Annotated in this window: 51 protein-coding genes and 3 pseudogenes (1 of these 54 only partly in view); 19 read left to right on the forward strand and 35 right to left on the reverse strand. The window is 62.3% G+C overall.

Annotated features, from left to right (window positions below; translation table 11 throughout):
• The 3 genes and pseudogenes from ACQKQA_RS06030 to ACQKQA_RS06040 form a co-directional block, all read right to left on the reverse strand.
• Positions 1 to 191: pseudogene (locus tag ACQKQA_RS06030) on the reverse strand (acetyl-CoA C-acetyltransferase); the annotation flags it as partial.
• Between the two features lie 14 nt (positions 192 to 205).
• Positions 206 to 865, reverse strand: a complete 660-nt coding sequence (locus tag ACQKQA_RS06035; protein ID WP_016703337.1) for a CoA transferase subunit B — start codon at positions 863 to 865, stop codon at positions 206 to 208.
• Between the two features lie 32 nt (positions 866 to 897).
• The gene (locus ACQKQA_RS06040) at positions 898 to 1,596 is read right to left on the reverse strand and encodes a CoA transferase subunit A (RefSeq protein ID WP_007920583.1); all 699 of its coding nucleotides are present in this window, start codon (positions 1,594 to 1,596) and stop codon (positions 898 to 900) included.
• Positions 1,597 to 1,745: 149 nt separating this feature from the next.
• On the opposite strand from ACQKQA_RS06040, the gene ACQKQA_RS06045 reads away from it, so the two are divergent.
• Positions 1,746 to 2,651 carry a LysR substrate-binding domain-containing protein gene (locus ACQKQA_RS06045; RefSeq protein ID WP_427554529.1) on the forward strand — a complete coding sequence of 302 codons (906 nt, stop codon included), beginning with the start codon at positions 1,746 to 1,748 and terminating at the stop codon, positions 2,649 to 2,651.
• Here ACQKQA_RS06045 and ACQKQA_RS06050 read toward each other — a convergent pair.
• From ACQKQA_RS06050 to ACQKQA_RS06060, 3 genes are all read right to left on the reverse strand, one after another.
• Complete coding sequence (locus tag ACQKQA_RS06050; protein ID WP_427554531.1) at positions 2,648 to 3,487, reverse strand: NAD-dependent protein deacetylase; 840 nt, start codon at positions 3,485 to 3,487, stop codon at positions 2,648 to 2,650. The two genes, ACQKQA_RS06045 and ACQKQA_RS06050, sit on opposite strands and share 4 nt — an antisense overlap.
• A gap of 120 nt (positions 3,488 to 3,607) precedes the next feature.
• The gene (locus tag ACQKQA_RS06055; protein ID WP_427554532.1) at positions 3,608 to 5,833 is read right to left on the reverse strand and encodes an LTA synthase family protein; all 2,226 of its coding nucleotides are present in this window, start codon (positions 5,831 to 5,833) and stop codon (positions 3,608 to 3,610) included.
• A 198-nt stretch (positions 5,834 to 6,031) separates the two neighbouring features.
• Entirely contained in the window at positions 6,032 to 7,108 is a 1,077-nt protein-coding gene (locus tag ACQKQA_RS06060) for an AbrB family transcriptional regulator (RefSeq protein WP_427554534.1), read from the reverse strand.
• 128 nt (positions 7,109 to 7,236) lie between these two features.
• Between ACQKQA_RS06060 and ACQKQA_RS06065 the strand changes: the two genes are divergently transcribed.
• Complete coding sequence (locus tag ACQKQA_RS06065) at positions 7,237 to 8,139, forward strand: LysR family transcriptional regulator (protein WP_427554536.1); 903 nt, start codon at positions 7,237 to 7,239, stop codon at positions 8,137 to 8,139.
• A gap of 234 nt (positions 8,140 to 8,373) precedes the next feature.
• Here ACQKQA_RS06065 and ACQKQA_RS06070 read toward each other — a convergent pair whose 3' ends face one another.
• The 8 genes from ACQKQA_RS06070 to ACQKQA_RS06105 form a co-directional block, all read right to left on the reverse strand.
• Positions 8,374 to 8,814, reverse strand: a complete 441-nt coding sequence (locus ACQKQA_RS06070) for a CBS domain-containing protein (RefSeq protein ID WP_427554538.1) — start codon at positions 8,812 to 8,814, stop codon at positions 8,374 to 8,376.
• 162 nt (positions 8,815 to 8,976) lie between these two features.
• Positions 8,977 to 10,149: an N-methyl-L-tryptophan oxidase gene (gene solA / locus ACQKQA_RS06075; protein WP_427554540.1), complete on the reverse strand. Its 1,173-nt coding sequence runs from the start codon at positions 10,147 to 10,149 to the stop codon at positions 8,977 to 8,979.
• An 18-nt stretch (positions 10,150 to 10,167) separates the two neighbouring features.
• Entirely contained in the window at positions 10,168 to 10,692 is a 525-nt protein-coding gene (locus ACQKQA_RS06080; protein WP_427554542.1) for a DUF2867 domain-containing protein, read from the reverse strand.
• A gap of 413 nt (positions 10,693 to 11,105) precedes the next feature.
• Positions 11,106 to 12,218: a polyamine ABC transporter substrate-binding protein gene (locus tag ACQKQA_RS06085; RefSeq protein WP_427554544.1), complete on the reverse strand. Its 1,113-nt coding sequence runs from the start codon at positions 12,216 to 12,218 to the stop codon at positions 11,106 to 11,108.
• Between the two features lie 70 nt (positions 12,219 to 12,288).
• Complete coding sequence (locus ACQKQA_RS06090; protein WP_427554546.1) at positions 12,289 to 13,170, reverse strand: ABC transporter permease subunit; 882 nt, start codon at positions 13,168 to 13,170, stop codon at positions 12,289 to 12,291.
• On the reverse strand, positions 13,167 to 14,048 hold the full coding sequence (locus ACQKQA_RS06095) for an ABC transporter permease subunit (RefSeq protein WP_427554720.1): 882 nt from the start codon (positions 14,046 to 14,048) through the stop codon (positions 13,167 to 13,169). The genes ACQKQA_RS06090 and ACQKQA_RS06095 overlap by 4 nt, the downstream gene beginning before the upstream one ends.
• A 41-nt stretch (positions 14,049 to 14,089) precedes the next feature.
• Positions 14,090 to 15,232 (reverse strand): ABC transporter ATP-binding protein, encoded by a 1,143-nt coding sequence (locus tag ACQKQA_RS06100; RefSeq protein WP_427554548.1) that lies wholly within the window; start codon positions 15,230 to 15,232, stop codon positions 14,090 to 14,092.
• 245 nt (positions 15,233 to 15,477) lie between these two features.
• A complete protein-coding gene (locus ACQKQA_RS06105; RefSeq protein ID WP_427554550.1) occupies positions 15,478 to 16,254 on the reverse strand; it encodes a gamma-glutamyl-gamma-aminobutyrate hydrolase family protein in 777 nt (258 codons plus the stop codon).
• 265 nt (positions 16,255 to 16,519) lie between these two features.
• Here ACQKQA_RS06105 and ACQKQA_RS06110 point away from each other — a divergent pair, with 265 nt between their 5' ends.
• The 4 genes from ACQKQA_RS06110 to ACQKQA_RS06125 all read left to right on the forward strand — a co-directional run bounded on the left by ACQKQA_RS06110 (position 16,520) and on the right by ACQKQA_RS06125 (position 21,739).
• A complete protein-coding gene (locus ACQKQA_RS06110; RefSeq protein ID WP_427554552.1) occupies positions 16,520 to 17,896 on the forward strand; it encodes a glutamine synthetase family protein in 1,377 nt (458 codons plus the stop codon).
• A 32-nt stretch (positions 17,897 to 17,928) separates the two neighbouring features.
• The gene (locus ACQKQA_RS06115; protein ID WP_427554554.1) at positions 17,929 to 19,419 is read left to right on the forward strand and encodes an aldehyde dehydrogenase; all 1,491 of its coding nucleotides are present in this window, start codon (positions 17,929 to 17,931) and stop codon (positions 19,417 to 19,419) included.
• Between the two features lie 55 nt (positions 19,420 to 19,474).
• Complete coding sequence (locus ACQKQA_RS06120; RefSeq protein ID WP_427554556.1) at positions 19,475 to 20,755, forward strand: NAD(P)/FAD-dependent oxidoreductase; 1,281 nt, start codon at positions 19,475 to 19,477, stop codon at positions 20,753 to 20,755.
• A 435-nt stretch (positions 20,756 to 21,190) separates the two neighbouring features.
• Positions 21,191 to 21,739 carry a cupin domain-containing protein gene (locus tag ACQKQA_RS06125; RefSeq protein WP_075119104.1) on the forward strand — a complete coding sequence of 183 codons (549 nt, stop codon included), beginning with the start codon at positions 21,191 to 21,193 and terminating at the stop codon, positions 21,737 to 21,739.
• A gap of 337 nt (positions 21,740 to 22,076) precedes the next feature.
• On the opposite strand, the gene ACQKQA_RS06130 is transcribed toward ACQKQA_RS06125, so the two are convergent.
• The 3 genes from ACQKQA_RS06130 to ACQKQA_RS06140 are packed head-to-tail and all read right to left on the reverse strand — an operon-like array spanning position 22,077 to position 25,794.
• Entirely contained in the window at positions 22,077 to 24,041 is a 1,965-nt protein-coding gene (locus tag ACQKQA_RS06130) for an AAA family ATPase (RefSeq protein ID WP_427554559.1), read from the reverse strand.
• Entirely contained in the window at positions 24,029 to 24,553 is a 525-nt protein-coding gene (locus ACQKQA_RS06135; protein WP_427554560.1) for a hypothetical protein, read from the reverse strand. The genes ACQKQA_RS06130 and ACQKQA_RS06135 overlap by 13 nt, the downstream gene beginning before the upstream one ends.
• Entirely contained in the window at positions 24,550 to 25,794 is a 1,245-nt protein-coding gene (locus tag ACQKQA_RS06140; protein ID WP_427554562.1) for a hypothetical protein, read from the reverse strand. The genes ACQKQA_RS06135 and ACQKQA_RS06140 overlap by 4 nt, the downstream gene beginning before the upstream one ends.
• 448 nt (positions 25,795 to 26,242) lie before the next feature.
• Between ACQKQA_RS06140 and ACQKQA_RS06145 the strand changes: the two genes are divergently transcribed.
• From ACQKQA_RS06145 to ACQKQA_RS06155, 3 genes are all read left to right on the forward strand, one after another.
• Positions 26,243 to 26,515, forward strand: a complete 273-nt coding sequence (locus tag ACQKQA_RS06145) for a hypothetical protein (RefSeq protein ID WP_427554564.1) — start codon at positions 26,243 to 26,245, stop codon at positions 26,513 to 26,515.
• 225 nt (positions 26,516 to 26,740) lie between these two features.
• Positions 26,741 to 27,898, forward strand: a complete 1,158-nt coding sequence (locus tag ACQKQA_RS06150; protein ID WP_427554566.1) for a polymorphic toxin type 44 domain-containing protein — start codon at positions 26,741 to 26,743, stop codon at positions 27,896 to 27,898.
• Entirely contained in the window at positions 27,876 to 28,298 is a 423-nt protein-coding gene (locus ACQKQA_RS06155; RefSeq protein ID WP_427554568.1) for a hypothetical protein, read from the forward strand. Before ACQKQA_RS06150 ends, ACQKQA_RS06155 begins: the two co-directional genes overlap by 23 nt.
• 123 nt (positions 28,299 to 28,421) lie before the next feature.
• Here ACQKQA_RS06155 and ACQKQA_RS06160 read toward each other — a convergent pair whose 3' ends face one another.
• Positions 28,422 to 29,174, reverse strand: coding sequence for a carbonic anhydrase (locus ACQKQA_RS06160; RefSeq protein WP_427554570.1), 753 nt, complete (start codon positions 29,172 to 29,174; stop codon positions 28,422 to 28,424).
• Positions 29,175 to 29,421: 247 nt separating this feature from the next.
• Positions 29,422 to 29,724 (reverse strand): hypothetical protein, encoded by a 303-nt coding sequence (locus ACQKQA_RS06165; RefSeq protein WP_427554572.1) that lies wholly within the window; start codon positions 29,722 to 29,724, stop codon positions 29,422 to 29,424.
• Between the two features lie 295 nt (positions 29,725 to 30,019).
• Here ACQKQA_RS06165 and ACQKQA_RS06170 point away from each other — a divergent pair, with 295 nt between their 5' ends.
• The 3 genes from ACQKQA_RS06170 (at position 30,020) to ACQKQA_RS06180 (ending at position 34,422) form a co-directional block, all read left to right on the forward strand.
• Entirely contained in the window at positions 30,020 to 30,526 is a 507-nt protein-coding gene (locus ACQKQA_RS06170) for a sigma-70 family RNA polymerase sigma factor (RefSeq protein ID WP_427554573.1), read from the forward strand.
• A complete protein-coding gene (locus ACQKQA_RS06175) occupies positions 30,523 to 31,488 on the forward strand; it encodes a FecR domain-containing protein (protein WP_427554575.1) in 966 nt (321 codons plus the stop codon). Before ACQKQA_RS06170 ends, ACQKQA_RS06175 begins: the two co-directional genes overlap by 4 nt.
• A 96-nt stretch (positions 31,489 to 31,584) precedes the next feature.
• On the forward strand, positions 31,585 to 34,422 hold the full coding sequence (locus ACQKQA_RS06180; protein WP_427554576.1) for a TonB-dependent receptor domain-containing protein: 2,838 nt from the start codon (positions 31,585 to 31,587) through the stop codon (positions 34,420 to 34,422).
• Positions 34,423 to 34,440: 18 nt separating this feature from the next.
• Here the strand turns inward: ACQKQA_RS06180 and ACQKQA_RS06185 are convergent, their stop codons facing one another.
• On the reverse strand, positions 34,441 to 35,364 hold the full coding sequence (locus tag ACQKQA_RS06185; protein ID WP_427554578.1) for a LysR family transcriptional regulator: 924 nt from the start codon (positions 35,362 to 35,364) through the stop codon (positions 34,441 to 34,443).
• 157 nt (positions 35,365 to 35,521) lie between these two features.
• Here ACQKQA_RS06185 and ACQKQA_RS06190 point away from each other — a divergent pair, with 157 nt between their 5' ends.
• A complete protein-coding gene (locus ACQKQA_RS06190; protein WP_427554580.1) occupies positions 35,522 to 36,727 on the forward strand; it encodes an MFS transporter in 1,206 nt (401 codons plus the stop codon).
• Between the two features lie 15 nt (positions 36,728 to 36,742).
• On the opposite strand, the pseudogene ACQKQA_RS06195 reads toward ACQKQA_RS06190, so the two are convergent.
• The 8 genes and pseudogenes from ACQKQA_RS06195 to ACQKQA_RS06230 all read right to left on the reverse strand — a co-directional run.
• Positions 36,743 to 36,961 (reverse strand): annotated as a pseudogene (locus tag ACQKQA_RS06195) (tRNA (adenine-N(1))-methyltransferase); the annotation flags it as partial.
• Positions 36,962 to 37,104: 143 nt separating this feature from the next.
• On the reverse strand, positions 37,105 to 37,599 hold the full coding sequence (locus ACQKQA_RS06200; RefSeq protein ID WP_427554582.1) for an OsmC family protein: 495 nt from the start codon (positions 37,597 to 37,599) through the stop codon (positions 37,105 to 37,107).
• Between the two features lie 330 nt (positions 37,600 to 37,929).
• Entirely contained in the window at positions 37,930 to 38,625 is a 696-nt protein-coding gene (locus ACQKQA_RS06205) for a tRNA (adenine(22)-N(1))-methyltransferase (protein ID WP_427554584.1), read from the reverse strand.
• Positions 38,626 to 38,653: 28 nt separating this feature from the next.
• Positions 38,654 to 40,858, reverse strand: a complete 2,205-nt coding sequence (locus tag ACQKQA_RS06210) for an OsmC domain/YcaO domain-containing protein (protein ID WP_427554586.1) — start codon at positions 40,856 to 40,858, stop codon at positions 38,654 to 38,656.
• 330 nt (positions 40,859 to 41,188) lie between these two features.
• Positions 41,189 to 41,788 carry a hypothetical protein gene (locus ACQKQA_RS06215; RefSeq protein WP_427554588.1) on the reverse strand — a complete coding sequence of 200 codons (600 nt, stop codon included), beginning with the start codon at positions 41,786 to 41,788 and terminating at the stop codon, positions 41,189 to 41,191.
• Positions 41,789 to 41,818: 30 nt separating this feature from the next.
• Complete coding sequence (locus tag ACQKQA_RS06220; RefSeq protein ID WP_427554590.1) at positions 41,819 to 42,322, reverse strand: PaaI family thioesterase; 504 nt, start codon at positions 42,320 to 42,322, stop codon at positions 41,819 to 41,821.
• Positions 42,323 to 42,367: 45 nt separating this feature from the next.
• Positions 42,368 to 42,805: a hypothetical protein gene (locus ACQKQA_RS06225; protein WP_427554592.1), complete on the reverse strand. Its 438-nt coding sequence runs from the start codon at positions 42,803 to 42,805 to the stop codon at positions 42,368 to 42,370.
• A gap of 111 nt (positions 42,806 to 42,916) precedes the next feature.
• Complete coding sequence (locus tag ACQKQA_RS06230) at positions 42,917 to 43,867, reverse strand: DMT family transporter (RefSeq protein ID WP_427554594.1); 951 nt, start codon at positions 43,865 to 43,867, stop codon at positions 42,917 to 42,919.
• A 162-nt stretch (positions 43,868 to 44,029) separates the two neighbouring features.
• Here ACQKQA_RS06230 and gcvA point away from each other — a divergent pair, with 162 nt between their 5' ends.
• Together gcvA and ACQKQA_RS06240 are read left to right on the forward strand one after the other, a co-directional pair.
• Positions 44,030 to 44,920, forward strand: a complete 891-nt coding sequence (gene gcvA / locus ACQKQA_RS06235; protein ID WP_427554722.1) for a transcriptional regulator GcvA — start codon at positions 44,030 to 44,032, stop codon at positions 44,918 to 44,920.
• Positions 44,921 to 45,030: 110 nt separating this feature from the next.
• Positions 45,031 to 45,360, forward strand: a complete 330-nt coding sequence (locus ACQKQA_RS06240; RefSeq protein ID WP_427554596.1) for a hypothetical protein — start codon at positions 45,031 to 45,033, stop codon at positions 45,358 to 45,360.
• Positions 45,361 to 45,828: 468 nt separating this feature from the next.
• On the opposite strand, the gene ACQKQA_RS06245 is transcribed toward ACQKQA_RS06240, so the two are convergent.
• Positions 45,829 to 46,386, reverse strand: a complete 558-nt coding sequence (locus tag ACQKQA_RS06245; RefSeq protein ID WP_427554598.1) for a hypothetical protein — start codon at positions 46,384 to 46,386, stop codon at positions 45,829 to 45,831.
• Positions 46,387 to 46,538: 152 nt separating this feature from the next.
• Positions 46,539 to 47,435: a DMT family transporter gene (locus ACQKQA_RS06250; RefSeq protein WP_427554600.1), complete on the reverse strand. Its 897-nt coding sequence runs from the start codon at positions 47,433 to 47,435 to the stop codon at positions 46,539 to 46,541.
• Positions 47,436 to 47,560: 125 nt separating this feature from the next.
• On the opposite strand from ACQKQA_RS06250, the gene ACQKQA_RS06255 reads away from it, so the two are divergent.
• On the forward strand, positions 47,561 to 48,895 hold the full coding sequence (locus ACQKQA_RS06255) for a PLP-dependent aminotransferase family protein (RefSeq protein WP_427554602.1): 1,335 nt from the start codon (positions 47,561 to 47,563) through the stop codon (positions 48,893 to 48,895).
• Positions 48,896 to 48,931: 36 nt separating this feature from the next.
• Here the strand turns inward: ACQKQA_RS06255 and ACQKQA_RS06260 are convergent, their stop codons facing one another.
• From ACQKQA_RS06260 to ACQKQA_RS06270, 3 genes and pseudogenes are all read right to left on the reverse strand, one after another.
• Positions 48,932 to 49,795 carry a methyl-accepting chemotaxis protein gene (locus tag ACQKQA_RS06260; protein ID WP_427554723.1) on the reverse strand — a complete coding sequence of 288 codons (864 nt, stop codon included), beginning with the start codon at positions 49,793 to 49,795 and terminating at the stop codon, positions 48,932 to 48,934.
• Positions 49,790 to 50,560: pseudogene (locus tag ACQKQA_RS06265) on the reverse strand (MCP four helix bundle domain-containing protein); the annotation flags it as partial. The gene ACQKQA_RS06260 and the pseudogene ACQKQA_RS06265, both read right to left, overlap by 6 nt.
• A 260-nt stretch (positions 50,561 to 50,820) precedes the next feature.
• On the reverse strand, positions 50,821 to 52,266 hold the full coding sequence (locus ACQKQA_RS06270; RefSeq protein WP_427554604.1) for a SulP family inorganic anion transporter: 1,446 nt from the start codon (positions 52,264 to 52,266) through the stop codon (positions 50,821 to 50,823).
• Positions 52,267 to 52,557: 291 nt separating this feature from the next.
• Here ACQKQA_RS06270 and ACQKQA_RS06275 point away from each other — a divergent pair, with 291 nt between their 5' ends.
• The 3 genes from ACQKQA_RS06275 (at position 52,558) to ACQKQA_RS06285 (ending at position 53,914) form a co-directional block, all read left to right on the forward strand.
• Positions 52,558 to 53,163, forward strand: a complete 606-nt coding sequence (locus tag ACQKQA_RS06275) for an SCO family protein (protein ID WP_016702854.1) — start codon at positions 52,558 to 52,560, stop codon at positions 53,161 to 53,163.
• Positions 53,163 to 53,654 (forward strand): copper chaperone PCu(A)C, encoded by a 492-nt coding sequence (locus ACQKQA_RS06280; RefSeq protein WP_427554606.1) that lies wholly within the window; start codon positions 53,163 to 53,165, stop codon positions 53,652 to 53,654. The genes ACQKQA_RS06275 and ACQKQA_RS06280 overlap by 1 nt, the downstream gene beginning before the upstream one ends.
• 68 nt (positions 53,655 to 53,722) lie before the next feature.
• Positions 53,723 to 53,914 carry a DUF1289 domain-containing protein gene (locus tag ACQKQA_RS06285; RefSeq protein WP_427554608.1) on the forward strand — a complete coding sequence of 64 codons (192 nt, stop codon included), beginning with the start codon at positions 53,723 to 53,725 and terminating at the stop codon, positions 53,912 to 53,914.
• Between the two features lie 29 nt (positions 53,915 to 53,943).
• Here ACQKQA_RS06285 and dsdC read toward each other — a convergent pair whose 3' ends face one another.
• Positions 53,944 to 54,891: a DNA-binding transcriptional regulator DsdC gene (gene dsdC / locus ACQKQA_RS06290; protein ID WP_427554610.1), complete on the reverse strand. Its 948-nt coding sequence runs from the start codon at positions 54,889 to 54,891 to the stop codon at positions 53,944 to 53,946.
• A 24-nt stretch (positions 54,892 to 54,915) separates the two neighbouring features.
• Positions 54,916 to 55,386, reverse strand: the 3' portion of a protein-coding gene (locus ACQKQA_RS06295) for a D-serine ammonia-lyase (protein ID WP_427554612.1). It continues 882 nt past the right edge of the window; 471 of the gene's 1,353 nt are visible here — the last part of the coding sequence; the start codon falls outside the window, past its right edge; it ends in the stop codon at positions 54,916 to 54,918.

The following is a 55,386-nucleotide window of genomic DNA, read 5'->3' on the forward strand; positions in this document are numbered from 1 at the left end:
TTCTGTCCGGCGCCGGCGGTGAGCACCTGGCCCATGATCACTTCATCGACCTGGGCGCCGTCGAGGCCGGTCTGGGCCAGCAGCTGGCGGATCACTGCGGCGCCGAGATCGACCGCGGGGATGTTCGCCAGCGAACCCTGGAAACTGCCGACCGCGGTGCGGGTGGCGGCAACGATTACGACGTCTTGCATGGTCTGGCTCCTGTTCAGGCGAACTGCATTTCAGGCACGTGGGCCGGCACGATCAGCTTGCCGGCGGTCTTGCTGACGATTTCCTCGACGCTCACCCCAGGCGCGCGCTCCTTGAGGATGAACGCGCCGTTCTCGATCTCCAGGTAAGCCAGGTCGGTCAGCACGCGCTTGATGCAGTTGGCGCCGGTCAGCGGCAGGCTGCAGCGCGACAGCAGTTTCGACTCGCCGTCTTTCGAGGCGTGGGTCATGGTGACGATGATGTTTTCCGCGCCGGCCACCAGGTCCATGGCGCCGCCCATGCCCTTGACCAGCTTGCCGGGGATCATCCAGGAGGCGATGTTGCCCTGCACGTCGACCTCGAAGGCGCCGAGCACGGTGAGGTCGATATGGCCGCCGCGGATCATCGCGAAGGATTCGGCAGAAGAGAAAATCGACGCGCCAATGCGTGCGGTGACCGTCTGTTTGCCGGCGTTGATCATGTCGGCATCGACTTCGTCGTCGGTGGGGAAGGCGCCCATGCCCAGCAGGCCGTTTTCCGATTGCAGCATCACTTCCATGCCGTCGGGGATGTAGTTGGCCACCAGGGTCGGGATGCCGATGCCGAGGTTCACGTAGAAGCCGTCCTGCAGTTCGCGGGCGACGCGTTGAGCCATTTGTTCGCGGGTAAGAGCCATTTTTTATTCTCCGTCAGTCGTTGGGCGGGCGATTACTTGCGCACGGTGCGCTGTTCGATGCGTTTTTCGAACGTGCCGCAAATGATCCGGTCGACGTAGATGCCGGGGGTGTGGATCTGCGTCGGGTCCAGCTCGCCCGGCTCGACGATCTCTTCGACCTCGACCACGGTGATCTTGCCGGCGGTGGCGGCCAGCGGGTTGAAGTTCTGCGCGGTGTGGCGGTAGACCACGTTGCCGAAATGGTCGGCTTTCCAGCCTTTGACGATGGCGAAGTCGCCGGTGATGGACTCTTCCATCAGGTAGGCGCGGCCGTTGAATTCACGGGTTTCCTTGCCGTCGGCGACCGGGGTGCCGACGCCGGTGGCGGTGAAGAAGGCCGGGATGCCGGCGCCGCCTGCGCGCATCTTTTCCGCCAGGGTGCCTTGGGGGGTCAGCACCACTTCGATTTCGCCGCTCAGCAGCTGTTTCTCGAACAGCGCGTTCTCGCCGACGTAGGAGGCGACCACCTTGCTGATCTGCCGGTCTTCCAGCAGCACGCCGAGGCCGAAACCGTCGACGCCGCAGTTGTTGGAGACCACGGTCAGGTCGCGGGTGCCGCGACGCTTGATCTCGGCGATCAGGTTTTCCGGAATGCCGCACAGGCCGAAGCCGCCGGAAATCACGGTCATGCCGTCCTTGAGGCCTTCGAGGGCTTCCTCGTAGGACGCTACGCGCTTGTCGAAACCTGCCATCTGCACATCCTCTTGTTATTCGTCTTTACGTGGCCTGCCGGCCGTTTGAACGGTGAGCCGCAGTGTTGCGCCGGGGCATTCATTTGTTAAGTTGATTTTTAAGGTTGATTGATAGATAAAACTCAACAGTCGATGCCGAGGTACCCCCCATGACTGTCAAACAGATCCGCGCCTTCCTGGCCGTGGCCCAGAGCCTGAGTTTCGCCGTGGCCTGCGAGCGCCTGCACCTGTCGCAGTCGGCCCTGAGCCTGACCATCAAGGCATTGGAGGATAGCCTGGGCGGCCGGCTGTTCAGCCGCAACACGCGCAACGTGGCCCTGACCCCGGAAGGCGAGGCCCTGGTGCCCCTGGCGCGTCGCCTGATCGCCGACTGGGACAACGCCGAGGACGAACTGCGCCAGCGCTTCACCCTGCAACGCGGGCGGGTGACCCTGGCGGCCATGCCGTCCTTCGCCGGCAACCTGCTGCCGCCGATTCTCAAGACCTTTCGCGCGCGGTATCCGCAGGTCAACGTCACAGTCAACGACGTGATCAACGAACAGGTGCTGGAGATGGTCCGCGACCGCCAGGTGGAACTGGGGGTGGCCTTCGAGCCGCAGCAAAGCGCCTCGCTGCAGTTTACCCCGCTGTACATCGATCGCTTCGTCGCCGTGGTGCCCAGCGATTCGCCCCTGGCGGCCCTGGCGGACATCGACTGGCAGTCGCTGCTGGAGCAGCCTTTCATCACCCTGCAACGACCCTCTACGGTGCGGGTGATGCTCGAAGAACACCTGCGGGCGCGGCAGATGAAACTGCCGGTGGAGTTCGAGAGCCACCAACTGGCGACGGTGGGGCGCATGGTCGCCAGCGGCCTGGGCGTCAGCGCGGTGCCGGCCCTGTGCGCGGGGCAGATGCAGGAACTGGGCGCCCGCTGTATCACCTTGCGCGACCCGGTGGTGGAGCGCGCCATCGGCGTACTGACCAACCCCGGGCACGAACTGTCGAGCGCGGCCCAGGCGTTGTTCGACATCCTGCGTGGGGCCGGGCTGGCCGAGCGCTTGTCGGTCGAGCCTTAAGGCACCAGGCGCTCGGCCAGTAGCGGCAACAGCTGCTCGCAGGAAGCGGCGATCTTCAGGTCCAGCAACTCGTCGGCACGGGTCTTGCCGAAGTTGATGGCGATCAGCGGCTTGCCTTGCTCGACCACGGCCTTGCACAGGCGGAAGGCCGAATAAGCCATCAGCGATGACCCCACCACCAGCAGGCCGGCGGCCTGTTCGACGCTGCTCATGGCCTTGGCGGCGGTGGCCTGGGCCACGTTCTCGCCGAAGAACACCACATCCGGTTTCAGCCGTTCGCCGGCGCAATGGGGGCAGCGCGGCACCTGGAAGCGTTCTTCGAGCGCCGGGTCCAGCAGGGTATCGCCGTCGGGAGCCTGTACGGCGTCGACGCCGGCCAGGTAGGGATTGTGCTGCTCCAGCAACTGCTGGATCGCCTGGCGCTGGCTGTGCCGGGCGCAATCCAGGCAGACCACCCGGTGCAGGCTGCCGTGCAGTTCGATCACGCCCTGGCTGCCGGCCTGGTCGTGCAGGGTGTCGACGTTCTGGGTGATGACCCCGGCGATCCGCTGCCGCGCCTGCAAATGCGCCAGGGCCTCATGGGCCGCGTTCGGCCGTGCCTGGCGGATCCGCGGCCAGCCGAGCATGGCCCGCGCCCAGTAGCGGCGCCGGGCTCTGGGGTCGGCCAGGAACTCCTGGTACATCATCGGCTGCTGGCCACGGCGCACGCCGTGGTTGTCGCGGTAGTCGGGAATCCCCGACGGGGTGCTGATGCCGGCGCCGGTGAGAACCATGAAGGGGCGCTCGGCCATCAGGCGCTGCAATTGCTCCAGGGGAGCGTCCAGGGTGTCGGTCATCTGAATCCTCGTGCTCGGGCGATGGCGCGGCGAAGGCATACCTTGTGCCTGGCGAGGATTTTAGACAAGGGGGCGGGAACTGGACGGCGAAGTTGCCGCCCAGCGTCGTGCAAGGCCGGCTCAGGAGGACTGCGCGCTGTCGTCCTGGGGGGCTTCGGTGGCTTCTTCCTGGCCCGGCAGTTCGGTGATCACGCTGAAGTCGCTGACCTCCACCGCCCCCAGGCCATAGCCCAGCAGGTGGAAAGAGAACGCTTTGCGCGATTCCGGGTTGGCGAAGCTGAAGTCCATTTCCAGCGGCTGGTCGGGCGTCACCAGCATCTCGTCCGGCAGGCCCAGGGCCACGTCCTGCTCGCGTTCCTTGCCCTTGAGCAGGATGTAGGCGTTCTGCTGCGGGTCGGCCGAGCGCACGGTGAAGCGCACCCGGGTCTGGGAGCCCTTGGGCATTTCCAGGTACTGGGCGCCGATCAGGTTGTCGGCCCAGTCGTCCTTGATCTGCGCTTGCAGCGGGATGATCGCCGGGCTGCCGAACTGGTAGTGCAGGTTCAGCGACGATTGCAGCAGGGTGCGGTCCAGGCCCTCGGCCCGGGCGCTGATCTGGCGTGCGCGCAGGCCGCCGTACTGGCCCTTGAAGGTGGCGCTGTCGGCGATGAAACCGGGGCTTGCGTAGTAGCGGCAGCGCTGCTGGAAATCGCATTCGGTCAGGGTGCCCTGGCCGTCGTGGTAGCGCAGCTTGCCGTTGGTGTAGGACATGATTTCCCGGCCCAGGGCGTAGTCTCGCAGCAGCGAGCGGCCGCTGAGGTTGTCCGGCGGCTGGAAGCCGAAATAGTCGAGCACCGAGGCGCTCAAGTCGACATGGCCGTAGGTCCCGGACTTGAGCTTCGGCAGTTGTGCCTGCTCCGGGGCCAGCATCAGGTTGAAGCCCCAGGACGAGGCCAGGCGCACGCCATCGATGCCGTGGGATTCGTCCGAGGTGATGATCACCAGGGTGTCTTTCAGTACGCCCTGGCGTTCCAGCTGGTCCATGAACTGGCCGATGGCGTCGTCCAGGTAGGCCACGGCGGCCTGCTTGGGCGTGTCGAAGCGGTTGAGGTAGTCCTCGGGCGCGGAGTAGGGCTGGTGGGTGCCGACGGTGAGCAGGGTGAGCATCCATGGCTTTTTCTGCTTTTTCAGCTGGCCGACATAGTCCAGCGCGCCTTCGAAGAAGGCCTTGTCGTCCTTGCCCCAGGGGAAGTCCAGGTAGTTGGCGTTGCTGAACCACTCCAGGCCGTGGGTCGCGTCGAAGCCGATGTGCGGCATGATCTTGTCTTTGGCCATGAAGCGCAGGCCGGCGCCTTGCAGGTAATGGGTGGCGAAGCCGTGCTGGCGCAGCTGGGCCGGCAGGCAGGCGCGGTTGCGCTGGCTCTGGGTCAGCAGCTCGATGCCCTTGGGCGTACCGTTGTCGAGCTTGTCGTAGTCGCCGCAGAGCATGGCGTACAGGCCGCGAATGGTCTGGTGGCTGTGCAGCACATAGTCCGGGGCATTCATGCCGCGTTCGGCCCAGGCGCTGAGCTTGGGCATCAGGTTGTCCTGATAGCGGCTGTGCAGGGCTTCGCGGTTGGTCTGGATATAGGCCCCGGGAATGCCTTCCAGGGCGATCAGCAGCACGTTGCGCGCCTGGCCCGGGCCGGCCAGCAGCCGCTCGCCGTCGAGGTCGAGCTGGGTCAGGCCGGCCATCTGCACCGGCAGTTCGGGCACATCGCCTTCGAGCCAGTCTTCCACCTGGATCTGCGCCTGGCCCGTGGCGGTCGCCAGGGCCTGGTGGGGCAGGTTGAACAGGTGCCATTGATCGGCGTCGCTGGGTTTCAGGTACTGGGCGCTGCCGTGGGCCAGCAACAGCAGCACCGGCAGCGTCCAGCTGTAACGGGGCAAGGTCGGCAGCTGCGCCGCGCGGCTACGGCGCTGGACGCCCAGCCACAGCGCCAGCCCCAGCAGCAGGGCCAGGCCCAGCCACGGGTGGGCCAGACCGCCGCCGGTGGAGTTGCCGACGAATTGCGGGTCCACCAGGTAATGCAGGTCGGCGATGTTGGGCATGCGCCCCACGGCGCTCACCAGTTCGGCGCTGACCAGGGTCAACAGGGCCCAGACCAGCAGCACCGGCAGGGCCAGCCACCAGGGGCGACGGTACAGCAGCACGGTGAGCAGGCTGGCGCTGGCCAGGTCTGACAGGTAGCCCAACGGGTTGGACCAGCCCAGGGCCAGGCGGGCGCCCATGGGCACCAGCAACAACAGGCCGAACAAGGCGCACAGCGGTGCAAAGGGGTGGTGTAGAAAACGACGAATCAACTTCACAAATAACCTGCCTGTCATCAAGGCTTCACGCAAATGTGCGCAATGGTAACAAGGGCAGGCGGCAAGACGTTTCTTATTCTTGAAGGAAATAAGGACGCAGGCCGCCAGGGAGGAGGCTTGAAGCCCCCTGTCCAGGCGTTTGGCGGCGGGATTGGCGAGGCGTCGTGGCGGCCGGATTAACTATTTCAGAGTGTTTAAAAAGCACAGCGGCGGCATTCAGCGCGCCCATTTGATGATCAGCCGGGCGAAAAACGCGCCGCTGACGATCACCGCGAACAAGCGCAAGGTCTGCATGGCCAGCACCAGGCCGACGTCGGCGTGGGTGTCTACCGCGATGATGGTCATGGAGTCCAGGCCGCCGGGGCTGGTGGCCAGGTAGACCGAGAGGAAGTCCTTGTCCATCCAGTGGGCCAGCAGCCAGGCCGACAGCGCGCAGAGGGCGATCAGCAGCACCGCGCCGAGAATCATCGCCGGCAGCCGGCTCCACACGTAGCGCACGGTCGGCCGGTCGAAGCGCAGGCCGACGTAGCAGCCGATGGCGCCGTAGGCCAGGGCCAGCAGCCAGCCGGGCAGGGTGATGTGCAGCAGCCCGGAGATCTGCAGGGCGCCGCCGATCAGCAGCGGCACCAGCAGGGCCCCGGCCGGCACCCGCGAACCGAGCAGCACGCCGAGCACGAGGGTGCCCAGGGTCAGGCCGAGGTTGAGCAGGGTGAAGGTCTGCAGGGTGACTTCGCTGGCGTGGGCTTCGCTGCCGCCGGCCGGAACGCCGATCCAGTGGCTGGCCAGGGCGCCGATCATCACCACACAGACCACCCGTACGTACTGCATGGTGGCCACCACCCGCGAGTCGGCGCCGAAATCGTCGGCCATCGCCACCATGGCCGAAGCCGCCCCCGGTGCGGTGCCCCAGGCCGCGGTGCTCGCCGGCAGGCCGCCGAGGCGCACCAGGGCCAGGCCGACCAGGGCGCTGAGGCAGACGGTGAGCAGGGTGGCGAACAGCATCACGTGCCAGGACTGCGCCATCGAGGCCAGCACCGCCATGGTCATGGAGTGGGCGGCGAGAAGCCCGACCGAGCCCTGGCCGAGACGGAAGGCCTGGCGCGGCATGCGAATGCGGGCGCCGCTGACGCCGAAGCCGATGGCCACCAGCATCGGCCCGAGAAACTGGCCGGCGGGCACTTGGAAATGCTTGAGCAACTGCCCGGCGCTGCCGGCCAGGAGCAGCAGCGCCAGCCATTGCAAGGGCAGGGGCCAGGTAGACAGGGACAAGCACGAGGGATGGGGCAAGGGCATTCTCCGGTGCGCTGGCCGTTCCTGTTGCGGGACCGTTGCTACCAGCGCTTCGGGGCAAATTATTGATAGCGCAACCGATCAAGTCCAGTTTCTAATTGTCATCAATCAATAACTCTGGTTTATCGATTATGGACCTGCGCGACCTGACGTATTTCGAAACCATCGCCGAGCTGGGCCACCTCGGGCGCGCCGCACAGAAGCTCAACCGCAGCCAGCCGGCGCTGAGCAAAAGCATCCAGCGCCTGGAGGAGTCCTTCGGCACCCGACTGTTCGAGCGCGAGGGGCGGCGGATCAAGCTGACGGCGGTGGGCGAGCTGCTGCAACAGCGCGCCCGGCAGTTGCAGCAGAACATCGCCGAGACCCACCGCGAGGTGCGCGATTTCGCCAGCGGCGTGCTGGGCAATATCCGCCTGGGCTGCGCGGCGAGCATGGCCGAGCACCTGCTGCCGCAGATGACCGCGGCGCTGCTGGAGCATGCGCCGGACATCACCCTGAACCTGGCGATCGGCCAGGACGACATGCTGCGCGAGTCGCTGCGTTCCGGGCGCCTGGACATGGTGATCTGCCCGCTGTCCGAGGGCGATCCGCAGTTGCTGCACCATGCCTTGTTCGAGGACGAAGCGGTGGTGGTCGCCAGCCGCGACCATCCGCTGTTCGACGGGCCGATGCGCCTGCGCGACCTGTGCGACTACCGTTGGGTGCTGCCGGGGACCGGGGTCTCGTCCCGGCGCTGGATCGACAATGTGTTCCAGAGCCACCAACTGCCGTTGCCTTCGGTGCAGATCGAGACCAACACCATTTCCCTGTTGCCGCGGCTGATCGGCAAGACCGGGCTGCTGAGTTTCCTGGCCCGGGAAACCCTGGACGACTTCAAGGGTATCGCTCACTTGCGGGAAGTGCCGCTGGAACAGACCCGCATGCATCGCAGCATCGTGGTGCTGGTGCGCAGCGAAGGCTACCTGTCGCCGGCGGCCCAGGCCCTGCTGGACCTGCTCAAGCGCGAGGGGCGCAGTTTCTTTAGCGCCGGATGACCCCCGCACACTGGGCGGGCGGTGGTAATGGTGATGATGGGCTGGATGTAGCCGCTGCCGCAGGCTGCGATCGCCCGCGTAGCGGGCGCAAACCTGTGGACGCGGTTTGCCTGATAGAGCGCGTTGCATGCCAGGGCACCGGCGTTGCCGGCTATCGCGAGCAAGCTTCGCTCCTACAGGGGGGCTATGCGGTGAGGGGAAGGTAGCCGCCCGAAGGCAGCTACCGGGGGAGGATCATTCGCCGCGGATGTACTGCTCCAGCTGGCGGATCAGGTCGGCCTGTTCGGCGATGGCTTCCTTGACCAGGTCGCCGATGGACAGCAGGCCCAATAACTGGCCGTTCTCCACCACCGGCAGGTGGCGCAGGTGGCTGTCGGTCATGATGCCCATGCAGGTTTCCACGCTCTGGTGCGAGTCCACGGTGATCACCGGCGAACTCATGATCGCGCTGACCGGCGTGCCCACCGAGGAGCGGCCGTGCAGCACCAGTTTGCGCGCGTAGTCGCGCTCGCTGATCACCCCGACTATTTCGCCGTTCTGCACCACTGGCAGGGCGCCGACGTTCTTCTCGGCCATCAGCATCAGCGCCTCGAGCACCATCTGGTGCGGCGCGATGGTGTGCACTTGCTGGTTGTGCTTGGCCTTCAACTTCAGTACTTCAGCGACGCTCTTCATGGGGCGCTCCTTGTTAGGCCCGGGACGGTCTGGCGCCGCCCCGCGGGGGTTCCTAAAGAATCGTTGAGAGTGAACGAAGGGGCAAGGTTGAAAAGCGGCGCCCAGTGCAGGAAAAACGTCACTGAATCGATTTTTTCGCAAAGCCGTCCCGACGCCCGTGGCTCAATGGCCGAAGCGCGCCAGGGAAAACGCACTCAGGTCGATCTCGCTGTGTCCGTCCACCAGTCGCTGGGCCAGGGCTTCGCCAATGGCCGCAGAATGTTTGAAACCGTGACCCGAGCAGGCGCTGACCACGGTGACGTTGGCCAGGCTTGGGTGCTGGTCGATGATGAAGTGCGAGTCCGGGGTCACGGTGTAGGCGCAGACGGCGGACTTCACCAGCTCTGGCGTGACGCCAGTGATATGGGCGAGTACCAGGTCGCGGTACATCGCCTCGCCCTGCGCCGCGCTGACCTGGCGATCCAGAGTGTCCGGCGTCGAGCTCTGGCTGTACTGCTCGGTGGCGATCTTCATGCTGCCTTCGCCGGGGATCGGCGGAAAGCCGTAGCAGGTCTGCTCGTCGCTGGCGCCGTGGACGATAAAGCTCGGCGAGTGCTCGGGAACGATCACCGGCTGCGCCAACCGGTACCAGTACAGCGTCTGCCGGCAGACCCGCAGCAGCTCGTCGAAGGGCGCTCCCAGCAATTGGCTGGACCACATGCCGGCACAGACCACCACCTTGGCCGCGGTGATGCGCCGGTTCTGGCTGGTGACCTGTACTTGCCCCCGATCGCTGTCGATAGCCAGCACCGTCTCGCCGGTGAACAGCGTCGCGCCCAGCTGGCGGGCCAGGGTCAGTTGCGCGTCGATGCAGCGTTCGGGCCGTACATAACCGCCGCCGGGTTCGAAGTAACCCAGGGCGCTGTCGTGGATCGGCGCGAACTGCGGGAAGCGCTGGCGGATCTGCGCGGCGTCCAGCACTGCATGTTCGATGCCGAAGCGGCGAGCCAGGGCCAGGGTGTTTTCGGTGAAGTCCGGCGTACCGTCCTGGCCGGTCGGGGTGGCACTGGAGGTCATCACCAGCACGCCGCATTGTTCGAACAGCGGCGTATCCAGTTGGGCTTCCAGTTCGCGCCAGATCTGCTGCGCGCGGATCGCCAGCGGCACATAGGCCGCGCCTTCGCCCACGGCCTGGCGGGTGATGCGGGTGTCGCCATGGCTCGAGCCCTGATCGTGGGGCGGGGCGAAGCGGTCGATACCGGCCACCTTCACCCCGCGCTTGGCCAACTGGTACAGGGTGGCCGCGCCCATGGCGCCCAGGCCGACTACAACGACATCGAATTCGGGTGTCTGCATGGCGGTGTCCTTGGACTGTCAGCGGCGATTGATAGTGGCCAGGGTCATGGGCGCGATGAGCCGATGGAACGGCGCCACCGGCAGCATGTACAGGCGCCCCAGCAGGTTGTGCGGATGGACCACGGTGGACAGCACCACCGGTCGTCGGCCCTCGGCGGTCAGTGGCAGGCGGTTGAGGGACAGGTACACGTCCAGGTGCTGGTCGCGGTCCGCCACCAGCACCTCGTCGGGGTGCTGGGAGACCAGGGTGAAGATGCCGACCCGGTCGCCGGGCTGGTAATCCTCGTCGGCCCGGGCCAGGTCGATCCGGGTCAGGCGCCCCAGGTCCTTGAGGCCGAACAGCTGCACCACGCGGTTGCGCAGGGCCATCATCCGGTCGATCCAGGCCGGGGTCTGGCTCATCAGGTGCAGCAGGTGGCGCATGGCGCTGCGGTCGGGGTCCTGGGCCAGGACCTGGCGGCAATCGATGAAGCTCGCCCCGGCGGCCAGGTTGGCGATGCTGGAAGGGCTGGGCAATGGGCAAGGCTGGACGGCGGTTTGCATCGATACGTTCCCTGTAGAAGTGGCGGCAAAAAATAGCATTGTTTGCAGGGGGAGCGCTGGAGGGGGCGGGCTCTTGCGAGCGCTGCGCACTCGATCGCAGCCTCGCTGGCGCTCGACAGCGGCTACATACATGGCCTACGCCAATTCTTGTAGCCGCTGCCGAGCCTGCGAGGCTGCGATAAGGCCCGCAGGGCCTTCAGCGATCTGGAGAACGCCGCGCCCCTGCGGGTCGTACGCAGACAGGGTTTTGTGTGTGGGCCGAAAGCAAAAAAGGCGCCCGAGGAGGGCGCCAAGGAGTCGCCTGAACCGAGGGAGCCAGGCGAGCCCGTTCGCAGGAGTGTCGCGGTGGTAAGGCGCGACATGAACGGAAGAGGGCAGCGGCGCCCGGCGCAATGGCCGGGCGCGCGGGGTATTTATTTGCCGAGCTTGATCCGCGTCCAGCCACGGTTCATCACGCGCTGGATGGGGATCGGCTGGTCGGGCACCGCGTACAGGGTGGCGAGCACCGCTTGTGGCGGGTACGAGGCCGGGTCGTTGCGGATCGCCTCGTCCACCAGCGGCGTGGCGGCCGCATTGGCGTTGCTGTAGCCCAGGCTGTTGGTGACCTCGGCGACGATGTCCGGGCGCATCAGGAAGTTCATGAACAGGTAGGCGTTGTCGACGTTGGCCGCGTCCTTGGGCATGGCCATCATGTCGTAGAAACTGCCGGCGCCTTCCTTGGGAATGCTGAAGGCGACCTTCTCCTTGTTGCCCGCTTCTTCGGCCCGGGAGCGCGCCTGCAGCACATCGCCGGAGTAGCCCACGGCCACGCAGATATTGCCGTTGGCCAGGTCCGAGATGTACTTGGAGGAATGGAAGTAGGTCACCGACGGCCGGATCTTCATGAACAGCGCTTCGGCTTCGAGGATCTGCGCCTTGTCCTTGCTGGTCACCGGGTAGCCCAGGTAATGCAGGGCGGCCGGGAGCATTTCGGTCGGCGAGTCGAGGAAGCTGATGCCGCAGGCCTTGAGCTTCTCGGCGTTCTCCGGCTTGAACAGCAGGTCCCAGGAATTGACCGGCGCGTCGCTACCCAGCACCGCCTTGACCTTGTCCGGGTTGTAGCCGATGCCGATCGAGCCCCACATGTAGGGGAAGGCGTGGGCGTTGCCCGGGTCGCTGGCGGCGACGTTCTTGAGCAGCACCGGGTTGAGGTTCTTCCAGTTCGGCAGCCGCGACTTGTCCAGTTCCTGGTAGACCCCGGCCTTGATCTGCTTGGCTAAAAAGCTGTTGGACGGGACCACGATGTCATAGCCCGACTTGCCGGTGAGCAGGCGCGCCTCCAGGGTTTCGTTGCTGTCGAACACGTCGTAGGTGACGTGGATGCCGGTCTCGGCCTCGAACTTCTTCAGGGTGTCCGGGGCGATATAGTCCGACCAGTTGTAGACGCGCAACTCCTTGTCGTTGGCCTGGGCGCCGGTAACCAGGGCGCCGACTAGGGACAGCGATAGCACGCTTTTGGCGAACAACATCCTGCCAAGCATTTTCATCGGTACAACTCCATTTCTTATTGTGCAGATCGCTGCAGCTGGAACGCGGGGTGTCGTGAAACGCGACGGCCTAGGCCGTCGCTTGCATCCGTGGGCTTGCGGGTTGATAGGCTTCGTTGGCGGTGAACTCCATGGCTTCCTGGATCGCCCGCTTGCGGCGTTCTTCGGCGCGCCGGCCGAAGAACCAGACCAGGAAAGTCGCCAGCGACACCGCCAGCAGGATCAGGCTGGCCACGGCGTTGATCTCCGGTTTCACCCCCAGGCGCACCGCCGAGAACACTTCCATCGGCAAGGTGGTGGAGCCCGGGCCCGAGACGAAGCTCGCCAGCACCAGATCGTCCAGGGACAAAGCGAACGACATCATGCCGCCCGCCGCCAGCGACGGCGCGATCATCGGGATGGTGATCAGGAAGAACACCTTGAACGGCCGTGCCCCCAGATCCATCGCCGCCTCCTCGATGGACAGGTCCAGTTCACGCAAGCGCGCGGAGACTACCACGGCCACGTAGGCGGCGCAGAATGTTGTGTGGGCGATCCAGATGGTGACGATGCCGCGCTCCTGGGGCCAGCCGATCAGTTGCGCCATGGCCACGAACAACAGCAGCAGCGACAGGCCGGTGATCACCTCGGGCATTACCAACGGCGCGGTGACCAGGCCGCCGAACAGGGTGCGCCCCTTGAAGCGGGTGACCCGGGTCAGCACGAAGGCCGCCAGGGTGCCCAACGCCACCGCCGCGATTGCCGTGTAGCAGGCGATCTCCAGGGAGCGCACCACCGAGCCCATCAGTTGCGAGTTGTCCAGCAGACCGACGTACCACTTCACCGACCAGCCACCCCAGACCGTCACCAGCTTGGAAGCGTTGAACGAATAGATCACCAGGATCAGCATCGGCAGGTAAATGAACACCAGGCCGAGCACCAGCATCAGGCTGGAAAATCCGAAACGTTTCATGCCCGTCCCTCCATCTCTTTGGCCTGGCTGCGGTTGAACAGCAGGATCGGAATAATCAGGATCGCCAGCATCACCACCGCCAGTGCGGAGGCCACCGGCCAGTCACGGTTGTTGAAGAACTCCTGCCACAGCACGCGGCCGATCATCAGGGTCTCTGGACCGCCCAGCAGCTCCGGAATCACGAACTCGCCCACCACCGGGATGAACACCAGCATGCAGCCGGCGATGATGCCGTTCTTGGCCAGCGGCACGGTGATTTTCCAGAAGCTGTTGAAGGTGCTCGACCCCAGGTCCGAGGCGGCTTCCAGCAGGCTCGGGTCGTGCTTGACCAGGTTGGCGTACAGCGGCAGCACCATGAACGGCAGGTAGGCGTAGACCACGCCGATATAGACCGCGGTATTGGTGTTGAGGATTTCGATCGGCGCCGAGGTCAGCCCGCTCCACATCAGGAAGGCATTGAGCAGGCCGTTGTTGCTGAGGATGCCCATCCAGGCATAGACGCGGATCAGGATCGCGGTCCAGGTCGGCATCATGATCAGCAGCAGCAACACGTTCTGCGCTTCCTTGCTGGCCTTGGTGATGGCGTAGGCCATGGGGAAGCCGATCAGCAGACACATCAGGGTGCTGAGCAGGGCGACCTTCAGCGAGCCGAGGTAGGCCGAGATATACAGCTCGTCGCCCACCAGCAGCACGTAGTTGCCGACGTTGAGCAGCAGCTGGAATTTCTGTTCGGCGAAGCTGTAGATCTCCGAGTAGGGCGGAATCGCCAGGGCGGCTTCCGAGAAGCTGATCTTCATCACCAGGAAGAACGGCAGCATGAAGAACAGGAACAGCCAGAGGAAGGGAATGCCGATCACCAGCTTGCGACCGCTGGGCAGCACACGGAGCAGTTTGCGATTGAGGGTCATGGTCGAGGTACTCATGCGCGCAGTACCACGCCGCTGTCGTCTTCCCACCAGACGTAGACCTGGTCGTCCCAGGTCGGCCGCGCACCGCGGCGTTCGGCGTTGGCCATGAACGACTGGACGATCTTGCCGCCGGGCAGTTCGACGTAGAACACCGAATGCCCGCCGAGGTAGGCGATGTCGTGCACTTTGCCCCGGGACCAGTTGTAGCGCAGCTCGGGTTTTGTGGTGCTGACCAGCATCTTTTCCGGGCGGATGGCGTAGGTCACCGACTTGTCCTGCACCGAGGTGCTGACGCCGTGGCCGACGTAGATCTTCTGTTCCAGCTCGGGGCAGTGGATCACCGCGTGGCCTTCCAGGTCCTCGATCACGGTGCCGTCGAAGGCGTTCACGTTGCCGATGAACTCGCAGACCATGCGGCTCACCGGGGCTTCGTAGATGTCCACCGGGCTGCCGGTCTGGGCGATCCAGCCCAGGTGCATGATGGCGATGCGCTGGGCCATGGTCATGGCCTCCTCCTGGTCGTGGGTCACCATCACGCAGGTCACGCCGACGCGCTCGATGATCTCCACCAGCTCCAGTTGCATCTGCGAGCGCAGCTTCTTGTCCAGGGCGCCCATGGGTTCGTCGAGCAGCAGCAGTTTCGGGCGCTTGGCCAGGGAGCGGGCCAGGGCCACGCGCTGGCGCTGGCCGCCGGACAGTTGGTGGGGCTTGCGCTTGGCGTACTGGGTCATGTGCACCAGCTTGAGCATCTCGCCGACCCGGGCGTCGATCTCGTCGGCCGGCAGGCGGTCCTGCTTGAGGCCGAAGGCGATGTTCTGGGCCACGGTCATGTGCGGGAACAGCGCGTAGGACTGGAACATCATGTTGATCGGCCGCTCGTAGGGCGGCATGTCGGTGATGTCCACGCCATCCAGCAGGATGCGCCCTTCGGTGGGCCGCTCGAAACCGGCGAGCATGCGCAGCAGGGTGGATTTGCCGGAGCCCGAGCCGCCGAGCAGGGCGAAGATCTCGCCCTGGTGGATCTCCAGGGACACATCGTCCACGGCCACGGTTTCATCGAACTTCTTGGTCACGCGGTCGATCTTCACCAGAACCTTTTGCGGGCTCGGGTTGCCTTCGAGGGCTTTCCGGTAAGTGCTGGAGGCGTTTGCCATGTGAAACTCCCAACAGGTGTCAGCAGCCGGGCCAATACGGCCGGGCCTAAAGGTGGATTGCCAGCCCGCGCGGGGCGGGTCGGTTCGGCGCTGCCGTCCTGGCGGCCTGACGCTATTTGTTGTTGTGGTCTTGCCGGGTGTTGCTCACGCCGAATGTCGGGCGCGCACAGGCGCGCTCGCCGTGGGGCAGGGCGTGATGAATCGTGTCGAGTGTCAGGGCCGCTGTGGCGGCCCTGCTTCAGGGATCAGGCTTCAGGGTTCGGGGCTTGGCGCCGTTGCGCGGCCCGTTGCCGGCAGGCATCGCCGAAAGCCTGGAAGATCCGCAGGTAGACCGGGTTCGACAGCACCTGCCATTCCGGATGCCACTGCACGCCGAGGGCAAAGGCCGTGCTGTGCTCGACCGACACCGCTTCGATCAGGCCATCCGGCGCCAGGGCCTCGGCGCGCAGGCCGGGGGCCAGGCGGTCGATGCCCTGGCTGTGGATCGAGTTGACCTGGAACTCATGGGGCAGGTCCAGGGCCTGGAATACACCGCCGGCCTGCACCGTAACGGCATGGGCAGGGGCGTATTGCACGGCCAGGTCCGGGTGGTCGGCTTCGCGGTGGTCGAGGTAGCCCGGCAGTTCATGCACCTTCTGGTGCAGGCTGCCGCCGAAGGCCACGTTCAGCTCCTGGAAGCCGCGGCAGATGCCCAGTACCGGCACGCCGGCGGCAATCGCCGCGCGCAGCAGGGGCAGGGTGGTGGCATCGCGTTGGGGGTCGTGGGCGGTGCCCGGTTCGCTGGCCGGGCCCTGGTAGTGGAAGGGTTCCACATTCGACGGCGAGCCGGTGAACAGCAGGCCGTCCAGGTTGCGCAGCAGATCCTCGCTATCGATCAGATCCGCCAGGGAAGGAATGATCAGGGGCAGACCCTTGGCCGCGGCACTGACAGCACGCAAGTACTTGTCGCCGCTGACGTGGTAGGGGTGCAGCCCGATCTCTTTGACGCACGCAGTAACGCCGATCAATGGCTTGAATGCCATTTTTATCACCTCGAAATTCACGCAGGAACGAGTTTTTCCAGAGCTTAGCCTCGTTGATTTTAATTGACAACCGGGGTGTAAAAAATTCTAAACGAAATATTTCTCTTGCCAGTGAACGGCGCCTTGCGGCGCCTGCGTTGTGGCGATAAGGAGCAAAATATTTAACGATTTTGCTGGCTTGCCTGCTCTTGACTTCACTTTTCCTTTCGGATTGACTGCTGCCACGCAACAGCCTTGAACATAATAATTAACACATAGGTGCATCATGTCGGTCCCACTGCGTGCCGTTCAGCTCAACGAAGCCAACGCCTTCCTGAAAAAACATCCCGAGGTCCTGTACGTCGATCTGCTGATTGCAGACATGAACGGCGTGGTGCGCGGCAAGCGCATCGAGCGTACGGCCCTGCACAAGGTGTACGAGAAAGGCATCAACCTGCCGGCCTCGCTGTTCGCCCTGGACATCAACGGCTCCACCGTGGAAAGCACCGGCCTGGGCCTGGACATCGGCGACGCCGACCGCATCTGCTACCCGATCCCCGGCACCCTGAGCGTCGAGCCCTGGCAGAAGCGCCCCACCGCGCAACTCTTGATGACCATGCACGAGATCGAGGGCGAACCCTTCTTCGCCGACCCGCGGGAAGTGCTGCGCAAGGTGGTGAGCAAGTTCGACGAACTGGGCCTGACCATCTGCGCGGCCTTCGAGCTGGAGTTCTACCTGATCGATCAGGACAACGTGAACGGCCGCCCGCAATCGCCGCGTTCGCCGATCTCCGGCAAGCGCCCGCATTCGACCCAGGTCTACCTGATCGACGACCTCGACGAATACGTCGACTGCCTGCAGGACATTCTCGAGGGCGCCAAGGAGCAGGGCATCCCGGCCGACGCCATCGTCAAGGAAAGCGCCCCGGCGCAGTTCGAGGTCAACCTGCACCACGTGTCCGACCCGATCAAAGCCTGCGACTACGCGGTGCTGCTCAAGCGCCTGGTGAAGAACATCGCCTACGACCACGAGATGGACACCACCTTTATGGCCAAGCCCTACCCGGGCCAGGCCGGCAACGGTTTGCACGTGCACATTTCGATCCTCGACAAGCAGGGCAACAACATCTTCGCCAGCGAAGACCCAGAGACCAACGAGGCCCTGCGCCATGCCATCGGCGGCGTGCTCGACACCCTGCCGGAGCAGATGGCGTTCCTCTGCCCGAACGTCAACTCCTACCGCCGTTTCGGCGCGCAGTTCTACGTGCCGAACTCGCCGACCTGGGGCATCGACAACCGCACCGTGGCCGTGCGCGTGCCCACCGGCTCGCCGGACGCAGTGCGCATTGAGCACCGGGTCGCCGGCGCCGACGCCAACCCCTACCTGCTGATGGCCTCGGTGCTATCGGGCATTCACCACGGCCTGACCAACCAGATCGAGCCCGGCCCGGCGATGGAAGGCAACGCTTACGAGCAGAGCGAGCCGAGCCTGCCGAGCAACCTGCGCGACGCCCTGCGGGTGCTGGACGACAGCGAGGTGATGGCCAAGTACATCGACCCGACCTACATCGACGTGTTCGTCGCCTGCAAGGAAAGCGAGCTGGCCGAGTTCGAAAACTCCATTTCCGACCTCGAATACAACTGGTACCTGCACACGGTCTGACGCCGTGCCTATTCCTGCGTTGAGTATTTGCCATGACTAAATCCCGCAGCGACTGGGAGCAGCGCTTCCAGTCCTTGACCCTCGAAGGGCGCGCCTTTATCGACGGCCAGTATTGCCATGCCGCCAGCGGCGCCACCTTTGAAAACACCAGCCCGGTGGACGGGCGCTTTTTGGCCAACGTCGCCAGCACCGACGAGGCCGATGCCGAGCGCGCGGTGCAGGTGGCGCGCCGGGCGTTCGAGTCCGGTGTGTGGTCGCGCCAGGCCCCGGCCGAGCGCAAGCGTGTGCTGATCCGTTTTGCCGACTTGATCCTCGCGCACCAGGAAGAACTGGCGCTCCTGGAAACCCTGGACATGGGCAAGCCCATCGGCGACTCGATGAGCATCGACGTGCCGGCCACTGCCAATGCGATCCGCTGGAGCGCCGAGGCCATCGACAAGATTTACGACGAAGTCGCCGCCACGCCCCACGACCAGTTGGGCCTGGTGACCCGCGAAGCGTCCGGCGTAGTCGCGGCCATCGTGCCGTGGAACTTCCCGCTGATCATGGCCAGCTGGAAGTTCGCCCCGGCCTTGGCGGCGGGCAACTCGTTCATTCTCAAACCGTCGGAAAAGTCGCCGCTGACCGCGATCCGCATCGCCCAGTTGGCCCTAGACGCTGGTATTCCTGAAGGCGTGTTCAACGTCCTGCCGGGCTACGGCCACACCGTGGGCAAGGCCCTGGCCCTGCATATGGACGTGGACGTGCTGGCCTTCACCGGCTCCACCGCGGTGGGCAAGCAACTGCTGGTGTACTCCGGGCAGAGCAACATGAAGCGGGTGTGGCTGGAGGCGGGCGGCAAGAGCCCCAACGTGGTGTTCGCCGACGCCCCGGACCTGCGCGCCGCGGCGCAAGCGGCGGCTAGCGCCATCGCTTTCAACCAGGGCGAAGTCTGCACCGCCGGTTCGCGGCTGCTGGTGGAACGTTCGATCCGCGAGCAGTTCATTCCGTTGCTGGTGGAAGCCCTCAAAGCCTGGAAACCCGGCCATGCGTTGGACCCGGCTACCCGAGTCGGCGCCGTGGTGGACCAGCGCCAACTGGACAACGTGCTGCGCTTTATCGAGATCGGCAAGGAGCAGGGCGGCCAACTGCTGGCCGGCGGCGCGCGGACCCTGGAAAGCACTGGCGGCCTGTACGTCGAGCCAACCATTTTCGACGGCGTGACCAACGCCATGACGATCGCCCGCGAAGAGATCTTCGGCCCGGTGCTTTCGGTCATCAGTTTCGACACAGAAGAAGAAGCGCTGCAGATTGCCAACGACAGCATCTTCGGCCTGGCGGCCGGGGTCTGGACCAGCAACCTGAGCCGCGCCCACCGCTTCGCCCGCGGCCTGCGCGCCGGCAGCGTGTGGGTCAACCAGTACGACGGCGGTGACATGACCGCGCCGTTCGGCGGCTTCAAGCAGTCCGGCAACGGCCGCGACAAGTCGCTGCACGCCTTCGACAAGTACACCGAGCTGAAAGCGACCTGGATCAAGCTCTAAGACCTATAACAACAGCGGGGCGGGCGTTGATCCGCACTTGCTGGGGAATTCGATAATGCAAACCTACGTAAACAGCTACTACGCCGCGACCCGCAACCCGACCGCCGACTTTCCGGTGCTCGAAGAGCTGGTGGAGTGCGACGTCTGCGTGATCGGCGCCGGCTACACCGGCCTGTCCTCGGCGCTGTTCCTGGCGGAAGCCGGCTACAGCGTCACCGTGCTCGAAGCGGCCAAGGTCGGCTTCGGCGCCAGCGGGCGCAACGGCGGGCAACTGGTCAACTCCTACAGCCGCGACGTCGATGTGATCGAGTCGCGCTACGGCGAGAAAAGCGCCGAAGTGCTGGGCAGCATGATCTTCGAAGGCGCCGAGATCATTCGCCAGCGCATCCAGCATTACGACATCCAGTGCGACTACCGCCCGGGCGGCATCTTCGCGGCGATGAACAACAAACAGTTCAAGGGCCTGGCCGAACAGAAGGCCACCTGGGAGCGCTACGGCAACAAGAACTTGAAGCTGCTGGACCAGGCGCAGATCGCCCGGGAAGTCGGTTCCGACGCCTATGTCGGCGGCCTGCTGGACATGCAGGGCGGGCACATCCACCCGCTGAACCTGGCCCTGGGCGAAGCCAGCGCCATCATCGGCCTGGGCGGCAAGATCTTCGAGCAATCGGCGGCGGTGGAAATCACCTACGGCGAACCCAACGTGGTACGCACCGCCAAGGGCGTGGTTCGCGCCAAGTACCTGCTGATCGCCGGCAACGCCTACCTGCAACAGGACCTCGACCCGCGGGTAACGCGCAAGAGCATGCCCTGCGGCTCGCAGATCGTGGTCACCGAGCCGCTGTCGGAGCAAGTGGCCCGCAGCCTGATCCGCAACAACTACTGCGTGGAAGACTGCAACTACCTGCTGGACTACTACCGCCTCACCGCCGACAACCGCCTGCTGTACGGCGGCGGCGTGGTCTACGGCGCCCGCGAGCCGGACGACATCGAGCAACTGATCCGGCCGAAGATCCTCAAGACCTTCCCGCAACTGAAGAACGTGAAGATCGACTACCGCTGGACCGGCAACTTCCTGCTGACCATGTCGCGCATGCCGCAATTCGGCCGCATCGAAAAGAACGCCTACTACATGCAGGGCTACAGCGGCCACGGCGTCACCTGCTCGCACCTGGCCGGCAAGCTGATCGCCGAAATGATCCGCGGCGACGCCGAACGCTTCGACGCCTTCGCCTCCCTGCCGCATATGCCGATGTTCGGCGGCCGCACCTTCCAGGCCCCGCTGACCGCCATGGGCGCGGCGTACTACGCCCTGCGCGACCGCCTGGGCATCTAAGAGCTGACAGGGCGCGTGGGCACGGCAACCCACGCTCCTGCTCTTGTAGGAGCGCAGCTTGCTCGCGATAAACGATGACGCGGAGCGCCAGACACACCGCGTCGGCAGGTTTGGCGCCCGCTGCGCGGTCGATCGCAGCCTCGCTAACGCTCGACAGCGGCTACACCCAGGCGGCCCCAACACCGGGCCAACCCCGGCTCAACACCGACCTGTAGCCGCTGCCGAGCCCCGGCGAGGCTGCGAAGAGGTCCGCAGGACCTCCCAGGCCCCGCAAACCCACCGTAAAATCCCCGCAAACCCCTTATCGCCAGCCTTTACAGCACCGCCGTCAAACATGTTTAAATAGCCGCCTTTCAGGCTCCAGAGGCACCCAAATCGCGACAATCGCGACCCAAGCGCCGAAATACCCTTAAGTACACCTCACATAAGGCTGCTATGGACACGGGCACTCGACTCAAACTCGTTCGCGAAAGCTACAAACTGTCCCAGCGCGAGCTGGCCCGACGCAGCGGCGTAACCAACGCCACCATCTCCCTGATCGAACAGAACCGCGTCAGCCCCTCCGTCAGCTCCCTGAAAAAGCTGCTCGAAGGCATCCCCATGTCCCTGGCCGACTTCTTCACCTTCGACCAGCCCCCGCGCGAACACCAATACGTCTTCCGCGCCAACGAACAACCCGACCTCGGCCGCGACGGCGCCCGCCTGCTGCTGATCGGCGCTGCACTGCCCAGCCGCCAGATGCGCTTCCTGCGCGAACAATACGCCCCCGGCGCCAGCTCCGGCGACGAACCGATCGTGCATGCGGAAGGGGAGGAGTGTGGGCTTGTGACCCGTGGCACCGTGGAGTTGACGGTGGATGGGCAGGTGAGCGTGTTGAACCCGGGGGATGGGTATTATTTTCCGACGACCTTGCCGCATAAGTTTCGCAATATTGGGCAGGATGAGGCGGAGATTATTAGTGCGAATACGCCGGCGAACTTCTGAGGCGGGCAATGCCTGAAACGCTCTCTTGATCTTGAGCGGCTGATTGATAGCCGCTTACCCTCACCATGGCTGTGATTTTACGGGGCGCTCTTGAGCTATTTCTCGGCTCTTGAATACTGACGAGTAATGTAGATATCTGCTTGGTTGAGGAGCGTCCGCTTACAAGCGGTCTTTCGGTTCATGCGGAAATCGGTGCGATCCACTGCACCAAGTAGATAAGCCCCTCATCCCCTGGAGTAGCCTCAGATGTCGTTCAACGGCTCCTGCGGCACAAGCAGATCTTTACAAGACGTTGAGGGGCATAACTTGAGAGCAATGTATGCCCTTACTGTGCCGTTTATTTTTTGACTAATAAGCGATGCTGCTTGTCTGGAAGATAAATTTTTCTATGCACTTTAAAGCTGTCAGGATATTTTTTAAGGCCCGTAGTGAGTATGACTTGATAAGATTTTCCATAGCTACCAAGCTCACCAATTTTTTCAAGGCAACGTTTAAGGTTGTCTAGCTCAATCCCTGATGTTTCTGGCGTGTCGATGAGCAAGAATTTAGGAAACGGTACGTCTTCTTGTGATAGGGATAAATTCATAAGAGCGAGGTAATACATAAGTCGCCTTGATACGGCTGAGCTGGCCTCTCTATATTCACCACTACCAACTATCGGGAGGTAGTCATCTAAACTTATGCGAGCAGTGTTGCAGTCAGGTAGGGAGTCAGTCATCAATTTATTATAGATGGAGCTGAGCTTCCCTACCTTACCTTGAATATCTATTTTTGCTTTCGTCTCTAACTCATCTGTTTGCAGCTTTGAAGTCTCATGTTCGCTTCTCTTTCGCTCGTAGTCGTTTGTAAGGCGAACATTTTTGCTTTCTGCTTCAATTTGCTGGCGTATCTTTTCTATATCTTGACGAGTATTTAGGATCTCATCATCGATATCATTAATTGTGTCTAGATCTACGGGGGTATCTAGATTGTCAACTCGCTCTTCTATTTTTCGCATGAGCTCTGGGATTTCTGTTTCCAGCTTGTGAATATTATCCTGGATGATATTTAGGTCTTGATTGCAATCAGTTATGGCTATTTCAATTGTTTGGGTCGTTTTGATTTTTGCTTTATAGATTTCTTTGTATTCTTTGGACGTATAGAAGAAACGTTGGTACTGTTCCTCTTGTATCTCAGAGCCGCAAACACAATGACCGCTTGCCCGTTCAACCTTTCCTAAACAGTAGGGGCATGTATCTGCTGAGAATAAATTAAGTTGATCATGCGAGTGAATGATTTTTACGATTTGAGAAATTTCTCTTAGAGTATTTTCTTTTACTGTGTTTAATTGTTGTTTTTCATCTATGGTTGAGATCAGGTCTTGACTCAACCTGCTTAAGTTTAGCTGTTTTTCGGTAATTTGGTTCTTTATATCTATTAGTGCGTAGTCTATTGCTGCTCCTTTGATCTCTCTATTATTTTTGAATTTGTTCCTGGCGTTGTGCAAGCGCTCTAATTGATTCTCTTTTTCTTGCAGGGACGCCTGAAGAAACGAAATATTTAGCGGCTCTGAACTTCCAGACAGTTCCTCAATGATTCGGGAGTATTCTTTCAGAAGCCCAGCTGCAATGTTTTTATCTTTTTCTAGTGCTTTTGACTTGGAAAGGGAATCGTAGTATTCCGAAAATGTTTTTCCGACTAAAAGCTCAAAGATGGCTTTTCTCAGAAGCTCTGAGTCATTCATGAAATTGCTTTGTGTATCTATCTTTTTGTAAACCCCTTTAGGGTCGGGTTGCTGGTCATGATAGATAAGCCGCATAAGATCAGTGAAATTAATTTTAAAATTTCTATAGCCTTGGTATAGCTCTACAACGGTTATTTCAAGCTTCGAGAGAATCCAGTCGGAAAATATGTACTCAACTTCAGGGGAGCGAAACACCTGAAATATGGACGTGGGCTGATCGTTGTTGTGTATTAAGATTCGTGATTTAGTGCTGATATCGCAGGCTTCTAGAGTCGATGATACAGTTATGTCGTTGTCGTCTATGTAGCGAGTTAGCTTGTAGCTTTCATTGTTTATTTTTACGTAAAGTTCGACGCGATTGTCTTTGTCTTCGGTGATTTGTTTGTGCTGCTCTTTCTTCTCTTTACGGCTGAACTCGCTAACTCGCCCACCAAGCCCGTAATAGATCAAGTTGCAGAAGGTACTCTTCCCCGTTCCGTTGTCACCTTCTATAAGAATGAGGTTTTCATCAAATAGGGGGGATTCGAAATGGTAGTTTTCGCCCTCATAAACCACCTTCTGAATTCTTAAACTTCCCATATTTTTATACCTCTGTCCCTATATGCCTTGCTAAGAAATGTGTCAAGAGTAATGGCTGTGCTTCTCTGAATTGCCCTTTTGAATTTCTCGCAATTCATATACTCGTTCTTGAAGACTTCCTTGGATAGGAAGTTCGGGGGCAGTTCTTCTTTGTTTAGGGTTATGTTGACTAGTGCTTCTGTGTCACCCTTGTGGAGAGATACATATCCCTTCTTTTCAAGTGTGAATAAAATTTTTAATGTTTCGCTTCTTTTGGCGAGGCCATTTGTATAGCTGTGGAAGAGAAAATCTTTATCGCCTTTGTGTAGTCTCTCTGTAGTTGATGATTCTAATATTAGTGTGTTTCGATTATTGGTTATTAACTCTATTATGAATGGAATTTTTCTGTAGTCTTTAAAGATTCGTCCCTTGGTGCAGTTAAGGCTGTCAAGGATAATTATTGTTGCATATGTCAGTAGGTAAAAGTCATCAGATGATATGAACATTAAGTTCTTTTTTGCTGCCTCGTTCATTCGGATTTCTCCTCATCGAAGCATATGAAGCATGAGTCTATTAGGTTTACTACTATGCCGTTGATGGTTTCTTTGTTTGATACGGTGTATGTGTAATCTTTTTTCAATTCTTCAATCGTATCTGCTGCTTTTCGTTGTAGTGATTTTATTGTGGTGTCGATTGAGGTTTGATTAACGGTGTCGCTGAATTTGTCGTTATCAAAAAAATAGTCCTCACAGGCGTCAAAAACCCTGTACTTTAATGATAAAAAGCTCTTGTTGCTTGCTTCTTCTTCTGTTTTCGAACTGCAGGCTTTTCTTGCAAGGGTTGCAATTTTTGATTTTGGGTATGTTGGGCAGCTATCCAGTAGCTTTTCTTCTAAATTACGTTTGTCAGTGATTTTAGCTGATAGCTCTTGAAGCTCTTTCCATATGGGGTCAAGCAGCTGCTCACTGACTTCGGATTCTGCCATTTTGAAAATTAGTTCTACCTCGGCGGAGTTGATAAATCTCTCTGCGAAGTCTGTGAAGTGTTGTTTTTCATCAATCTTGTCAAGAATTTTAGCGAGAATCAGTTGCTCCTTTCCACTCATGCTGAGTTGATAATATTTGCAGTTTTTTATCAGTTTCTCTGCGCTGCCTTGGAGTTCTGATTCGTCTTCTTGCCCAGATAGCCAGTTTATTTTCTTCAGAAAAATCTTGAATTCTTCTAAATCAATATCTTCGAGAGCTTTGAGGTAGCCATTTCCGGGTTTTTTTTCATATTGCTTTTTGTATTCAGCAAGCAGGATAGTTTTGACAATGCTGGCTATGTTGTCGGGAATGTCAGAGGAGTTTTGAAGAATCCCAAGAATCGGCTTGTCGGGAAGCTCTATTATTGTTCCGTCTGCAAGTTCTTTCTTTTTTTCCTTTCCGAAATTCGTTGTGGTGTAAAAGCTAAATGTAAATATTGTAGATTGGCTTCTGTGCCACTTACCTATATAGATATCAAAAAAACTTACAAGGGTGTTTAGTACGGCTTCTGAGTATATTGTAAAGTTGCTATCAGAGCTGTAATTTTTGTCTTCTTCAATTATCTGTTCTGTGCTTAAATTTACAGTTTTTGTTATTGTTACATCTTCTTCCGCTTCAATGGCTGCGTAGTAGAAATTTACATTTGACAAGTCATTTGCTGCTCTCAGCAGAAGTGTTGCTGCTCGGAGCTTTTGGAGGCGGAAGCCTTTTGTTTTGTCAGCGGCATCCCGGTTTATTATCTGCGTCATATCGACGTGTAATCCGTTACTTAGGTTGTTCGGGGATTTCTATGACCGAACCGTAACTGAAAGCTGACCATGCTGTCGATATGCCGCTATGCCTTGCATGGCTTACGCCTCTCCGGTTTGGGTAAGGAGAGCAACGAAGGGTGAGGTCAACCCTGGCCCGTGTAGATCTAGTTGAGTTGGATTCCAGCCGGTGACGACTGACAGCTTCTGGCCGAAAGTAACTATTCACAAGCTGCTCATGGCATATTTTTGAAACGAAAGAACGAACAGCTTTTCACCTAAAAGCTGTCCCCAAGCGAATACCGCTTCTATAGTTCAGCACGTCATTGCTGGCTGATGACTGGTCATCGCGGGCCAAAAACTATGTGCATAGCGCCTCATTCATCATCCGACTCTCTGTTCGCTTGGATGACGGAGGCAGGGCTTGAATACTCATGGAGCTTCACCAATGACCCGCACAGAAATTTGCAACCTCGTTCCACTCACCCGCAACGACACCGACCACCCCGTCCTCTACTTGGACGCCAACGCCTCACTCTCCGATCTCTACACCTGCGCCCAACAACGCATCGGCGCTGCCCGCAATCTGCTGGAAATCCTCGACTGCGCTTCCGGCGCTCAAGATGTCGCTCAGATCCGCTTTGCTATTGGTCTGTTGCTCAGCGACGGCTGCGATCTGCTGCGCACCCTGGGTGATAAGTCCCAGGTGCTGAACGCTTGATCCGACAAGCAACGACCGGGCAGTGCAGGCCCGGTCGTAACCTGCGTTGTCGGAAGAAAGGCAGGATGAGGCGCGTTAGTCATCGAGAAGTGAACAGGCCCTCATCACTTTCAGATGTTCCCTACAGACCATCTACAACCGCATGCCGTAACGTCCCGAAGCCAGCTGCAAATGGTATTCGCCCCCATGACGGGGGCTTTTTTATGCACGGAACAAGGATGGAGCATGATTTCTTCTGCACGATTGGGTGACAAGCATGTCTGCCCAATGCCCGGTCACGGTATTACCCCGATTGCTTCTGCCAGTGCTGACTCCCAGATCAATTTCATGGGGGCCGCTCGTGTCGGTGACACTTGCGGTTGCGGTGCCGTCATCACCACGGGCTTTCCCTCGATCCTAATCAATGGTCGCCCCTTGGCTCATGTGGGCAGCCCTACCAGCCACGGTGGAACGATCATCACTGGATCAGGTGATACCTTCGGCGGGTTCGTGATGGGAGCTGCACCAGGGGCAGCCATTATCAACTTCGCAGCACTAGGGGCATTCCGGCCAGACGGCTCTGTAGATGATGAGAAGATGGCTACTCTGCTGGCTGATCCGAACCTCACAGAAAAGGCCGTTGCTGCAAATGCTCTGATAGATCCCGGCGATTCGTCCAGAACACAGGATACGGGGGCAGCGGAGCCGGTTGTATGTAACCATCCCGACCAGATGGAGCAACTGGCCACCTACATCGCTGACGAGATGAATCGCAACATTCACGACCCGGCTGTGTTGAAGATGAGAAATCTTATTGACTATGATCCCGAGGTTGCGGCGAAGCGGTTCACAGCGCTGCCGCTGTTTGCGCGTATAGGCGGACGGCCAAACTTTGGCGATATTGCAAAAACCCAGAAAGCTGCGGCGGCGGCGATCTGGACTAAAAAAGTAGGTCAGAATCAAGAGTGGGATCACAAGCCCAAGTTGAAAGCGCTGTTTAACGGCACCTTCTGGCACAAGCAAGGGAAGTACATGTACTTCTACGACATTTGGTCGAATATCCATTACGGGTATGTTGGAGTTATTGGCGGACTATCCGAAAGCGTGCTGCTGGATGGCGCAGGAGCTGAACAGATTGTCTCGGACACCCTAAGGAAGGGGGAGGAGTGGGTCAAAAAGCCGCAAAAGGATTGGAAACTCCCCGGCCCCCACCCAACAGCCAGCCCATGGACAGAGTTGCGATCATGGGACGACGTTGCCGATAGGGTGGCGATCAGTATTGGTGTGAAGCTCGCCAACCAGCACCCCAATGGAGGGATAACAGCGAAGATGGTCATGGACGAAGTACTAGCAGTACCGCCAGAAAACTGGGGAGAAGGGATTGACGACCACAAATGTGAGTAAGGGACGATCTGGATGCGCTTGGCTGCTATTGATTCCTTTGTTACCGATTTTGTTTTTTGTAGGGCAGACCATTCTTGAGCCGACAGTAACCGTTCACTACGCCGAAAACGGCAAGGAAGAGCTGAAGTACATCTGGAACGTGCAGCACCGGATATATAAAGGACGGATGCAACCTGGAGGCGGCACATCAGATAACGGCTTTATATTTCCAGGCGAAGACTTTTTCATGCGGTTGGATTGGTGGAGCGAAAAGGGCCGTCACCATTGCGTCAGCATCACCCCCAAATGGCCGAACACCCATATCTATCTTGACCTGAACGGGAACATCGACACAGAGAAAGGCATTGGGACTGATGAGGACCGATTGGATCAGTGCAAAGGAGACTGGGCAAAGCCGTAAGACGATACTCCCAACCAGGCAGGGCAAGCCCGGTCGTTTATCTGGACGACGAAAACCAGTAGAGCCCAGCCGGCGCGCTGGGCTCTTTCTCGGCTTATCGGCAGGCGATGCGCACTGTCCGGTTCAGGCAATCATCTCGACTTTACCGGTGGCAAGGCGATAGACGCCGCCCACGATTTTCAACTTGCCCTTGTCGAGCGCATCGGTGAGCAGTGGCGTGGCCTTTTTAAGGCTGGCGACTGAGTCCTTGACGTTTTGCGCCGTTGCATTTTCCAGCAGACTCCCGGGCTGCTTGAGCACTGTCTCGATAGAGGCCTTGAGTGCGTCGGTCAGTTTCGGGATGTGCCCAGGAAATACGGTGTGGTCTTTTACGGCTTTTATGCCGGCCTCGATGGCGCCGCAGCTCTCGTGGCCCAGTACGAGGATGAGCGGGGCGCCGAGCACCGCGACGGCGTATTCAAGGCTGGCCAGGCCTTCCCCGGTTACGAAGTTGCCCGCGACGCGTATGGCGAAAAGATCGCCTCGCGCGGTGTCGAAAGCGTACTCGGGGGCGATCCGCGAGTCGGAGCAACTGAGCACCGCCACGAACGGGTTCTGCCCGGAAACCAGGGCTTCGCGTTCGTCCTTGAAGTCGTGGGTCTTTGAGTTCCCGCTGACATAACGTTCATTGCCTTCGATCAGCCTTTGCAGCGCCTGGTCGGGGTTGATGGCGTTTTGTGGTTTGGGCGGCGCGGCGGTTTTTTCGGCGGCCTGGAGCGTTCTGTCGGGCAGCACGCTGGCCATCAGCAGGGCGCCGGCTCCCAGCCCGGCGAAGCGAAGAAAACGACGACGATCGTGGGTGTTTGTGCTGGGGTTTGAATCACATGATTCACACATGATTTTGTGTACTCGGGTCGACTCGGTGGGAATGACTGCCGTTGGGGGCCAGGAACCTTCGGCCCTGGAGCGTTGGAGTCTAGTCGGTCTGTAACATTATGTTTTGCGCGGCCTCGAAGGGCTGCAAAGAGTGCCCTTCGGACGCTGCGCGACTCACCGGACTCTATGAAATCCTCGCAATCGACTAACCAATCAAAACAAAAGCCCCGACAAGTCGGGGCTTTTTGCTCCAAACCGCTGCACCCACTCAGTTCGTGCAAGTCAGCCGCGAATACTTCGGCGGATCGAGCAGGATCCCCGGGGTCATGAAAGTCGAGCAGTTGAAGACGCGGCCCTTGGCGGTGGTGGCCTTGAAGGTCAGTTCCGAGCCGCCGAGGAAGTCTTCCTTGCCTTTGGTCACGGGGCCCATGGTGAGTTCGTCGGTGGAGGCCAGGCCGATGGTTTCGGCGGTGACTTTGTGTATTTGCAGGACGTTGGGGGTGGTGGAGCAGCCGGCCAGGGTGCCCGCCAGCAGCAGTAACACGGGGGCCAGGAGAGTGTTTTTGTTCATGGCATATTTTCCTTAATAGTGTTTCGCCCTGGTGATCAGCGAGCCTCGAGAGGGGGCACGGCAGGAACGGGAAAATCAGGTGGGCCAGCCAGTCGCCCCCTGTTTAATCCGACTCGATAGAGTGATTTATTCCAGCATGGCGCTGGAGGGCCGCCTATAGGCCAGATGTGCTATAGGGCGGTCGTGCAGTGGCCAGCCCAGGGCCATTTCCAAGCCCGAGGCATTCTCCAAAAGCTGTACAACTCCCACTCGCAAATAATAAAATGAGAAGCATTATCATTAGTGCGAATCTCCCATGCCCAGCCACAGCACCGTCTCGCCCGTCGCCCAGTTGTATGCCAACCATCACGGCTGGCTGCGGGGCTGGTTGCATCGGCGCCTGGGGCACACCGCCGATGCCGAGGACTTGGCGCACGACACTTTTATCCGGGTGTTGCGCTCCCAGGAGGATGTGCGTGAGTTGCGTCAGCCCATGGCGTTTCTGGCGACTATTGCCAATGGCTTGTTGATCAATCGCTGGCGGCGGCAGGCGATCGAGCGGGCTTATCTGGAGGCGTTGGCGGCGCGACCGGTGGGGGAGGAGCCGTCGCCGGAAGCGCGGCATTTGATGATCGAGACCTTGCTGGAGCTGGATTCGCTGTTGGTGGGGTTGTCGGTGCGGGTGCGGCAGATTTTCTTTTTGTCGCAGCTGGACGGTTTGACTTACCCGCAGATCGCCGCGCAGTTGAGCCTGACCGTGGCCCAGGTGCAGCGGGCCATGGGCAAGGCGTTCAGTGTCTGTTACGCGAGCCGTTTTGAATGAGCGGCGTTGCTGTTAATCCGCGGGTGCGCGATAGCGCCATCGACTGGATGGTCAAGGCGCAGTCGGGGTTGATGGATGCCGTCGAGCATCAGGCGTTGCAGCAGTGGCGGCAGGCGAGTGCCGAGCATGAGTACGCCTGGCAGCGGGTCAGCAGTTTGCCGTTGCTGTTGCAGCCGGGGGCCAATCTGTTGGCCGATGCCACGGCGCGGCGGGCGCTGGAGTCGGCGGGCGCCGATCCGCGGCAGCGGCGGCAGGTGCTCAAGTGCCTGTTGGCGTTGGGGCTGTTTGGCGGGATTTCCTGGCAGGGGGCGGAGTCGACCCTGGTGCGTTCGGCGTTGGCGAGTTATCGCACGGCGGTTGGCGAGCGGCGGCGCTGGGCCTTGGCGGACGGCGGTTCGCTGTGGCTGAACACTGCCAGCGCGGCGAACCTGGACTTGAGCCCGCAGCGGCGTTCCGTGCAGTTGGTCGAGGGCGAGCTGGCCCTGGATATGCCGGTCGGATCGGCGTCGTTGCAACTGCAAACCCCGGATGCAGTGCTCTACAGCCGCGGCGCCAACCTACTGGTGCGCCACGATCGGCAAGGCACTCAGGTGACGGTGCTGCGCGGGCTGGTGCAGGTCAGCGCCCATCGTCACCCGGCGGTGGTGCCGTTGCAGGCCGGCTGGCAAACCCGGATCGACAGCCGTGGAGTAGGGCAGGCAAGCCCCATCGATACCTTCCTGGCTCAAGCCTGGTTGCGCGGCATTCTGCCGGCCGAGCGCATGCGCCTGGATCGTCTGCTGGCTGAGCTGTCCCGTTATCGCCCGGGCCTGCTGCGTTGCAACGAAGCGGTGGCGGCCTTGCGCGTGACCGGCAGTTTCCAGCTGGACGACACCGATGCCGCCCTGGCGCTGCTGGCCACCACGCTGCCGGTGCGGATCGAGCGCCGCACCCGGTATTGGGTGACGGTGGTGCCCGTCTGAAATTTTTTTTCGTTCGCGCGATAGTTTTTTCGATCTGGCTTGGCCTCTGGGTATGACCCATCGGAACAGGTGGGTGCCAACCCCCAGGAGCCTTGCATGACTTTCCCTGCCCGTGCCTTGCGCACCCGCACTTTTGCCCTGCTGTTATTGAGCCTGCCGCCGTTGGGTGGCGAGGCGGTGTTCGCCGCCGACGCGGCTCGGCATTACAACATTGCTGCCGGCCCGCTGGACCAGGTGCTGTCGCGTTTCGGCGCCCAGGCGGGCATCAGCATGGCCGGCAGCGCGCTGCTCACCGCCGGCAGGAACAGCCAGGGCCTGCAAGGGGATTTCAATACCGAAGCGGGGCTGCTCCAGCTGCTGGCGGGCACCGGCCTGGGCTATCAGCGCCAGGCGGACGGCAGCTATGCCTTGCGTTTGCAGCAGGAGGCGGTGTCGCTGCCGGCGCAGCAGGTCAAGGGTGAAAACCCTGAGCTGGAAGAGGTCTACCGGGCGCCGCGCTCGTCGGTGTACATCTCCGGCGAGGACATGCAGCGCTTCGGCGCGGTCTCGGTGGGCGACGTGCTCAAGGGCCAGCCCGGGGTGCAGGTGGGCGACAGCCGCAACGGCGGCGGCCTGGATGTGAACATTCGCGGCATCCAGGGCCAGAGCCGGGTGGCGGTGACGGTGGACGGTTCGCAGCAGGCGCTGGATGTCTACCGCGGCTATGCCGGCACCCAGCAACGCAGCTACATCGACCCGGACCTGATCAGCGACATCGCCATCGACAAGGGCCCGAGCCTGACTTCCAGCGCCATCGGCGGCACGGTGAAGATGCGCACCCTGGGCGTCGACGACATCCTCAAGGACGGCCAGAACGTGGGCCTGCGCCTCAAGGGCGAGCTGTGGAACAACGGCGTCGACCCGGCTTCCCGCGACGGGCATTCCAAGACCCAGGATCTGTATTCGGAACCGCACCAAAGCCGTGGCGGCCTGTTCGGTTCGGACGCGGAGGCCGGCAGCGCCGCGTTCGCCTACCGGCATGACCTGTTCGACGTGGTGGCGGCCTACGCCAAGCGCAACCAGGGCAACTATTTCGCCGGCAAGAAGGGCCAGGACCGCTACCGCACCTATAACCGCTGGGGCAATGAAGAGACCAGCGTCGCCACCACCTACAACGCTGGCGAGGAGGTGCTCAACTCGTCGGCGAAGACCGAGTCGTTCCTGCTCAAGACCACCATCCGGCCGGCGGACGACCACACCTTCGACCTCGGCTATCGACGCTACGACGGGCACATCGGCGAGATCATGCCGTCGGACATTTTCCGCTTCGGCACCGGCGGCATTTACCAGTACCCCCTGGGCCACACCAAGATCGACACCTACACCGCGCGCTACAACTACCTGCCGGCGGACAACCCGCTGGTGGACCTGACCGCCAACCTGTGGATGACCGACGCCCAGACCAGCCAGCTGACCTCGGTGGCGGCCCCGGCCTCCCAAGCCTATCGCTCGGACCGCGCCTGGAGCCGCCAGGCCGACCGGCGCATCGGCGGCGACCTGAGCAACACCTCGCGTTTCCAGAGCGACTACGGCGATTTCAAGCTGGACCTGGGCAGCTCGTTCCAGGTCGAGGACCTGCGCCCGCAAAAGGGCGTGGTCACCACCCAGCACGACATCAACGCCAACCGCATGTTGCGCGAAGGGACGCGGCAGGAGTTCAGCTTCAACGGCAAGCTGGAATACAAGCCCGTGGAGCGCCTGGCCCTGTGGGGCGGCGGGCGTTACACCCACTATCGCACCCAGGACAAGGTCGCTTCCGCGACCGCGCGCCGGGAAGAGCGCGACTTGCGCTACGTGAGCGTTTCGAACCCGGACAGTTACGGCAACATGCTCTGGTTCCCGGACGCGAGCGGGCAGTTCACCGACGCCACCGACCCGCGGCTGAACAACGGCATTGTGTTCAAGAACACCAACTTTCCGTTCGAGGGCACTCGCTATAACGACTTCGGCGCGACCGAGTCGACGGTCTATCCGTCCCAGGTCGGCGAGGTGGTCACCGGCTACGACTATGGCGGCAAGAACAGCAACAGCGGCGGCGCCTTTGCCCCGGCCTTCGGCATCAATCTCGAGGTGGCCCCGGACACCTTCGTCTATGCCTCCTACACCGAGGGCCTGCGCATGCCGTCGCTGTTCGAGACCAGCCAGGGCGTGTTGCAGACCCAGCCCGGCAAAGGCTTGAAACCCGAGCGCTCGCGCAGTTGGGAAATCGGCGCCAGCACCCTGCAAAAGGGCCTGCTGCTGGACAACGACACGGCGGCGCTCAAGCTGGCCTACTTCGATAACGACATCAAGAATTACATCACCCGCTACTACGACCCGAGCCCGGGCCTGATGGGCCTGATGCGCTTCAGCAACACCGACAGCTACAAGACCCGCGGCCTGGAGCTGCAGGCGCATTACGACGCCGGCCGGGCCTTCGCCGACCTGTCGTCCACCTACTACCTGAAGACTGAAACCTGCGACTCGGCCTTCGCCGCCAAACTGCGCGCCAGCAGCAATGCCTACCGTGACTTGAGCAACACCCCGGACTGCACCCCGGGCAGCTTCATGGGTTCCTACACCAATACCCAGAACCCGCCGAAGCTGGCGGCGAACCTGACCACCGGCCTGCGCTTCTTCGACCAGAGCCTGACCCTCGGCACTCGCGTGACCTACACCTCCGGGCCCACCGTCACCGCCGACGAGAACTGGCAGACCGGCGCCACCACGCCGCAGCTGAACTACCGCGAGGTGACGCTGTTCGATCTGTTCCTCAACTACAAGCTGCAGGAGCACACCCAGCTCAACGTGTCGCTGCAGAACCTCACCGACCGCTATTATCTGGACCCGCTGGCCCAGAGCTTCATGCCGGCGCCGGGGCGCACGTTGCGGGTGGGGATGATGACGAAGTTCTAAAGGGGAGGGTGTTGCCGCTCAGCGGTCCTGCTCATCGATCCGCGTCAGGCCGCTGACCAGTGCCTCCAGCAGAACCCTGACCCTGGGCAGCGCTTCCCGGCTTTTAACCCAGGCCAGATGGATCGGCATGCCCTCGGTGGCCCGCTGCGGCAGCACCTCCAGCAATGTCCCTTCGTCCAGCTGGCGCTGGATCAACCACGACGGCAACTGGGCAATGCCGCAGCCGGCCATGGCCGCGGTCACTATGCCTTCGCCACTGCCCACCACCAGTTGGGCGGCGACCTGCCTGCGGGTTGTCGCGCCCTGGCCGTCGGCGAAGCTCCAGGGGTTGACCCTGCCGTCCACCCAGCCATAGGCGATGCACTGATGCTGCTCCAGATCGTGCTCGGTCAGGGGGATGCCCTGCCTGGCCAGGTAGGCGGGCGCGGCACAAAAGATGTGGCGCTCATGGGCCAGGCAGCGATGCCCCAGGGTATCGGGCCAGGCATCCCCGCCGCCGATACGGATGACGATGTCCACGCCGGCCTTGAACGGGTCGACGTAACCTTCGGAGAAGGAAATATGCGGGGTCAGGGCCGGATGATCCTGCATCACGCGCAGCAGGAGGGGCAGCACCTGGGTCCGGCCAAAGGTCCCGGGCAGGTCTACCCGCACACTGCCTTGCAGCCCGTTGGCGTCTGCCTTGAGCGAGTGCTCGGCCTCTTCCAGATCGGCCAGCACGCCGGTGCAGGTGCGATAGAACGCCATCCCCGCGTCCGTCAGCGATAAGCGCCGCGTGGTCCGCTGGAATAGTCGAGTGCCCAGGCGCCCCTCGAGGCGGGCGATACTTTTACTGATGGCGGAGCCTGTCAGGTGCAGTTGCTCGGCGGCGGCCGTGAAGCTGCCGGCCTGGGCAACGCAGACAAACACATCGATGCCTTTCAAGCGTTCGGAGGGAAACATGGTCATCCTTGATTGATGAGTTCAGCTCAACACAGCAGGTAGAAATCATCATGAATGAGAACTGGATTCAGCAGTATGCTTGATCCGCCCGCGCTGGCGAGCGATTCGCCCAGCGCGCTTCCCACAAAAAATGAATTGGCATAACGATGAGGCAAGGATGCTGGCCACCCTAAGAAACTATCCGGCAACGGTAAACCTGCTGCTTTCAGCGTCCCTGGTCTTGACCCTCGCCCGGGCGATCACCCTGCCGTATCTGGTCATTTATCTGTCCGGCAACTTCCACTTGAGCATCGCCGACATCGGCCTGGTCATCGGCAGCACGCTGATCATCGGGTCGCTGTTGAGCCTGTACGGCGGTTTCCTGGTGGACCGGATGTCCAGCTTCCGGCTGATCCTGGTCTGTACGGGCGTGTTCACCGCAGCCTTTCTCGGGACCTTTGCCGCCCGCGATCTCTGGCTGTTCTACCTGTGCCTGGTGGCGATCAACCTGGCCTACGCGGTGATCGATATCGCCGTGAAATCGGGCTTTGGCAGCCTGCTGCCCGTGGCCGGGCGGAGCGAGGTGTTTTCCATCAAATACACCCTGACCAATATCGGCTATGCCGTCGGCCCCTTTCTCGGCGCGGGAGTGGCCAGGCTGGATATCGGCCTGCCGTTCCTGTTGTCCGCCGGGCTGGGCGCCGGGTTCTTTTTTATCTATTTCGTGTGGGGCGACCGGGGCCTGGCGGGCGCCGGGGCCAGCCAGCAGCCGACCCACTTCCTGGCCGTGGGCAGGCTGCTGCTGCGGGATCGCCGGCTGGTGTGCTTTACCCTGGGCGGGCTGCTCAGTGCCGTGGTCTTCGGCCAGTTCAGCGCTTATCTCTCGCAGTACCTGGTGGTGACCACGACCCCGGAAACCACCTACCGGATTATCAGCACCATAGTCGCGACCAACGCCCTGACGGTGATCAGCCTGCAGTACCTCATCGGCCGGAGGATTTCCCAGGAGCACTTGAACCTGTGGCTCGCGGCCGGGCTGGCGATGTTCCTCCTCGGGCTGGCCGGTTTCGCCCTGGCGACCAGCCTGGTGTTCTGGGTGCTCGCCATGGTCATTTTCACGGTCGGCGAGATTATCGTGTTTCCCGCCGAATACATGTTTATCGACCACATCGCCCCCAGCCACCTGAGGGGCATGTACTACGGCGCGCAAAACCTCAGCAACCTGGGGGCGGCCCTGGGGCCTGTGCTGTGCGGGATGGTATTGGCGACGCAGCCTGCCGATTACATCTTCTACATGCTGATGCTGTTCATCGTCGCGGGCGGGGGGCTGTATTTCCTCGGGGCTTCCCTCCCGGGGAATACGGCGGTGGGGCAGGGGGACTGAAGTTGTCTCAGGCCTGATCCACCGGACCTGCCGGGTGATATCCCGCAGCGTCTCCTCGGGCACGCCCTGGGGCGCTCGGGCGAACTGGCTGAGGATCTTCTGCTTCTGGCGCAGCCGGCGCTGCCACTTGGCCAGGAACGCCGGGCTGCGGGCCTGCAGTTGCAGCGGGCCGAAGTACAGTTCCTCGGCGCTGTAGACCGTCGGTTCGGCGCGTTCGGCGACGATGATGATGCAGACGAAGTGCTGAGGGCGGGCAAGTCGTGAGCGTCGGCGTGGGCCGACGCTCTTCTTGATGAGGCTGCTTTCTGAATTTCTCCGACCGTCTTTTTCCGGGGGTAATGGTGAGCTATCCGGATCAGCTCCCCAAGTGCCGGGATCTAGAAGGCGATTTCAACCGGTGTCCGGTTCCTGAACAGGTCCATGACCGGGCAAGAGTGGTCAACGCTTTCCTTGAGGGCGATGAGGTCGTCTCTACTCGCGCTGCTATCGAATTTGACTGTTCCGCGTATCTCGGTGAAGCCGGGTCGGGCTTCATCATCGACCGCGAAGAAGCCTCTGAGATCGAGTGTTCCTTCAAGGGTGACCGTGACCTCTTTGAGTGGTATCCCGAGGGCGGCCGCGTGGAGGTGATAACTGATTTCCTGGCAGGTCGCCAACGCGGCCAGGGCAATCTCCACGGGGTTAGGGCCTTGGTCAGTTCCCCCCAGGTTTTGCGGCTCATCGACATCCAGGCTGAACTCGCGGATTTTAACGCGACGATGCAGCGCTCCATCGCCGCTGCTGGTCACCGAAAACGTTGCCACGGCCTTTCCCGGGTTTTCCCTGAAAAAGCGCTGGCTCGAGAGAAACAGTGATTTGAGATGTTCGGACATGCACAGCTCCTTTGTGTTTGCAGGTTCGATAGCTGGATTTGTAGCGGTTGCAGGAGTGCTGTGCAACCCGGGTCAGGTCGCGCCTGATCGAGCGCTTCGATTTCGGCGCGGGCGGTAGCCAAGGCCTATTGCCCGAGCCGGTGCCGTCCACGGGCAGGTATTGCGCCTTCCCGTGAAACGGATCGGCCTCGATCTTGGCCAGTCGGCCTTGTCGCAGCTGATCGCCCGGGGCTGTTGTTGGAGCAGTGCCGCGGCGGCGGTGTTCCAGTCATTGTGGCCCAGTTGCCGGGCCTCGACGGTCAAGAGTGGCGACAGGGTAGGGGGCCGGGTTCAGGCCAGCAGTTCGCTGATCCACCGGACCTTGCGCTCGATGTCCTGCAGTTTCTCTTCGGGTACGGCCTGTTGTGCGCGGGCGAAGTGGGCCAGGATCTTGTGCTTCTGGCGTAACTTGCGCTGCCACTTGGCCAGGAACGCCGGGCTGCGGGCCTGCAGTTGCAGCGGGCCGAAGTACAGTTCCTCGGCGCTGTAGACCACCGGTTCGGCGCGTTCGGCGACGATGATTTCGTAGTCGAAGCGGTTTTCCCGCAGCACTTCCTCGCAGAGGATGCGGTAGCCGTTGTCCATCAGCCATTGGCGCAGGGGTTGTTCGCCGCCGTTGGGTTGCAGGATCAGGCGCTCCTGGCCGCTTAGCCGTGCCTTGCCGCTGTCGAGGATGTCGCGGATGGTCTCGCCGCCCATGCCGCAGAGGCTGATGGCGGTGATCTCGTCTTGCGGCTCGATCGCCGCCAGGCCGTTGGCCAGGCGCACGCTGATCTGTTGCTCCAGGCCGCTTTCGCGGACGCTGCGTTCGGCCGAGCGGAAGGGCGTCAGCGCCACTTCGCCGGCCACCGCCGCGGTGATGACGCCACGGCGCAGCAACGCCAGCGGCAGGTAGCCGTGGTCCGAGCCGATATCGGCCAGGCGCGCGCCGGCCGGCACATGGGCCGCCACGCGCGCAAGGCGTAGGGACAGTGTCTGCTCGTTCAACGGCAGTCCCTTTTCCGTGGCTCGCTCATCAGTGGGTTGCAGCCGTCACCTTGGCCCGCGCCGCGTGCAGCTTCTTGTAGCTGTCGATCAGTCGCAGGTGGCGGTCGAGCCCTTCCAACTGCATGCTGGTCGGCGTCAGGCCGTAAAAGCGCACGCTGCCTTGCACCGAACCGATCACCGCGTCCATCCGTTCGTTGCCGAACATGCGGCGGAAGTTGGCTTCGTAATCCGCCAGGTCCAGATCTTCGTCGAGCTCCATCTCCAGCACCGCATTCATCGCCTGGTAGAACAGGCCACGCTCGGCGGTGTTGTCGTTGTACTGCAGGAACATCTCCACGCATTCCTTGGCTTCTTCATATTGCTGCAAGGCCAGGAAGATCAGCAGCTTCAACTCCAGGATGGTCAGTTGGCCCCAGGCGGTGTTGTCGTCGAACTCGATGCCGATCAGGGTGGTGATATCGGTGTAGTCGTCGAGCTCGCTTTCTATCAGGCGCTCGAGCAACGCCTGCAACTCATCCTCGTCGAGGCTGTGCAGGTTGAGGATATCCGCGCGGAAAAACAGCGCCTTGTTGGTGTTGTCCCAGATCAGGTCGTCCACCGGGTAGATTTCCGAATAGTCCGGCACCAGGATGCGGCAGGCGGTGGCTCCCAGGTGTTCGTACACGGCCATGTAGGACTCTTTGCCCATGCCTTCGAGAATGCCGAACAAGGTCGCGGCTTCCTGGGCATTGGAGTCTTCACCCTGGCCGGAGAAGTCCCACTCGACGAATTCATAATCCGACTGGGCGCTGAAGAAGCGCCACGACACCACGCCACTGGAGTCGATGAAGTGTTCGACGAAGTTGTTCGGCTCGGTGACCGCCTGGCCTTCGAACGTCGGCTGCGGCAAATCGTTCAAGCCCTCGAAGCTGCGGCCTTGCAGCAGTTCGGTGAGGCTGCGCTCCAGCGCCACTTCGAAGCTCGGGTGGGCACCGAACGAGGCGAACACGCCGCCGGTGCGCGGGTTCATCAGGGTCACGCACATGACCGGGAATTCGCCGCCCAGGGAGGCGTCCTTGACCAGCACCGGGAAGCCTTGTTCCTCCAGGCCCTGGATGCCGGCCAGGATGCCAGGGTACTTGGCCAGCACTTCCTGGGGCACGTCCGGCAGGGCGAATTCGCCTTCGATGATTTCACGTTTGACGGCGCGCTCGAAGATCTCCGACAGGCACTGCACCTGGGCTTCGGCCAGGGTGTTGCCGGCGCTCATGCCGTTGCTGAGGTAGAGGTTTTCGATCAGGTTGGACGGGAAGTACACCACTTCGCCGTCCGACTGGCGCACGAATGGCAGCGAAACGATGCCGCGCTCTTCATTGCCGGAATTGGTGTCGAACAGGTGTGAGCCGCGCAGTTCGCCATCGCGGTTGTAGATTTTCAGGCAGTAGGGGTCGAGGATTTCGCTGGGCAGCTCATCCTTGGGGCCGGGCTTGAACCAGCGCTCGTCCGGGTAATGCACGAACGGTGCGTTGGCGATCTCTTCGCCCCAGAACTGATCGTTGTAGAAGAAGTTGCAGTTCAGGCGCTCGATGAACTCGCCCAGGGCCGAGGCCAGCGCGCTTTCCTTGGTTGCCCCCTTGCCGTTGGTGAAGCACATCGGCGACTGCGCATCGCGGATATGCAGCGACCAGACGTTGGGCACGATGTTGCGCCACGAAGCGATCTCGATCTTCATCCCCAGGTCCGCCAGGATCGCCGACATATTGGCGATGGTCTGTTCCAGCGGCAGGTCCTTGCCGGCGATATAGGTGCTGGTGTCCGAGCCCCCGCTCGGCATCAGCAGGGCCTGGGCGTCGGCGTCCAGGTTGTCCACTTCCTCGATCACGAACTCGGGGCCGGTCTGCACCACCTTCTTCACCGTGCAGCGGTCGATGGAGCGCAGGATGCCCAGGCGGTCCTTCTCGGAAATGTCCGCCGGCAATTCCACCTGGATCTTGAAGATCTGGTTGTAGCGGTTTTCCGGGTCGACGATGTTGTTCTGCGACAGGCGAATGTTGTCGGTGGGGATATCGCGGGTCTGGCAGTACAGCTTCACGAAGTACGCCGCGCACAATGCCGAGGAGGCCAGGAAATAGTCGAACGGACCCGGTGCCGAGCCATCGCCCTTGTAGCGGATGGGCTGGTCGGCCACCACCGTGAAGTCATCGAACTTGGCTTCGAGTCGGAGGTTGTCGAGAAAGTTGACCTTGATTTCCATGGGGGATTACCAGCAGTACGAGCAAAAAATTGGCCGGTATTATCCGGGTTTTCAGCGGGAAGTCTTGTGCTTTTCGGTAGCGGCCGCCGGCCGGTCCGGGGCTGGACGGGTCGATCGCTGGCGTCCAGGCCAGGGTGATGCCGTCACCGAAGTCGGCTACCTGTTGCGCGCCATCGACCTTCCTTGTCTGTCCATCCATTGCGATTTCCAGCCGAAGGCGCAAAGGCATCGACCCTATTGGGTATGGAGGGTCATGACTGCAGGAGGACATCTGAAAGGCTTGAAGGGCGAGTCTCTAATTTTTCAGGGGGGGTGGATCAGCGCGTTCCGTCAGCAGGCCAGGCTGGCGATCCAGTCTTCGCTGGCGTGGTAGCGGGCGTAGTAGGCCTGCTTCTCGACTTCGCTCAGGCTGCTGAAGAACGGCAGGAAGTACTGGTCGTTGTAGTAACCCTGGGCGCCTTGTAACGACTCTCCCCACCATGAAGGCGGGTAGTCCTCAAAGGCTATCCAGGGTGGCGGGACGGCAAAGCGCTGCCGATGGATCGCATCGAGAAACTCAGGGCTGTTGGTCACCAGGCGCAGGGTGACGGCGTTGAATTCCCGGGTGGATACCAGGCAAATCAGTTGCTGCTTATGTTGCGCATTTTCATACTGCCTCACGGGCAGGTCGTTGAAGCTGCGCTCATGGGTCAGGGTGAAATGGGGCTCGACGAGGGTCTGGAACGAACTCAGATCCTGTGCGTCGATCAGCACGGCGCAGTAACAGGCCTGCACGCCGGTGTGGGCCAAGGAGACAATCCGGGGCAGGGTAGGCGCGGGGTGTGGCAGGGGGGCGGTAAAAACCGCCTGGAGCTCAGGCAGGGCGTAGCCCAGGATCTGCTCCTGGGGGCTACGCGCCATAAGGCGTTTGAGCCGCTGGAAAATGCTCATGATCGTCCCTGTGCCTGCAAGCGGCCGATATCAGGCTGACTCCGCCTCCCGTCCATGGGCTGCCGCGGCCAGTTGCCCGGTATCGACCCGCACGAAGATCGAGTCGCCCACCGCCGTCAGCACATCGCCGGCATACACCTCGCAGATCACCCGGCTCTTGCGGCCGACTTCGCCTTCGACCCTGGCGCGCAAGGTCAGGGGCACGCCCATGGGGGTGGGCTTGATGAATTTGATGCCGAGGTTGCCGGTCACGCAGTCGATGCGCGGCAGGCTGCCGGGGGCCCGTTGTTCGGCGCGGTAGTGGTAGGCCATGGCGGTCCAGTTCGAGTGGCAGTCCACCAGCATCGCGATCAGGCCGCCGTACACCAGCTCGGGCCAGCCGCAGTACTGGCTGTCCGGCAGGTGCTCGGCCATCACATGCACCCCGTCCTCATGCCAGTGGCTCTTGATGTGCAGGCCATGGGGGTTGTTGCTGCCACAGCCATAGCAGACGCCGTCCGGCGCAGTGCTGTCTTGCAGGGAGAGTGGGTGCATGTGTGTTCCTTTTTATTGTTGGAAAGGGCCCGCGAGCCCCTGGCCTCAGGCCGCGACCTGGGCCTGGATCTGCAGGTCGCCGTCGATGTCCTTGACCAGCCCGCTGGCCAGCAGCAGCGGCAGCAGGCGCTTGTGCAGTTGTGGCTCGACGAACTCCTTGACGCTGTCCAGCGCCAGGTTGCCGCTGGTTTCCAGCTCGACCTTGGTGTAGGACAGCCAGGCCTTTTTCAGCGCCAGCAGCACATCGCTGCCCGCGGTGTTGGCGAAGCGGCGGTGGCTCGCCTGGCCGTCGAAGTCGAAGCTGTGCTGGTGTTCGTAGCCGGTCTCGTCGCCCTGGCTGGCGACGCAACGACCGCAGCTGCAACGGCCGTCACCGAAGGCCGCGCGCAGATAGGTGTTGAAGTCCACCACGGGCTTGAGGCTCAGGCGCTTGTCGACTTCGAACAGGTCCCCGGTCATTGTTGCTTCACTGCTCAAGATCATTTTCCTCATGTCAGGCGGTGTATGGCTCAGGGGCGCACCTTAACAGCCGGATCGGCGCACGGGTACTGTTCTGCGGTAATCGAGTCCGTGACCATCCCTTGCTTTGCCCGGCTAGATATCCCGGCCAAGAAAGCTGTCCCGGTCTTCGGGGCGGGGCTTGAACAGTTTGAGCAGGCGGCCGTCGATGGCCGCCAGGCCCAGGGCGATCAGCGCCATGCCCAGCAGGTGGTTGGCCTGCAGATGTTCGCCCAGCACCAGCGAGCCGAGGACGATGGCGCTGATGGGGATCAGGAAAGTCACCAGCATCAGGTTGGTGGCGCCGGCGCTGGAGAGAATCCGGAAGAACAGCACATAGGCCAGGGCCGTGGACAGCAGGGCGATGCCCAGCAGCGCGCCCCAGGTCGCCAGGCTCGGGGCCGGCAGGCTCCAGGGCTGGTCCACCAGCAGCGCCAGGGGTATCAGCAGCAGGCTGGAGGCGCTGATCTGCCCGGTGGCGGTGAGCAGCGGCGCGACGCCCATGGCCTTGAAGCGCCGGCCGAATACCCCGGCAAAGGCGTAGGACAGTGCCGCCCCCAGCACCGCCAGTTGCGCGCCGAGGTGGTCCCCCAGGCCGGCCAGAGCGTCCAGGCCAAGCATGATCGCCACTCCGACAAAGCCCACGACCACCCCGGCCAGCTTGTTGCCGGTGATCTTTTCATCGGCGGTCAGCAGGTGCGCCACCAGCACCGCGAACAAGGGCGTGGTGGCATTGAGGATGGCGGCCAGGCTGCTGGCGATCCGGGTCTGGCCCCAGACGATCAGGCAGAAGGGAATCAGGTTGTTCAAGAGCCCCATGCCGAAAAAGGCCAGCCAGACGCGCCTGTCCCTGGGCAGCGACAGGCCCAGGAGGCGGATCAGCACCAGCAGGGCGAGGGCCGCCAGGCACACCCGCAACATGACGATGGTCAACGGCGGCAACTCCTTCACGGCGATGCCGACGAAAAAGAACGAGCCGCCCCAGAGGATGGACAGCACGACCAACTGGCTCCATTCCGCTGCTCCCATGACTTTCTGCGTGGTCATGTCTGTCTCTCCTGCGTGTCCGTCGATGATTGAGTTGTACTCGCTTGCCTGTGCCGGGTTTGCGCACTTGAAACCCGGTGATGGCGAATTATTCTGAGCTTCAGGTCGCTCTGACAAACGAGCATTTTTCGCCAAATGGTTGAGGAGGGCTAAACCTTGAATATGAACTTGCCGCCGCTGGTGGCGTTGCGGGCATTCGAAGCCACGGCGCGGCACCTGAGCGTGACCCTGGCGGCCGGGGAGCTGAACGTCACCCCCGGCGCGGTCAGCCTGCAGATCAAGGAACTGGAAGCGGCCCTGGGCCTCCCGCTGTTCGTGCGCCGGCCCCGGCGCCTGATCCTCACCGAGCCCGGCGAGCAGTACTTCGCCAGCTTGCGCACGGCCTTTCGCCTGATGCGCGAGGCCACGGCGGAGCTGGTGGGGCGGGCGCGCCTGGAGGTGCTGGTGATCAGTTGTACGCCGAGTTTTGCCATGCAGTGGCTGGTGCCGCGCCTGGGTGGGCTGGAAGCGCGGTTGCCCGGGGTGGATGTGCGGATCAGCGCCTCCAACCGCAAGGTCGATCTGGCCCGGGACGGCGTGGATATGGCGGTGCGCCACGGCTTCGGGCGCTACGACGGGCTGGTCGGCGAACGCTTGCTGGACGACGACCTGACGCCGGTGTGCAGCCCGCAGTTGCTCGGCGGTGCCCGCCGCCTGGGTGTCGATGACCTGGCCGGCCTGCGCCTGCTGCACGATGAACATCGGCAGGACTGGCAGTTGTGGCTGGAGGCGGCCGGGGCATCCGCGGTCGATGGCCGGCAGGGCACGGTGTTCGTCGACAGCAACGGCGCCATCGAGGCCGCCAAGGCCGGCCTGGGGGTGGCCCTGGTGCGCCTGTCGCTGGTCCGGCGCGAGCTGGCCGAGGGCGTGTTGCTGGCACCGATCGCCCAGGGGGTCGCCAGCGACCTGGCCTATTACCTGGTGTATCCGCCCGCGGCCCTGGAGCGGCCCCCTGTTGCGGCGCTGCGGGAGTGGCTGCTGTCCGAGGCCGGTCGCTCTGGCGCTCGGGAATGAGCGCCTGGAGCAGGCAATTTGCCTTCTTCGATAAGGCAATTTGCTGGCCCCGCAACCGCCGAATCGCCGCCAGAATCGCTTTATTTTCAGTCGGTTAGGTGGATAACAACATGCGCAATCTATGGATGACGCTGACCTCGTTTGCCTTGGCCAGCGTGGCGCTCGCGGCCGAGGGCAGGGAGTTGCCGGCCAGTGATCGGTATGTGTGCAGTTGGGGGGCGGGGACGGCGGCGCGGGCGCAGGAGCTGAAGCTGTCGGGGGTTTCGCTGTACGCCGCCCGGCAGAAGCTGCAGACCTACAAGTTCAGCAAGGGCTGGATGCGCATGATGGCCATGGGCATTACCGAACAGACCTACGACAGCCCCTCGCGGGCCAAGCCGGCGACCGTGCGCCAGAGCTTTTACGACGATTGCGTGCGTTTCAAGCTGGCGCGCAAATGACCCGGGGCAGCCGGCAGAAACGGCCTGGCATGCTGAGGCGGGCGCTGGCGACCCGGAGCCGGCCCATGTCGGTTCTGACTCATGTACCCGGCCCTTTGGCCCATGAGGCACAGGGCCGGTCACTTATCTGATCCGTATTTTTCTTCGTCACCTGCGTCTGTATCGGGATCAGATCTGGCCGGACAATAAACGCACCCTCAGGCGCACCGGCCAATCGACTGGAGCCTGAAGGGGCGTTTTGTTTTTCGCATGGGCGAAAATCTATTGTTCAGGAGGCCTTATGGCGAAGATGGCGATTTTCTTGTTTGGATTCTTGGCGCTGACCATCGCGATCGGGGTACTGGCCACCATCTCTCCGACATAAGCATGTAGGTCGTTCTTTTCGGTGTATTTCCGTGTTTGCTGGCACTAGTGAAGCGCTACTCAAACAGTGGTTAGCATCATATTCCTTGCTGTTGTATTGGCCTGTTATTCAAGATTTCTGATTGAGTTCAAATAGGCTGACTTCAGAGCAAGGCGAACAGTTTGTAATGCGCTTGGATCAAGTAGAGCAATATTCTTGGCTGGCAATGATTGTCCTGCCCGGTCTATTTTGACTCTACTTTTTCCTATTGAGGACACACCACCCGTAGCAACCGAAATCTCAACCTGACACGCTGAGTACTCAGGGGTATTCCAGGTTTTAAGGAATATCTGTTTGATTTCTATTTTCGCCTTTGCCTTCCCATCCGGGCGTGACTCAAGCGCGGACCTGATGAGCGTATCCCAGTCTTGTACTGGGACCATGGAATACCCTTCATATAGAGAGCCATTGTAATTAGCAGCATGCCAAACAATTTTGCTTTGTTCGCTACAGTAAGTGCAGCGTTCTACTCCGGAAATCTCAACGACTTCTACGTCAGTCGGAGTGTTGCGGATTTTAGATAACTCCTCTTCCGTGTTATAGGACGCAAAATGAAGCTGATTGGTCGTACAGCCAGCTACAAAAAGCATGCCTACCAACAACGCGGAGCGAATTACGAGCATTCTGATGCACTTCCTTTTGACTAGTTGATCAGCACATTTGGATTTGGTGTGTTTGCTGAATGACTTGCGGTTGCCGCCACACAGTATTTCCGAACTTGTGGAAAAACAAGATTGTGACCCCGAATGTTAGCCGTCCTGCTTTGCCTAGACCGCTACTTGGAAAACCTCCTCGCCCCGGCCACACATAAAATCACCGCCACGGTCACCCCCAGCATGCCCAGGCTCACCTGTTCGTGCAGCAGGGTGGCCGCCAGGGCCAGGCCAAAGAAGGGTTGCAGCAACTGCAACTGGCCGACGGCAGCGATGCCGCCCTGGGCCAGGCCGCGATACCAGAAGACGAACCCGATCAGCATGCTGAACAGCGCCACATAGGCCAGGCTCAACCAGGCGGGCGGGGTGATGCCGGCGAATGACGGCGGGGCCCGGAACAGGGTCAGCACGGCCATCAGCGGCAGCGCCAGCACCAGCGCCCAGGAGATCACCTGCCAGCCGCCCAGGGTCCGCGACAGTTTGGCGCCTTCGGCGTAACCCAGACCGCAAACCAGAATGGCCAGCAGCATCAGGAGGTCCCCGGCGGGCGCCGCGCTCAGCCCCTGGGACAGCGCGAAACCCACCACCAGCAGGCTGCCCAGCACCGAGAACAGCCAGAACACCGGCCGTGGCCGCTCGCCGCCGCGCAGCACGCCGAACACCGCGGTGGCCAGGGGCAATAGGCCGATGAAGACGATGGAGTGGGCCGAGGTCACGTACTGCAAGGCCAGCGCGGTCAGCAACGGGAACCCCACCACCACGCCCAGGGCCACGATCGCCAGGGGCCAGAGCTGGCTTCTGTCCGGGCGTTTTTCCTTGAACAGCATCAGCAGGCACAGCGCCAGGACCCCGGCAATGCTGGCGCGGGCCACGGTGAGGAACAGCGGGTCGAACTCCAGCACGGCGACCCGGGTGGCTGGCAGCGAGCCGCTGAAAATCAGCACGCCGATAAAGCCGTTGAGCCAGCCGCTGGCGGTCTTGTGCATGCTTTGGTGTTGCAGGTTGGATAGCTGTTCCATGGACGGGGCCCGGTGCTGTTCAGGGGGGGCAGCCCTTCAGGGAGCGATTGCGCCTGGGCTGCTCGAGGCTCATCCTATGGATGCTAATCAATACAATCAAAAAATTGTCATGGATACATCCGCCTATGGCCCGCGCCCGCTACAAGCACCTGGTCGATCGTTTTGCCGCCGATATCCGCGGCGGCGCCTTGGCTCCCGGCACCCGCTTGCCCACCCACCGCGAACTGGCCGCCAGGGAAGGGCTGGCCCTGGTGACGGCGTCGCGGGTGTATGCCGAGCTGGAGGCCATGGGCCTGATCAGCGGCGAAACCGGGCGCGGCACCTTTGTCCGCGAGACCGCGTTGCCCCCTGGGCAGGGGATCGATCAGCAGCCTGTCGCGGCGGGCACCCTGGACCTCAACTTCAACTACCCGGCGCTGCCCGGGCAGGTCGAGGTGTTGCGCACCGGCCTGCGGCAACTGGCGGCGTCCGGCGACCTGGAGCCGTTGCTGCGTTACCAGCCCCACAGCGGCCGGCCCCATGAGCGGGCGACGGTGGCGCGGCATCTGCTGTGCCGCGGGTTGACGGTGGATGCGCAGCAGGTGTCGATCGTCAGCGGCGCCCAGCACGGCCTGGCGGCGACCGTGATGGCGCTGCTCAAGCCCGGCGACGTGGTCGCCACCGATGCCCTGACGTACCCCGGGTTCAAGGTGGTGGCCGAGGCCCACGGTGTGGAGCTGGTGTCGATTGCCCTGACCGAGCATGGCCCGGACCTGGCGGCTTTCGAGCAGCTGTGCCGCAGCCGGCGGGTGCGGGCGGTGTATGCCATGCCGACCCTGCACAACCCCATGGGCTGGGTGCTGGACCTGGCGTGGCGCGAGCGCCTGGTGCGGATCGCCCGGCAGCACCGGCTGCTGATTATCGAGGACGCCGCCTATGCCTTCCTCGCCGAGGATCCGCCCGCGCCGCTGACGGTCCTAGCGCCGGAGCTCACGGTGTACGTGTCGGGGTTTTCGAAGAATGTCGCCACCGGCTTGCGGGTGGGGTTCGTCGTCGCGCCGCTGGCCTGGGTGCCGAAGATCGAACGGGTGATCCGCGCCACCAGCTGGAATACCCCCGGGGTGATGACCGCGCTGGTCTGCAACTGGATCGACGACGGTACGGTGGAACGCCTGGAAACCGAAAAACGCGAGGACGCTACGGCCCGCCAAACCCTGGCCAGGGAAGTGCTGGCTGGCCTGCGCTACATCGGCCATCCGGCGTCCTACTTCCTCTGGTTGCCGCTGCCCGAAGAGGTGCGCGCCGATCAGGTGGCGATGGCGCTGCTGCGCGAGCAGGTGTCGGTGTCCACCGCCGAGCCCTTCGTCAGCGCCGCGCCGGTGCCCCATGCGCTCCGCCTGGCCCTGGGCTCGGTGGATCTGGACTCACTGCGGGTGGCGCTGGAAAGGGTGCGCAAGGTGATTGGCCAATACGCCTACTGAAGGCTCCCGCGCCGCGAGCACAGGAGCCTGTGGCCATCAGACCTTGAACTGGGTCACCAGGCCGTTGAGTTCCACCGCCAGGCGCGACAGGTCCTGGCTGGCGGCGTTGCTCTGGTTGGCCCCGGCCGAGGTCTGGGTCGCCAGGTCGCGGATATTGATCAGGTTGCGGTCCACTTCGCGGGCGACCTGGGCCTGCTCTTCGCTGGCGCTGGCGATCACCAGGTTGCGTTCGTTGATTGCGGTGATGGCCTGGGTGATCTGGTCCAGGGCCAGGCCCGAGGCGCGGGCGGCTTCCAGGGTCAGGTGGGCCCGTTCGTTGCTGTGGCGCATGGCGCTGACCGCGCCTTCGGTGCCTTCTTCGATGGTGCCGATCATGCTTTCGATTTCCTGGGTCGACTGCTGGGTGCGGTGGGCCAGGGCCCGCACTTCGTCGGCGACCACGGCGAAGCCGCGTCCGGCGTCGCCGGCCCGGGCGGCCTCGATGGCGGCGTTGAGGGCCAGCAGGTTGGTCTGCTCGGCGATGGAGCGGATCACCTCCAGCACCTGGCCGATATTGCGCACATCCACCGCCAGGTGTTCGACCCGCTCGCAGGTGCGGGTGACCTCGTCGGCCAGGTCGCCGATGGAGTCGACGGTGTGCTGTACCTGCTGTCGGCCGTGGTGGGCGGTGGCGTCGGTTTCCCGGGAGGCTTCGGAGGTGCTGACGGCGTTGCGCGCCACTTCTTCCACGGCTGTGGTCATTTCGTTGACGGCGGTGGCGGCCTGCTCCAGTTCGTTGCTCTGCTGGTGCAGGGTCTTGCTGGAATCTTCGGTCACTGCATGCAGCTCTTCTGCAGCCGAGGCCAGTTGGCTGGAGGAGTCGGCGATCTTCTGCAGGGTGTTGCGCAGGCTGTTCTGCATTTGCAGCAGGGCGTACAGCAGGCGCGCCGGTTCGTCGTTGCCGGTGACCTCTATGGCATGGCACAGGTCGCCGCTGGCGATGGTTTCGGCGACTTCCACGGCCTGGCCCAGCGGGCGCACGATGCTGCGGGTCAGGACAATGGCCAGGCCGACGGTCAGCACCAGCACCACGCCCAGGATCGTCAGCACCATCCTGATCGCGCTGTGGAACACCTCGTTGCTGCGGGTGGCGGCGACTTCGCCGCCGCGGGTGTTGACCTCGACCACGGTCAGCAGCTCCTTGAGCATGGCGTCGGCATTGGCCAGGAAGGGCCCGCCGTCGACGATCGCGATCGCCTCGTCCTTGCGGCCCTGGCGCGCGAGGTCCAGGACGCGCTGCTGGTCCTTGAGGTACAGCGCCTTGACGCCCAGGTAACGTGCGTACGCGGCCTTTTCCTCGGGGGCGATACTGAGTTTTTCGTAGGCCAGTTGCTGGGCCGACAACTGCTCATCGAGTTGATTGATCCGGTCCAGCAGGGCCTCGACGTCGGCTCTGTCGCGTACGACCAACTGGCGCAGGGTCAGAGTGCGGATCTGGGTGCTGGTCAGGGCCATGGCGTTGGCCGCGACGATCGAGGGCAGCCAGTTCCTGTCGACTTCGAGCGACTGCTCGTTCATGCGGCGCATTTCCAGCAGGGAGAAGGCCCCGAGTACCACCGCCAACAGGGCGATCAGGGCAAAGCTGAGGCCGGCGCGGCGGGAAATGTTCATCGATCGTAAAAGCATGGCGGTGTTCCTTGTGGCGGCAAAAGGCACAACCTGCGCGGTATCCGGCAGGTTCGCAGCAAAGCGGCGCGCGCGCGGAAAGGTTCCGGGGCGTCGTCAGTTCATGCAGGCAAGGCAGGCGGGAGACGCATCGGGGCGCCTTCTTTATGGGGGTTCCGAGCTGGGCGCCGGTGCGTGGGGCCAGATCGGAGAGGGGGCGATGATATCACAGTGATATCTGTGGTGGCGGAGGGGGAGCCGGCGGCTCCACCCCCAGGGTGTCAGCCGTGCTGGATACCGGCACGCTTGAGCAGTTGCTTGCAGCGCTCGGACAGGTGCGTCACCCGCAGTTGCTTGCCGGCCTTGCTGTAGCGTTCGCGCAGGGTTTTCAGGGCGGCGATGGCCGAGTAGTCGACGAAGCTCAGGTGGCGGCAGTCGAGGGTCACCCGGGCCGGGTCGCCCGCCGGGTCGAAGTGGTTGAGGAAGGGCGTGGTCGAGGCGAAGAACAGGGTGCCGTGGACCCGGTACAGCTTGCTGCCGTCGGCTTCCTCGTGGCTGTCGGCGTACAGCTCGCGGGAGTGCTGCCAGGCGAAGTTGAGGGCGGCGATGACGATGCCGCACAGCACCGCGGTGGCAAGGTCGGTGAACACGGTGATCAGGGTTACCGCGACTATCACCAGCATGTCGTTCAACGGCACCTTGTGCAGGACCCGCAGCGAGCCCCAGGCGAAGGTCTGCCGGGCCACCACGAACATCACCCCGACCAGCGCCGCCAGGGGGATGCGCTCGATCAGCGGCGATAGAAACAACACGAACAGCAGGATCATCACCCCGGCGACCACCCCGGACAGCCGGCCCCGGCCACCGGAGCTGAGGTTGATCACGGTCTGGCCGATCATCGCGCAACCGCCCATGCCGCCGAACAGGCCGGAGACGATATTGGCCGCGCCCAGGGCCACGCACTCGCGGTCCGGCGCGCCGCGGCTCTCGGTGATTTCGTCGGTGAGGTTGAGGGTCAGCAGGGTTTCCAGCAGGCCGACCATGGCCATCAGGAAGGCATAGGGGGCGACGATGCCCAGGGTCTCCAGGTTCCACGGGATAGCCGGCAGCACCAGCTGCGGCAGGCCGCCGGCGATATGGGCCATGTCGCCCAGGGTGCGGGTCGGCAGGCCCAGCAGGTAGACCAGCAGGCCGACCCCGAGGATCGCCACCAGGGCCGGTGGCACCACGCGGCTCAGGCGCGGCAGCAGATGGACGATGGCCATGGTCAGCGCCACCAGCCCCAGCATCAGCCACAGGGACGTACCGCTGAGCCAGCTTTCCCCGGCCTTGAAGTGCTCCAGCTGGGCCAGGGCAATGATGATCGCCAGGCCGTTGACGAAGCCGAGCATCACCGGATACGGCACGATCCGCACCAGCTTGCCCAGGCGCAGCAGGCCGAAGGCGATCATGATCAGGCCCCCCAGCAGCACCGTGGCCAGCAGGTAGGGCACGCCGTGCTGCACCACCAGCGCGACGATCACCACCGCCATCGACCCGGCGGCGCCGGAGATCATCCCCGGGCGGCCGCCGAACAGGGCGGTCAGGGTGCAGAGGATAAAGGCGCCATACAGGCCCATCAGCGGGTTGAGGTGGGCCACCAGGGCGAAGGCGATGCACTCGGGCACCAGCGCGAAGGAGGTGGTGAGGCCGGCCAGGACGTCGGCGCGAAGACGAGCGGGTTTCATGGTTTACCTGAGAGGGCGGCCAGCGGTGGCCAGGGTTGCGGGGAAGGCGGCGGATGTTACGGAATAAGCGCTGTGGCGGCCACCTGCGGCCCTGTGTCGCAGGGCTGGCGCGGGTATTGCCGGGAGCTGCCGGGGGGCGGGGCGAAACGCCGCACCCGCCCCAGGTCGCACACAACCTGTCATCCATTTGCCAGCAACCGGGCCGCCTCAGTTTGCTACCATGCGGCGCTTTTACGGATGGCCTGCCTTGCGGGTGGTCTGGATGTTCGGCTCCTCAAAGGGCGGTAAGAAATGAGTGTGTTGTTGAGTCGCCGCGAGGTGATCGCAGGTATGGGGCTGCTCGGCCTCGGGATGCTGGCCGGCTGCGATACCCGGGGCCAGCTGTCGTACAAATACGGCAAGGATCTGAGCGACAAGATCATGGGCCGTACCTTCAAGCTGAAGGACACCGAGGGCAACGTCCGGACGCTCTCGAGCTATAGCGGCCTGATGCCGATGGTGTTCTTCGGTTTCACCCAGTGCCCGGCGATCTGCCCGACGACCCTGGCGCGCGCGGCCCAGGCCAAGAAACTCATGGGCCGGGACGGCGACCGCCTGCAGGTGATCTTCATCACCCTGGACCCCGAGCGGGATACCCCGCAGGTCCTCGACGCCTATGTCAAGGCCTTCGACCCGTCGTTCGTCGCGCTGTACGGCACGCTGGAGCAGACCGCGGCCACGGCCAAGGAATTCGACGTGTTCTACGAGAAGATCCCCAGCGGCTCGACCTACACCCTGTCCCACACCGCCACCAGTTTTGTCTACGACTCCCGGGGCACGTTGCGCCTTGGCTTGTCCCAATCGCTTACCGCGCAAGAGTGTGCGGAAGATCTACTGACCGTCATGGAGGTCTGCTGATGTACCCGGCCCTGAACTCATCCACCATCGCCCAACGCGCCAAACACCTGTTGCTGGGCCTGTCCCTCCTGGGGCTGGCTGGCCAGGCGGCGGCCCAGACCCAGGTCGAGGACGCCTGGGTGCGCGCCACTGTCGCCGGACAACAGGCGACCGGCGCCTTCATGACCCTGACCGCCAGCGAGGACAGCAAGTTGCTCGGCGTCGAGTCGCCGGTGGCCAAGATCGTACAGATCCACCAATCGATGATGCACAACGACGTGATGAGCATGCATCCGGCGGAGTCCGTCGCCTTGCCGGCCGGCAAGGCCGTGGCCCTGGACCCCCACGGTTATCACGTGATGCTGATCGACCTGGTGGCCCAGGTGAAGGAAGGCGACAAGGTGCCGCTGACCCTGACCGTCGAAAATGCCAAGGGCGAGAAAGAGTCGATCAAGGTCGAGGCCCAGGCGCGGGCGCTGAACATGGGCGATCACAGCATGATGCAGCATTGATGCCTCGACGCATCGCCAGCGTCTGGCCGCAACGCCAGGCGCCCATGCATCCGGCGCAAGGCTGAAGCGTGGCCAAGGAAATCGAAAACCCCTGCATCGCCGTCTGCCAGCTCAGCGGCGACCTGTGCCTGAGCTGTGGGCGCAGCAAGGATGACATCCGCCAGTGGAAGCGCATGAAGCGCCCGGAAAAGATGGCGGCGGTGCAGCGGGCCAGCCAGCGCCTCAAGGCGTTGCGCAAGAAGGGCGGTGCCAGCCGCTGATCGTCCCCCCGGCGCTCCCCGCGCCGGTTTCAGCTTGCCGGCGTCTGCGCCGCACACTCCCGCAACCAGGCGATACAGGCCGAGACCCGGCGCGGCAAGGCGTCGAGCCGTGGGTGGACGAGGTAGTAGGCGTATTCGCCACTGCGGGAAAAACCACCGAAGGGCAGCACCAGCCGGCCTTGCTCGAGCGCCTCGCCGACCAGATGCTCGCGGCCGATCGCCACGCCGGCATGGTGAATGGCGGCGGTCACGCACAGGTCCGAACGGTCGAAGGTCACTCCGCGCTTCGGCAGGGGCAGGCCGGCACCCTGCTGGCGGATCCACAGCCCCCATTCCGAATCGAAGGCCGCATGGTCCCAGGCCAGGGAATCATGCAGCAGGGTGCAGGTCTGCAACTGCTCGATGGCGCCGGACAGTCCATGGCGTTCCGCATACTGCGGGCTGCATACCGGCGCGACCCGTTCCGGCATCAGCGGGTGCGCCACCAGCCCGGGAAATTCGCCGTTGCCGTAGTAGAGCGCCAGGTCGATCTGCCGGCTGCGAAAGTCGATGCGGTCGTTGCCGGTGCGCAGGTCCAGGCGCACCCCGGGAAACCGCAGGCCGAACTCGGCCAGGCGTGGCACCAGCCAGGACTGGGCGATGGACGGGTGGGCGTACAGGGTCAGCGGCCCGGCCAGGTCGGCGTCCAGTGGCTGGGCCAGGACCTCGGACAGATCGCCCAGGGTCTGCTGGAGGATCGCGAAGATGCGCTCGCCGGCCTCGGTCAGTTCGACCCGCCGGGTCAGCCGGCGAAACAGCGGGATCGAAAGCTCCGCCTCCAGCCGGGCGATGCGGTGGCTGACCGCGCTGGCGGTCAGGCACAGCTCATCGGCGGCCTTGCTGAAACTCAGGTGGCGGGCCGCGGCCTGGAAGGTGAACAGGTTCGCGAACTGGCTGCCGTTGAGGCTGGCTTCCAGTCTGGGCGGTAGGTTGTACACGCTGGGGCTTCTCCTGTGGGTCTGTCATGCGCCTTGCAGCACCCGGGCGCCTTGCGCCAGGTAGGCCCGCATCTCGGCGTCCGGCACCATGCTGCCGCCGGTGGCCCAGACCAGGTGGGTGGCCCGGGCGTAAGCCTCGGCACTCATGCCGCTGCGTTGCAGGTACTCGCCGCGCCGCGCTTGCACCCGGGCGATGCCCGGCACGCCGGCCACCGCCGAGGGCTCCAGATGCAGCTGCTGGTGCTGCGCCATCAGCCAGACCAGGGCGTGCAACTCGTCGTCGCTGACGGTGTAGTAACCCTCGATCAGCCGCTGCATGGCCCGGCCGACGAACCCCGAGGCGCGGCCGACGGCCAGGCCATCGGCGGCGGTGAGGTTGTCGATGCCGAAGTCCTGCACCGACACCCGGTCATGCAGCCCGGTGTGCACCCCGAGCAGCATGCACGGCGAGTGGGTGGGCTCGGCAAATATACAGTGAACGGCGTCGCCGAACGC

It is taken from the genome of Pseudomonas sp. NPDC089530 (assembly GCF_050280705.1).
In the GTDB taxonomy this organism is placed as follows: domain Bacteria; phylum Pseudomonadota; class Gammaproteobacteria; order Pseudomonadales; family Pseudomonadaceae; genus Aquipseudomonas.

What these genes read in the sequence shown, in the direction of transcription:
- ACQKQA_RS06135 (WP_427554560.1), bottom strand. Translation starts at nt 24,553, where the DNA reads ATGAACGAGGCAGCAAAAAAGAACTTAATGTTCATATCATCTGATGAC.
- ACQKQA_RS06275 (WP_016702854.1), top strand. Translation starts at nt 52,558, where the DNA reads ATGAGTGTGTTGTTGAGTCGCCGCGAGGTGATCGCAGGTATGGGGCTG.
- ACQKQA_RS06185 (WP_427554578.1), bottom strand. Translation starts at nt 35,364, where the DNA reads ATGTTTCCCTCCGAACGCTTGAAAGGCATCGATGTGTTTGTCTGCGTT.
- ACQKQA_RS06280 (WP_427554606.1), top strand. Translation starts at nt 53,163, where the DNA reads ATGTACCCGGCCCTGAACTCATCCACCATCGCCCAACGCGCCAAACAC.
- ACQKQA_RS06090 (WP_427554546.1), bottom strand. Translation starts at nt 13,170, where the DNA reads ATGAAACGTTTCGGATTTTCCAGCCTGATGCTGGTGCTCGGCCTGGTG.
- gcvA (WP_427554722.1), top strand. Translation starts at nt 44,030, where the DNA reads ATGAACTTGCCGCCGCTGGTGGCGTTGCGGGCATTCGAAGCCACGGCG.
- ACQKQA_RS06240 (WP_427554596.1), top strand. Translation starts at nt 45,031, where the DNA reads ATGCGCAATCTATGGATGACGCTGACCTCGTTTGCCTTGGCCAGCGTG.
- ACQKQA_RS06120 (WP_427554556.1), top strand. Translation starts at nt 19,475, where the DNA reads ATGCAAACCTACGTAAACAGCTACTACGCCGCGACCCGCAACCCGACC.
- ACQKQA_RS06165 (WP_427554572.1), bottom strand. Translation starts at nt 29,724, where the DNA reads ATGAACAAAAACACTCTCCTGGCCCCCGTGTTACTGCTGCTGGCGGGC.
- ACQKQA_RS06140 (WP_427554562.1), bottom strand. Translation starts at nt 25,794, where the DNA reads ATGACGCAGATAATAAACCGGGATGCCGCTGACAAAACAAAAGGCTTC.
- ACQKQA_RS06215 (WP_427554588.1), bottom strand. Translation starts at nt 41,788, where the DNA reads ATGAGCATTTTCCAGCGGCTCAAACGCCTTATGGCGCGTAGCCCCCAG.
- ACQKQA_RS06200 (WP_427554582.1), bottom strand. Translation starts at nt 37,599, where the DNA reads ATGTCCGAACATCTCAAATCACTGTTTCTCTCGAGCCAGCGCTTTTTC.
- ACQKQA_RS06210 (WP_427554586.1), bottom strand. Translation starts at nt 40,858, where the DNA reads ATGGAAATCAAGGTCAACTTTCTCGACAACCTCCGACTCGAAGCCAAG.
- ACQKQA_RS06080 (WP_427554542.1), bottom strand. Translation starts at nt 10,692, where the DNA reads ATGCAAACCGCCGTCCAGCCTTGCCCATTGCCCAGCCCTTCCAGCATC.
- ACQKQA_RS06065 (WP_427554536.1), top strand. Translation starts at nt 7,237, where the DNA reads ATGGACCTGCGCGACCTGACGTATTTCGAAACCATCGCCGAGCTGGGC.
- ACQKQA_RS06150 (WP_427554566.1), top strand. Translation starts at nt 26,741, where the DNA reads ATGATTTCTTCTGCACGATTGGGTGACAAGCATGTCTGCCCAATGCCC.
- ACQKQA_RS06230 (WP_427554594.1), bottom strand. Translation starts at nt 43,867, where the DNA reads ATGACCACGCAGAAAGTCATGGGAGCAGCGGAATGGAGCCAGTTGGTC.
- ACQKQA_RS06115 (WP_427554554.1), top strand. Translation starts at nt 17,929, where the DNA reads ATGACTAAATCCCGCAGCGACTGGGAGCAGCGCTTCCAGTCCTTGACC.
- ACQKQA_RS06085 (WP_427554544.1), bottom strand. Translation starts at nt 12,218, where the DNA reads ATGAAAATGCTTGGCAGGATGTTGTTCGCCAAAAGCGTGCTATCGCTG.
- ACQKQA_RS06045 (WP_427554529.1), top strand. Translation starts at nt 1,746, where the DNA reads ATGACTGTCAAACAGATCCGCGCCTTCCTGGCCGTGGCCCAGAGCCTG.
- ACQKQA_RS06180 (WP_427554576.1), top strand. Translation starts at nt 31,585, where the DNA reads ATGACTTTCCCTGCCCGTGCCTTGCGCACCCGCACTTTTGCCCTGCTG.
- ACQKQA_RS06110 (WP_427554552.1), top strand. Translation starts at nt 16,520, where the DNA reads ATGTCGGTCCCACTGCGTGCCGTTCAGCTCAACGAAGCCAACGCCTTC.
- ACQKQA_RS06050 (WP_427554531.1), bottom strand. Translation starts at nt 3,487, where the DNA reads ATGACCGACACCCTGGACGCTCCCCTGGAGCAATTGCAGCGCCTGATG.
- ACQKQA_RS06220 (WP_427554590.1), bottom strand. Translation starts at nt 42,322, where the DNA reads ATGCACCCACTCTCCCTGCAAGACAGCACTGCGCCGGACGGCGTCTGC.
- ACQKQA_RS06270 (WP_427554604.1), bottom strand. Translation starts at nt 52,266, where the DNA reads ATGAAACCCGCTCGTCTTCGCGCCGACGTCCTGGCCGGCCTCACCACC.
- ACQKQA_RS06040 (WP_007920583.1), bottom strand. Translation starts at nt 1,596, where the DNA reads ATGGCAGGTTTCGACAAGCGCGTAGCGTCCTACGAGGAAGCCCTCGAA.
- ACQKQA_RS06225 (WP_427554592.1), bottom strand. Translation starts at nt 42,805, where the DNA reads ATGATCTTGAGCAGTGAAGCAACAATGACCGGGGACCTGTTCGAAGTC.
- ACQKQA_RS06250 (WP_427554600.1), bottom strand. Translation starts at nt 47,435, where the DNA reads ATGGAACAGCTATCCAACCTGCAACACCAAAGCATGCACAAGACCGCC.
- ACQKQA_RS06245 (WP_427554598.1), bottom strand. Translation starts at nt 46,386, where the DNA reads ATGCTCGTAATTCGCTCCGCGTTGTTGGTAGGCATGCTTTTTGTAGCT.
- ACQKQA_RS06125 (WP_075119104.1), top strand. Translation starts at nt 21,191, where the DNA reads ATGGACACGGGCACTCGACTCAAACTCGTTCGCGAAAGCTACAAACTG.
- ACQKQA_RS06130 (WP_427554559.1), bottom strand. Translation starts at nt 24,041, where the DNA reads ATGGGAAGTTTAAGAATTCAGAAGGTGGTTTATGAGGGCGAAAACTAC.
- ACQKQA_RS06105 (WP_427554550.1), bottom strand. Translation starts at nt 16,254, where the DNA reads ATGGCATTCAAGCCATTGATCGGCGTTACTGCGTGCGTCAAAGAGATC.
- ACQKQA_RS06145 (WP_427554564.1), top strand. Translation starts at nt 26,243, where the DNA reads ATGACCCGCACAGAAATTTGCAACCTCGTTCCACTCACCCGCAACGAC.
- ACQKQA_RS06160 (WP_427554570.1), bottom strand. Translation starts at nt 29,174, where the DNA reads ATGTGTGAATCATGTGATTCAAACCCCAGCACAAACACCCACGATCGT.
- ACQKQA_RS06260 (WP_427554723.1), bottom strand. Translation starts at nt 49,795, where the DNA reads ATGCAGAACAGCCTGCGCAACACCCTGCAGAAGATCGCCGACTCCTCC.
- ACQKQA_RS06175 (WP_427554575.1), top strand. Translation starts at nt 30,523, where the DNA reads ATGAGCGGCGTTGCTGTTAATCCGCGGGTGCGCGATAGCGCCATCGAC.
- ACQKQA_RS06170 (WP_427554573.1), top strand. Translation starts at nt 30,020, where the DNA reads ATGCCCAGCCACAGCACCGTCTCGCCCGTCGCCCAGTTGTATGCCAAC.
- ACQKQA_RS06060 (WP_427554534.1), bottom strand. Translation starts at nt 7,108, where the DNA reads ATGCCCTTGCCCCATCCCTCGTGCTTGTCCCTGTCTACCTGGCCCCTG.
- ACQKQA_RS06035 (WP_016703337.1), bottom strand. Translation starts at nt 865, where the DNA reads ATGGCTCTTACCCGCGAACAAATGGCTCAACGCGTCGCCCGCGAACTG.
- ACQKQA_RS06070 (WP_427554538.1), bottom strand. Translation starts at nt 8,814, where the DNA reads ATGAAGAGCGTCGCTGAAGTACTGAAGTTGAAGGCCAAGCACAACCAG.
- ACQKQA_RS06100 (WP_427554548.1), bottom strand. Translation starts at nt 15,232, where the DNA reads ATGGCAAACGCCTCCAGCACTTACCGGAAAGCCCTCGAAGGCAACCCG.
- ACQKQA_RS06055 (WP_427554532.1), bottom strand. Translation starts at nt 5,833, where the DNA reads ATGACAGGCAGGTTATTTGTGAAGTTGATTCGTCGTTTTCTACACCAC.
- ACQKQA_RS06255 (WP_427554602.1), top strand. Translation starts at nt 47,561, where the DNA reads ATGGCCCGCGCCCGCTACAAGCACCTGGTCGATCGTTTTGCCGCCGAT.
- ACQKQA_RS06190 (WP_427554580.1), top strand. Translation starts at nt 35,522, where the DNA reads ATGCTGGCCACCCTAAGAAACTATCCGGCAACGGTAAACCTGCTGCTT.
- solA (WP_427554540.1), bottom strand. Translation starts at nt 10,149, where the DNA reads ATGCAGACACCCGAATTCGATGTCGTTGTAGTCGGCCTGGGCGCCATG.